The organism is Mesorhizobium sp. LHD-90 (assembly GCF_030929505.1).
GTDB lineage: Bacteria > Pseudomonadota > Alphaproteobacteria > Rhizobiales > Rhizobiaceae > Kumtagia.
Genome location: NZ_JAVFVV010000008.1, coordinates 54,176 through 111,846 on the forward strand (window position 1 = coordinate 54,176; position 57,671 = coordinate 111,846).

Here is a 57,671-nt window from a genome sequence, read left to right on the forward strand (position 1 = left end):
CCGCGCCGGTCTTGTCCATCTTGTTGCAGAAGATCATGCGCGGGACATGATACTTCTCGGCCTGGCGCCAGACGGTCTCGGTCTGCGGCTCGACGCCGGCATTGGAATCGAGCAGCGCGATGGCGCCGTCGAGCACGCGCAGCGAACGCTCGACTTCAATGGTGAAGTCGACGTGGCCGGGGGTGTCGATGATGTTGAAGCGACGCTGCTTGCCGTCGCGGCCCTTCCAGAAGGTCGTGGTCGCGGCCGACGTGATGGTGATGCCGCGCTCCTGCTCCTGCTCCATCCAGTCCATGGTGGCCGCGCCGTCATGCACTTCGCCGATCTTGTGCGACTTGCCGGTGTAATAGAGAATCCGCTCGGTCGTCGTCGTCTTGCCGGCGTCGATATGCGCCATGATGCCGAAGTTGCGGTAGTCTTCGATTTTATATTCGCGGGCCATGGGAGGTGCCTCTTTCTCGTGCTTCTGCCGATTACCAGCGGTAATGGGCAAAGGCGCGGTTGGCCTCAGCCATCTTGTGGGTGTCTTCGCGCTTCTTGACCGCGGTGCCGCGATTGTTGGCGGCATCCATGAGTTCGCCCGAGAGGCGATCGACCATGGTGGTCTCGTTGCGGTTGCGGGCGGCCGTGATCAGCCAGCGGATGGCGAGCGCCTGGCGGCGCTCCGGGCGGACGTCGACCGGCACCTGGTAGGTGGCGCCGCCGACGCGGCGGGAACGGACCTCGACATGCGGCGCGACATTGTCCAGCGCCTGCTTGAAGACAACCACCGGCTCCTGCTTGGTCTTGGAACGAACCTGCTCCAGCGCACTGTAGACGATCGTCTCGGCGACCGACTTCTTGCCATCGTACATGATGGCGTTCATGAACTTGGTGACGACCAGATCGCCGAACTTGGGATCCGGGTTGATTTCACGCTTGTCTGCACTGTGACGACGGGACATCTGCTTGATCTCTCACTCTCGACGGCGCGGCGCTAAAAAAAGAAAGCGCCAAAGCCGGGGGAAAAGCCCTTACTTCGGACGCTTGGCGCCGTACTTCGAACGGCGCTGCTTGCGGTTTTTCACGCCCTGCGTGTCGAGCACGCCGCGGATGATGTGATAGCGCACACCCGGAAGATCCTTGACGCGACCGCCACGGATCATCACCACGGAGTGCTCCTGAAGGTTGTGGCCCTCGCCGGGAATATAGCCGATCACCTCGAAGCCGTTGGTCAGGCGGATCTTCGCAACCTTGCGCAGCGCGGAGTTCGGCTTCTTCGGCGTCGTCGTATAGACGCGCGTGCAGACGCCCCGCTTCTGCGGGTTCTGCTGCATGGCCGGAACCTTGTTGCGCGTCGCCGGCGCTTGGCGCGGCTTGCGGATCAGCTGGTTGACGGTAGGCATTAAATCCTCTTGTCTTTCTTAGTCCGTATCCAGGGCCCGTCCAGGGCGGTTTCGAACGCCATTTCCATACGCAAATTCGGGCATGAAACCGCTTCTTGCGGTTTTGCCCGAACGAAAGCAGAGGAAGCGCCAAGCGCTTCGTGCATGCCGGAAATGTGTTTTCGCTCGTAGAACGAACCCTGTTTGAGGCAAGCTCCAAGTCGCGACGACTTGGAAAATCAGACCTCACATCGGTTCAGACGAGGCGGCTTCTACTCGGTGAGTCCTTGCCCGTCAAGCCCGAAACGCGAAATCTGGCGCGGAGATAGGTGCCTTGCGCCGGCCGCGCAACAGCCCGTAATTTTCTTTCGTCTGCCACCGCCGCGACAAACGAATATGTCCGACCCCGCGGATCGCGCCTTCTCATTTCGCCAAAGCTGTCTAGTTACATCCGGAAGACAGCGAAGACTCCATCCCCGACTCGCAGGAATCACATGAACGACAACGAACCCAGACCCGTCACCATCATCACCGGCCGGGTTTTTCGCGACAAGGGCGGCGCTTCGGAGGGCGTCCATATCTTCCTGGTCGCGCCGGACGACGACACGGCGGTGCGCACCGCCCTCGAATCGCTGGCAAAGGAAGGTTACGCCGAAGCCGAGCTGGACCAGATCGGCGAGATGGACGGCGCACCCGACGAGGAGCCCCACGCCTCCGCCTACCAGGGGGCGCTGGAGGGCGAAGTTTCGATCGTGACGTTCGAGGAGCGCGATTGACCGAGACAGCCGGTTATCCGTTCCCGACGATATCTCCGCCACTAGCAACCAACATGGGCGCAGCGTATTCTCGCGCGGTGGCGCGCAGTCGTTCAGCGTATTCGTATATTTCGTCGAGGGTATCGACCCTGACCCGATCCTCCTTATCGCCATCGAACAGGCCGAGATACTTGACGGACCGGTTGAAATGCAGCCGGGCAAGTGGGCGGCGGTTGTTGTTGTCGACGAGGATGCCGCAATAGCTTTTCTGGTCGCGCATTACGACCCGAGCAGGCTTAAGGATGTCCCGAACGATCGCCCGCACAATCATGAATCCCTCGCGTTCCTCCTCCGAGGTAATGATCTCTTCTTCATCGGATTCGTCGGCGCCGATTTCGGATACTTCGGTTTCAGCGAGGGCATTGGACAGTCGAGACTGAACCGACTCGCGAACGATCTCACGGAAAGCCGCCTTGACCATCGGCGTAAACATTTCCTTCACTTGGCTAGTAAAGCGCCCCTGATAGAGTCCATTCGTTACCATTCGAACGAAATCCTCAGGAGGATTTTCCATCACGCCATTGATTTCCTTCTTAATAGCGGAGGTGTATTTAAGTCGATGTGCGGACTGGAGGATACCATCGACGTTGAATTCGGCCTTGGCAAATTTCTTCAGCTCAGCAATTAGCTGCCCCTGTAGATCAGAAAGATCAAACGTCAGAAAAGGTCTTTCATCCAGCTTATTTGGAGCCACGAGATCGGTATGGAAGTGAAATGTCCGACCGTTCGTCAGGATAGCGAATTTTGCGTTTGTAACTGAAAAGTATCTATATAGCTGAGCCAGATGCATTTTCTCTAGCACGGTTGTAATCGGCTTACATTCAATCAGGATCCTGATATCACCATCGAGTTTGATTGCATAATCGACCTTCTCTCCCTTCTTGCCTACCGCGTCGGCGCAAAACTCGGGTATGACTTCATCAGGATTGAAAACGTCATAGTCGAGCGCGGCGAGGAACGGAAGAACTACCGCCGTTTTCAAAGCTTCCTCAGTGAGCATCGCGCTTGAGTGGGTCTTGATGCGATCGGCGAGCACTCGCAACTTTTCTTCGACAGTCATTTTTCCCTCCCTTTGTTATGAATTAGAATCATCCAATTTGGAAAGGAACGCAACCGTCTTTGCTGCAGCTATCAGCCGACACCCTAGTGAGAACAGAAGAAGCAAGATGTCGAAATCAGCGTCATTTTATGCGGGTTCGTGATAGAGCATTTCGATGCGCGCGACAGTGAGCATCGACGACGAACTCTTGGCCAAAGCCGAGCAGTACACCGGTATCAGCAAGCGATCCGCGCTTATTCGTGAGGCTTTGACGGCCCTCATCCAGCGCGAGGCGGCCAGGCGTCTCGCCCGCCTTGGCGGCAGCGACGCGGACGCCAAGGCGGCACCCCGCCGCTAATCGTCGCTCACACGACCCTTTCGCCGCCCCTGATCCTGTAGCTCGGCTGGTACATGGTCACCAGTTCCTCCGCCGCTGTCGGATGCACGGCCATGGTGCGGTCGAATGTTTCCTTGGTCAGCCTGCCCTTCACGGCGATGCCGAGAAGCTGCGCCATCTCGCCGGCGTCCGGACCCAGCACATGCGCGCCGACGACGCGACCGCTCGATGCCTCCACCACCAGCTTCATGATCATCCGCTCCTCGCGGCCCGGAAGAATATTGCGCATCGGCCGGAATGCCGCCCGGTAGATATCGAGATCGCCGAGCTTGTTCGCGGCCGCTTCCTCGGAAAGACCGACAGTGCCGATCTCCGGCTGCGAGAACACCGCCGTCGGCACGTCGTCCAGGTCGGGCTCGGTCGGGTTGCCCCTGAACACGGTTTCCACGAAACACATCGCCTCGTGGATCGCCACGGGCGTCAGTTGCAGCCGGTTGGTGACGTCGCCCAACGCAAAGATGTTGTCGACATTGGTGCGCGAAAAATCGTCGACCAGAATGTCACCGACCGGCCCGAGCGCGACGCCGGCATTCTCCAGCCCGAGATTTTCGGTGTTGGGGATGCGTCCCAGCGCCAGCATGACCTGGTCGGCGACAAGTTCCCTGCCCTTGGCCGTGCGCGCCAGCAACCGTCCGTCGCCGCATTTCTCCAGGCCGGCGAACACGTCGTGGCACAGGATCTTTATGCCCTTGCGCTCCATCGCCTCGTGCAGACCGCGCCGCAGATCCATGTCGAAGCGCGACAGGATCTCAGCGCCGCGATAGATCAGCGTCGTGTCGACGCCGAGGCCATGAAAAATATTTGCGAACTCGACCGCGATGTAGCCGCCGCCGGCGATAGCGATCGCCTTGGGCAGTTCCTCGAGATGGAAGGCGTCGTTGGAAGTAATCGCCAGCTCATGTCCCGGCAGCGCTTCATGCGGGCTTGGCCGGCCGCCGGTGGCGATCAGAATGGTCTCGGCCGTCACCTTGCGATTCTCGGCGACCAGCCGGATGGTGTGGGGGTCGACCAGTTCGGCACGGCTGCGGAAGGTCGTGCCGCCGGCCTTCTCGACACCGGTGCGGTAAATGTTCTCCAGCCGGGCGATCTCGCGGTCCTTGTTGGCGATCAGCGTCGGCCAGTCGAAGCTGCTTTCCCCGACATTCCAGCCGTAACCCGCCGCATCCTCGAAATATTCGGAGAATTGCGAGGCATAGACCAGCAGCTTTTTCGGCACGCAGCCGCGGATCACGCAGGTGCCGCCGAAGCGGTATTCCTCCGCGATCGCCACCCGCTTTCCCAGCCCGGCCGACACCCGTGCGGCCCGCACGCCGCCCGAGCCGCCGCCGATCACGAAGAGGTCGTAGTCGTATCGTGTCATGGGCCGTCTCCGCGTCGTATCAGGAACAGGAATCCAGATGCACTTATGCAGGGCGCTCCGAAATGAAAAGCCCGGCGCGTAGCCGGGCTCACACCGTCCTCACCTGCGATCGGGATCAGTTTGCCTTCGGCTGGCCTTCCGCAGGCGCCGGGGCCGGAGCGTCGGCGGGCTTGTTGGCGGCGACGATCGCGTCGAGCGCCCTGCCGACTTCACCGGCGAGATCGCGGTTGACCCCGCGCTGCCAGATGTCGGCGGCCTTGCTCAGCTCGCGCACCACGATCGGGCCGTCGGTGATCAGCTTCTTGCCTGCCGGCGAATCATAGAAGACGGCGATCGAATTCAGTTCCTCAGCGCTGAACACCTTGGCGTAGGCGAGCGCGGCTTCCTTCTCCAGGTCGGCGCGGCGCGGCGCCAGGGCGATGGCCTTGTCGTCCACCGTCTTGATGATGATCTCCTGCATGTCCGGATTCTTCTGGATCAGCGACTGCTTCAGGATGGACGCCGATTCGGGAAGGATCGCGTCGAACGGGTCGGTGGCCTTGATCGCGGCGACTGCCGCCCGCGCTGCCTTGAGATGTTCTTCCGAGATCTCCTGCGCGGAAGCGGGCGCAGCGGCGAACACGAAGGCCGAGGCGAAGGCCGCGAAGGCAAGACGGCGGACTGGGTTCAGCCGGATCATGATGAAAGCAACTCCTGTTCTATTGTCGCGCGAGGATCGTTCTCGCGCCGTCCGTGCCGGCCACCACCGCCATTTGAGCGAGGCCGATGAACAGCCCATGCTCGACGACGCCTGGCACGGAATGAAGACCGGTAGATAGCGCTCTTGGATCGGGAATGCGGCCAAAAGATGCGTCGAGGATGAAATGCCCGCCGTCTGTAACAAATGGCGCGTCCTTCGTCATCCGCAATGTGATCGGTCCGGACAGCGCCAGCGAATCGGCGACGCGGCGGATCGCGATCTCGGTGGCGCGCAGGCCGAACGGGTTGACCTCGATTGGCAGCGGAAAACGCCCGAGGGTGTCCACCTGCTTGCTGTCGTCGGCGATCACGATCATGCGTTTCGACGCGGCCGCGACGATTTTTTCCCGCAGCAGCGCGCCGCCTCCGCCCTTGATCAGGACGAGACCCGGGTCGAATTCGTCGGCGCCGTCGATCGTCAGGTCGAGTTCCGGCGTCTCGTCGAGCGTCGTCAACGGCACACCGGTCTCGCGGCAGAGTTTCGCGGTGCGCTCCGAGGTCGGCACGCCGATGATGGCGAGCCCACCCGCGACCCTTTCGGCCAGCAAGCGCACGAATTCTTCCGCCGTCGAGCCGCTGCCGATGCCGAGCCGCATGCCGCTTTCGACATGGGTCAGCGCGGTCCTCGCCGCTTCGATCTTCAGTGCACGTGCGTCCATCGGGCCATCCGCCGAGTCCATAGGCGTCGGCTCCTAGCATCTTTGGCGCACAGGACAAGCCCTCGCGCGGTCCCATGCGTCGAGATTGCCCGATCGGCGACGCTTTCCGGTGAGGAGCCGAGGGAATGCGGCCTAGCCTCTTCGGCGCATCGAAATCTCGACGCCAAAGCCATCCACTTTCGGACTTGCTGCGGCCGCGCGACAATGGCCTCCGGGCGAGCCTATGTCGCGGCGGATGGCGTTGAGCCGTCCTCATCCTTCTCGGCGGCGAGTTTCTCCTCGTCGCGCTTCTTCTCGACCATGCGGGCGGCCCAGATCGACACCTCGTAGAGGATGATGGTCGGCACGGCGAGACCGATCTGGCTCATCGGGTCAGGCGGGGTCAGCACCGCCGCGACGACGAAGGCCAGCACGATCGCCCACTTGCGCTTTTCCCTCAGCCCCTGCGAGGTCAGCAGCCCGACGCGCGCCATCAGCGTGGTGACCACCGGAAGCTGGAACACCAGGCCGAATGAGAAGATCAGCGTCATGATCAGGCTGAGATATTCCGAGACCTTAGGCAGCAGCGAGATCTGCACCTCGTTGCCGGGGCCGACCTGCTGCATCGACAGGAAGAACCACATGACCATCGGCGTGAAGAAAAAATAGACCAGCGCGCCGCCCATGATGAACAGGATCGGCGAGGCGATCAGGAAGGGAAGGAAGGCGTTGCGCTCGTTCTTGTAGAGGCCGGGCGCCACGAATTTGTAGATCTGCGCGGCAATCAGAGGGAAGGCGATCACCAGCCCGCCGAACATCGCCAGCTTGATCTGGGTGAAGAAGAATTCCTGCGGCGCGGTGTAGATCAGCTCCACCTTGTCCTGCGCCAGGCCCGCCCAGTGAACCGCCCATTTGAACGGCTGGACCAGGATGTTGAAGAGCTGCTTGGCGAAGAAGAAGCAGACGAGGAAGGCGACGAAAAAGCCGCCGATCGACCACATCAGCCGGCTGCGCAGCTCGATCAGATGCTCGATGAGCGGGGCCGACGAGGCCTCGATCTCGCTTTCGTCCCTGGCAGAGCTCACGTCGACTTTCCTGCGGGTTTGCGGGCGGGCGCGTCAGGCTTCGCCTTGGCGGCGGGCTTGCCGGTCTTGGCCGGTGTCTTCGCCGCGGACTTTGACTTGGGGTCTGCGGCCGCCTTGGCCGCACGCGGCGCGGCCGGTTTTTTCGGCGCGGAGGGTTTTGCCGCGCCGTTCGCCTTGGCCGGCCTCGGGTCCTGCATCGGAGCGGCAGCCGCGGCCGGCCTGGCGGGTTCGGGCGGCGGCGCGGGCACCGCGGCCGGTGCCGCAACAGGCGAAGCTGACGGCGCGGGCTGGGCCGCCACCGCGGCGGCGGCCGGCGTGGCCTCATCCCCCGGCATGACCGTGGCGCCGTTCTTCAGCGGCTCGGCCTCATGCGCCACCGGGCTGGCGGGATCGGGCGGCGTCGCCGGCTTTGCCGGGTTCATCGACTGAAGGCCGGCGCGCACGTCGGCGGCAGCCTTCTCGAACGGGTTGAGCTGTTTCTTGATCTCGTTGGCCGGGTTGAGGCTGCGCAGCGAATCGACCGATTTCTTGACGTCGTCAAGCTCGGCCTCTTTCAAGGCCTCGTTGAACTGTTTCTGGAAATCGCCGGCCATCGCCCGCATCTTCGTCGTCATCTTGCCGAAGGTGCGCAGCATCTTGGGCAAGTCCTTCGGCCCCACGACCACGATCATGACGACCGCGATCACGAGCATTTCCGTCCAGCCGATGTCAAACATGGCCTGTCAATCCGGCTATCCGAGAGCATGGCCCCCGGAAGGGCTCAGCCCTTGGTGGCCTTTTCCCGGGCGGCGCCGACGGTCTCGTCGGTACGATGCTCGACGGTCTTGGGATCGGCGCCGTTCGCGGCTTCCGCATCCTCTTCCGACATGCCCTTCTTGAAGCTCTTGATGCCCTTGGCCATGTCGCCCATCAGCTCCGGAATCTTGCCGCGGCCGAACAGCAGCAGCACGACCACCAGAACGATGAGCCAGTGCCAAATTGAAAACGAACCCATATCACACTCTCTCGAAGCGATTTCCCAGAACTGATCTATGCGCTTTCGCGCCGCGTTTCAAACAGAAGTACATCGGATTTGCGCAATGAAAGCCAGATGTCACGTGCTTTTGCAGACAATGCGCCGCAGCGCACCCGTGCGCGTACCGGCGATTCGGCGCCGGGAACCGCCAGTTCGAGCAGTTCGACGACGCCGAGATAACGGCGCGACAGGATGCGCGCCTCGGTCGCACCCTCGCTTTCGCTGACGTCGAAGCCGGTGGTGCGCACCGCCACGGTGGCGTGAACACCCTCGGAAAGGCCATCCGCGTCGATGGCGCCGAGCGAGGTTTCCACCGCGCCGCCGCGCACTTTGCCGGCAAAGACGTTGAGTTCGGAAAAAAAGCCGGCGACGAACAGGTCGGCGGGTTTGAGATAGAGATCCTCCGCCCTGCCCGCCTGCACCAGGCGGCCGTCCTTCAGGAGCGCAATGCGGTCGCCCATGCGCATCGCCTCCTCCGCGTCGTGGGTGACGACAATGGCGGTGGCGCGGCTCTCGCGCAATATGGCGAGCGTCTCGGCGCGCACCGAATCCTTCAGCCGCGAATCCAGGCCGGAAAACGGCTCGTCCATCAAAAGCACCGCCGGGCGCGGCGCCAGCGCGCGGGCAAGCGCCACGCGCTGCTGCTCGCCGCCGGAGAGCACATGCGGATAGGAGCCGGCATAGGATTGCAGCCCGACACGGCCCAGCGCGATCATCGCCTCGTGGCGCGCCTCCGCCGCCGACAGCGCGGTGAGGCCGAAGCGCACATTATCCAGGATGGTCATGTGCGGGAACAAAGCGAAATCCTGGAAGACGAGCCCGATCGAGCGTTTTTCCGGCGGCAGGAATATGCTGGGTCCTGCGATCTCGCGGCCGTTGAGCAGCACGCGGCCGGTGGCCTGCGGCTCGATGCCGGCGGCGATGCGCAGCAGCGTCGTCTTGCCCGAGCCGGAGGGGCCGAGCAAGCAGAGCACCTCTCCCGGCTCGGCAGCCAGCGAGACGTCGCGCAGCGTCTCGGAACCCGGCGAAAAGGCGTGGCTGATGTTCTCGAACGCCAACCGAGCGGCGAAGGTCACGCCGGCCGTCGTGCGTCTGGTCCTGCCCGCTTCGTCGATCGCCAATTTTTGCCCGGCCTTCCCGATGGTTTCCGGGCGATCAGACCTGCCAGCCCGGCAACACAGCGTCAATCATCGGTCGCCTTGGGTGTCAACAGGCCGAGTTCCTCGAGGTCGATGTCGGTCAGCGGGTCCTCGTCCGCCGTCAGTTCCTCCGGATCGGCGGGCGGCAGCGGCACGGAGAAGTTGGCCGGCATACGGGCGGCGAGCAGGCCGGCCCCCTTCAGCTCCTCGATGCCGGGCAGGTCGCGGATCTCCTCCAGGCCGAAATGGTCGAGGAATTTGTCCGTCGTGCCGTAGGTGACCGGCCGGCCCGGCGTGCGGCGGCGGCCGCGCATGCGCACCCATTCGGTCTCCAGCAGCGTATCCAGCGTGCCCTTGGAGGTCTCGACGCCGCGGATATCCTCGATCTCGGCGCGCGTCACCGGCTGGTGGTAGGCGATTATGGCCAGCACTTCGAGGGCCGCGCGCGACAGTTTTTTCTGCTGCACCTGGTCGCGCGTCATCAGGAAGGCGAGGTCGGGCGCGGTGCGGAAGGCCCAGGCGGGGCCGACGCGCACCAGATTGATGCCGCGCTTCGAATAGACCTGCTGGAGTTCGGCCATGATCACCGGCACGGGAATGCCGTCCGGCAGGCGCTGCGAGAGTTGCGCCTCGCTGACCGGCTCGGCGCTGGCGAAGACGATGGCCTCGGCCATGCGCATGGCCTCGGACAGATGCAGCCGCTCGGCCGGGTTGAGGTTTTCGTGCCCCTCTCCCGCGAACGGAATGATCTTGGCATTGGCGCTTTCGCTCATCATCTGGCTCCGGTGACGGCGGCGACTGGCTGGCGGCCGCGCAGATAGAGCGGCGCGAAGGCGACCTCCTGGCGCACCTCGACCCGCCCCTCGCGCACCAGTTCGAGCGTCGCGGCGAAGGAACTGGCGATCGCGGTCGCCCGCTCCTCGGGCGAGGCGAGGTAGTCGAGCAGGAAACTGTCGAGCGCCGTCCAGTCCTTGAAGCCGCCGATCAGGCGGGTGAGGATGTCGCGGGCTTCCTTCAGCGACCAAACGCCGCGCTTGGCAATGCGCACATTGGTGACGGCCTGCCGCTGCCGCTGGATGGCGTAGGCGGTAAGCAGGTCGTAGAGACTGGCGGAATATTCGTTGCGCTTCTCGACGATCACCAGCTCCGGCTCGCCCCGTGCAAAGACGTCGCGGCCGAGCCGGTTGCGGTTGACCAGCCGCGCGGCGGCGTCACGCATTGCCTCCAGCCGCTTCAGCCGGAACTGCAGCACGGCGGCAAGCTCCTCGCCGCTCTCGCCGTCGCTGCCCGGCTGTTTCGGAATAAGCAGCTTGGATTTCAGGAAGGCGAGCCAAGCGGCCATGACCAGATAGTCGGCGGCGAGTTCCAGCCGGATGGCGCGCGCCTTGTCGATGAAGGCGAGATACTGTTCGGCGAGCGCCAGGATCGAGATGCGCGACAAATCGACCTTCTGGTTGCGCGCCAGATGCAGCAACAGGTCGAGCGGTCCCTCGAAACCGGCGACGTCGACCACCAGTTCGGGGTCGCCGGTAGCGCGATCCTCCGCCTGGTCCGTCCACAGACGGTCCATCGGAATGGGTTTCGCGCCCTTCTGCTCCCCTGTCGCCGTCACGCCGTCCTTCTGTTCTCCGTCAGGCCACCGCCTCGAAATAGCGCGCGAACTCGGCGCGCGCCTCAGTCTCGGCCGTCTGGTCGCGGTCCTTCACATAGCTCAGCGCCTTCTCGGCGCGCTCCAGCGATTTGCCGGAAAGCGGCAATGTCTTCGAGGCGATACCCGCCATCTCGTCCATGACGCCGTTGCAGTGAAGAACGATGTCGACTCCGGCCGCAAGGATCGCAGCGGCCTTTTGCGGGAAATCCCCAGAAAGCGCCTTCATCGAGGTGTCGTCGCTGACGAGCAGGCCGTCGAAACCGATCTCGCCGCGGATGATCTCGCGCACCACCCTTTCCGAGGTCGTCGCCGGACCGTCCGGATCGACGGCCGAATAGACGACGTGCGCGGTCATGCCGATCGGCAGATGGCTCAGCGCCTTGAATGGCGCGAAATCGTGGCGGCGCAATTCTTCGAGTGGCGTGTCGACCGTCGGCAGCTCGAAATGCGTGTCGGAGAAGGCGCGGCCGTGGCCGGGCATGTGCTTCATCACCGGCAGCACACCGCCGGACAGCAGGCCCTCCGCCGCCGCGCCGCCGAGGGCAGCCACCGTCTTCGGATCCTTGCCATAGGCGCGCGTGCCGATCACGTCGCTGGCTCCCTCGATCGGCACGTCGAGCACCGGCAGGCAGTCGGCCGTGATGCCGAAGCGCAGGAGGTCGAATGCATGCAGCCGCGCCAGCAGCCAGGCGGAGCGCAGCCCTGCTGCGCGATCCTGGCGATAGAGCGCGCCGATCGCCGAGCCGGCCGGATAATTCGGCGCGATCGGCGGACGCAGGCGCTGCACCCGGCCGCCCTCCTGGTCGATGAACACCGGCGCCTGTGGCCGCCCGACGGCATCCCGCAGGGATGCCACCAGATCGGAGATCTGCGCGGGGTCGCCGATATTGCGGGCGAACAGGATGAAACCCCATGGCCGCTCGTCGCGGTAGAACCTGATCTCGTCTTCGGTCAGGGACTTCCCGGCGCAGCCGAGAATCATGGCTTTTGATTCGGTCATGTCAGCTTTTACCCGGTATCGAGGGCGGTATGAACGAAAAACCGGCGCGAAGCTGTCGCGCCGGTTCCTGGAACGTTCGTCCGGTCAGGCTTCTACTTCGAGACGAAGCAGTTGCCCCCGGCCGCCTTGTAGCTTTCGCACAGCTTGATCGCGTCGTTGCGGCTGCCGGCCGGCACGCGCACGCGCCAGAAGGTGCCTTTTCCGGCGATCTCGGCCTTTACGATGTTGGCCTGCTTGCCGTCGAGCACCTTGCCATAGCGGCGGACGAGGTCCTGGTAGCTCGACTGCGCCGCGGCTTCGGTGGGCTGCGAGGCGATCTGCATCGACCATGCACCGGCGGAGGCGGCGGGGCTCAGCGCCGCCACCTGCTGCGGCTTGACCTCGCCGACGATGTCGACCGGCTGGTCGGACGGACGGGTCGGCGCGATCGGCGCGGTGTTCGGGGTGGCGCCGGCAGCGCGCGGGGCGGCAGGCGTCTGCGCCGCGGCGGGAGCCGCTGCCTCCGGAGCACCGGCAGCCGGCTTTGCGGCCGGCTTCGCGGCGGCGGCCGTCGGCACGGTCGCGGTGGTTTCGGCGTCGGCGGCAGGAGCGGCGGTCGACGCCACGGGGTCGACAATGCCTTCCGAGGCCGAAGTCACCTGGTCGGTCGCAGGAGCTGGATCCTCGCGGGCCACCAGCGTTCCGTCCGACTTGACGATCATGGTGCGCACCTTGCGCGGCGCGACGGCGGCCACCTCGACGCTCTCGTCGACGCCGGCTTCCTGGGCGACCTGCTCGATGCGGTCCTCGCCCTTGGGCGCGGGTGCGTCCGACTTGGCTGTCGCGGCAGCGGGCGCGGCCGCATCGGCTGTCACGGACCCTGCCGTTGGTTCGGTGTCGACGCCAGGCAGATCCGCGGCGGTCTCGTCCATCGCCGACATCGGCGATTCGACGGGCTCGTCCTCCGCCGTCGGCATGTCGACCGGCTCCTCGGCGCTGGAAAGAAGCTTCTCCTGCGTCGGCGCCACGGGCGCGTTGGCGCCGGCAACCGTGTCGTAGACCCTGCTGTCCTGGTTCGGGATGGTCGCGCCGCCCGGATTTTCGGGCTTGACCTTGACCGGCGACGGATCGGCCTTGACGAGCGCGACTTCCTGCGAACCGACGCCGTCGCCGAAGGACAGGGCAAAGGCGGCAACGCCACCCAGCAGCGCGACACCGCCCACCACGGCAGCGACCAGCAGGCCGCGCCGGCGCGGCGGCTCGGCGATCTTTGCGTAGGCCGGCCCGGCGATCTCCTCGTCGAGTTCCGGATCGTAGGCGAATTCCATATCGGCAAGCTCGGGCTCGCGGCCGGGTGCTGCCGCCCTCGGCGCATCCGAATAGGCCGGGTCGTAACCGCCGGTGAGCGCCGGCCGCGCCGCCGTGGCTGCCGCCGCGACGCCTACTGCACCGGCAGCGGCAGCATATCCATGACCGGAATAGCCGTCATCGGCCAGGCCGGGATAACGGATCTCGTGGGATCCGTCCTGCTGCGCGGCCGAAACCACGGGAGCCGGCTCGGGCGGACGCACATTCATGTCCTGAAGCAGATGCGAGAACTCGGCGTCCAGATCGTCGTAGCGGGGCGCCAGCGTCGGCTCGTCCTCGAAGGCGATCTCCGGCAGGTCCAGGTCGTCGGCCAGAGCCACTGCCTGCTCCGGCACGTCGACCGTCTCGATCTCGGGCGCTTCAGGGCGCTGGGCCGCCGGGCGGTAGTCGGAGTAGGCGTGTTGCGGCGCAAACGGGTTCACCTCCGCCTGCCTCGCCGACGCGTCCTGCCAGGACCGGCCGGACTGCAGGTCGGCGGACAGGGCGGCAAGCGCCGCATATGGATCGTGTCCCTCACGTGGCATGGAATCCCCCGATTCCTCGTTCCGCGCATCGGCCGGCTCTTCCTGCCGCGCCAGCCCGTGAGTCCGCGCGACCGCATCGGTGATCGCCGCCTCGAAGGCCTGGTCGTCGAACAAGCTGTCGAGATCGTCCTCCTGGGCCGCAGCCACGGAGTTGACAGACACGGGCGACTGATCCTGCCGATAGTGATTCGCGAGGTCAATCGGTCTCGCATCGTAGGTCAAGCCGCGCGCCGGTTCGTCGGCGTCATCGCGCTCGTCATAAGCAGGCAGCGACTCCACCGGCATCCGGCGGGCAGCCGTTGCTGCGTCCGGCTGCGGCTCGTCGAAAGCGCTCTCGGCGGGCACTTGCATCGCCTCGCCCTGCCAGTCGTCCTCAACCACCGCGGCGATTGGCGGCTGCGCCGAAACCTGGGCCGCCGCAACCGGGGCCGGCTCGTTGTGGTTGCCGAGCAGCGCGTCGAGCTCCCGCTCGAGGCTCATCTCGACGGACGCTTCGGGTATTTCCGCCTCGACAGGCTCGGCGCGCACGGCGTAGACCTCCTCGGCCACGTCCTCGGCCGGCTCGCCGGGCAAAACGGAGTGTGGCTCGAAGCCGGCATCATCCTGTTCGGGCTGGTCATCCGCGGCGAACTCGATATTGCGCGCTTCGGGCTGCGGATCGGCAACAAGCTCGACTGCAGGGGCCGCGACACTTTCGTGCGTCTCGACGGCCGCCACTTCGAGGGTCTGATCGAAATCCCATTCCGACGCCGCGGAATCGGCGGCACCCACTTCCTGCACGCTGTCTTCCGCGCTGACCTTGGCGACGGCATGGTCCGTCGCTTCCACATCGGCATCGCGGCCGGCCATAGCGGCTTGCGTCTCGCCGTCCTCGTGGGCATTCCACGGCTGCCCGTCTTCCGGCACGTCCATTTCGACCGGGGCAACGGCCTCCAGTTCACCGGCGACGAACATCTCCGCCTCGGCAAGCGGGACATCCTGCTCGTGGGATTGCTCGTGCGCTGCTTCGGTGTCCTCCGGCGCCACGGCCTGCACCCGAGATGCCTCGGCCTCGTCGTCCGCCGGGCGGAACCAGTGCGGCTCGGCGGCGGCGTGTTCTGAGAGGGCGGCGTCGGCCGCTTCGGCCTCGGCGGTGCTGTCGCGATTGTCGGCGGTCTCGTCGAACTCCGGTCCAGCAGGTTCAGGCGATGCCACCAATTCCGGCCCTGCCACTAGTTCCGGTTCTGCCACCAGTTCGGGTTCACCCACCGGTTGCGGAGCGGCTGTCGCGGCCGTTTCCTCGAGCTCCTCCGCTGCGGCCTCAAAGGCCTGCCCGGCGGCGTCCGCTTGCTCCGGCTCCTGCGCAATCACCGGCTCGGGTGCCGAAGCGACCATCTCGTCGGTGGCGAACTCGCCCATCAGCTCGCGCTCCAGATCGAGGCTGAGATCCGTGCTGGCGAAGGCGTCGTTGGCCGGCTCGACCGGCTTGGCCTGCATTGCGGGTTTGGCGATGGGCTTCACCGGCTGGCGCGGATCGAAACCCATGAGCCTGGTCAGTTCCGCGAACGGATCGTCTTCCGACACCGGGGACTGGGCGGCGATCTTCAGGTTTGCTTTGTCTGCCATTTCAAATCCCGAACTTCGACACAACTCGACGCGAACGGCGCCACGCAATGCCGCGCAATATCAGCGCAATGTGGGCAAACGGTGGCCGTCTGAGGCCCCTGTCGGCTAGCGCATCTCGCTTGGCGCTTCGGCCCCGATCAGTCCCAGTCCGGACGTGATCACGTCCAAGACCGCCTGGACCAATCCCAGCCTGGCATGCGTCAATTGTCGGTCGGTAACCTTAACAAACCGTAAGTCGGGATTTTCGGCGCCGCGGTTCCACTGCGCGTGGAATGTGCTGGCCAGATCGTAGAGATAAAATGCCAGCCGGTGCGGCTCCAGCGCCTGCGCCGCCGCCTCGATCAGGCGCGGGTATTCCGCCAGCTTGCGAACCAGCCCGATCTCGCTCTCGTCAGTCAGCAACGCCGCATCGCGAGACAGTGCCTCACGGCCGGCGTCGATCCCGCCGAGTTGCTCGGCGGCCTGGCGGAACACCGAATGGCAGCGCGCCGAAGCATACTGCACGTAGAACACCGGATTGTCCTTCGACTGCTCCGTCACCTTGGCGAAATCGAAATCCAGCGGCGCGTCGTTCTTGCGGTAGAGCATCATGAAGCGGATCGGATCGCGCCCGACCTCCTCCACCACCTCGCGCAGCGTGACGAAATCCCCTGCCCGCTTCGACATCCTGACCGGCTCGCCGTTGCGGAACAGTTTTACCAGTTGGCAAAGCAGCACAGTAAGCTTCAGGCTGTTGCCGCCGACGGCGCGCGCCAGCGCTTCCATGCGCTTGACATAGCCGCCGTGGTCGGCGCCGAGCACGAAGATGGTGTGCTCGAAGCCGCGCCGCACCTTGTCCTTGAGATAGGCGACGTCGGCGGCGAAATAGGTGAACTGGCCGTCGGATTTCACCAGCGGCCGGTCGATGTCGTCGCCGACGGCAGTGGAGCGGAACAGCGTCTGCTCGCGGTCTTCCCAGTCATCCGGCTTCTCGCCCTTGGGCGGCGGCAGCTTGCCCTTGTAGATGTGGCCGGCCATCGTCAGTTCGGCGATGGCCGAGCGGATCGCCTTGGCGTTTTCGGCGTGCAGCGACCGCTCCGAGAAGAACACCTCGTGATGGACGTTGAGCAGCGCCAGATCCTCGCGGATCAGGTCCATCATGGCGTCGATCGAGCGGTCCCTCAGGATCGCCATCGCTTCCTCGTCCGGCATCTTCAGGAGCCCGTCGCCGTATTCGGCAACGAGTTGCTTGCCGAGCGGCACCAGATAGTCGCCGGGATAGAGGCCGGGCGGAATCTCGCCGATCGCCTCGCCCAGCGCCTCGCGGTAGCGCAGCAGCACCGAACGCGCCAGCACGTCGATCTGCGCGCCGGCGTCGTTGATCAGGTACTCCTTGGTCACGTCGTGGCCGGTGAAGGCGAGCAGGTTGGCCAGCGTGTCGCCCACCACCGCGCCGCGGCAGTGGCCGACATGCATCGGCCCGGTCGGGTTGGCCGAGACATATTCGACGTTGACCTTGGTGCCCTTGCCCATGTCGGAGCGGCCGAAATCGGCGCCGAGCTTCAGCATGCGGGCGAGATAGTTTTGCCAGTAGCCGTCGCGCAGGCGCAGATTGACGAAGCCGGGACCGGCGACCGACGCTTCCGCGACGTCCGCATCGGCGCGCAGGGCGGCGGCGATGGTCTCGGCCAGCGCGCGCGGATTCTGCCCGGCGTTCTTGGCAAGCACCATGGCGGCGTTGGTTGCGAGGTCGCCGTGGCTGGCGTCGCGCGGCGGTTCCACGGCAACGCGTGACAGGTCGAGCGGTGCGCCGGTTACGGTTTTGATGTCAAGGCCTTCAACGACTTTCCTGATCCGCTCGTTGAAGTCGGCGAAAACGTTCATGATGTTTTTCCTGGAAATTGCGCCACGCCGCGGGTCCGGAAGCCGCGCGAAACCGCGCCTGCCCTATCGCAAATCGGGTTCCCGGTCAAACAGCCGGGCATATTCCTTGATGGCGTAGGTGTCGGTCATGCCAGCCAGAAAATCCGCGACATGCCGCGCCTTGACGCGGGGCTCGGCGCGGTCGAGCCCCTCGCGCCAGCCGTCCGGCATTGCGCGCGGGTCGGCATAGTAGGCGTCGAACAGCTTTCGCACGATCCGGTCGGCCTCGACGCGCACCCGCACGACTTCCGGATGCCGGTACATGTGCTTGAACAAAAACGCTTTCAGCTCCTTCTCCTCGGCCGCCATGCCGGCCGAGAAAGTGACGATGGTCCGTCCGGCGCCGCGCACCGCGTCGGCGCTGTCGGGCTTGATCTCGGCGAGGTTCCCGCCGGCGGTGGCGATGACGTCCTCGACCATGCGGGTGATCTGCCGGCGCATCAGCTCGTGGCCGGTGCGCACCGCGTCCAGCGCCGGATAGAGTTCGCGCACCTCCTCGAGAATGCGGGCGGGCAGGGCCACGCCGGAAAGCATGCCCAGCGTCAGCAGGCCGGCGCGCAAGCCGTCGTCGATGTCATGGGTGTCGTAGGCGATGTCGTCGGCGATTGCCGCGCATTGCGCCTCCAGGCTGGCGTAGTGGCCGAGCTCGAGGTCGTGCAACTCGTTGTAGTCGAGGATGGTGCGCGGCGCCGGGCCATTCAGCCCCTGCCCGTCCGGGCCGAGCAGCGGGCCGTTGTGCTTGACCAGCCCCTCCAGCGTCTCCCAGGTGAGGTTCAGCCCGTCGAACTCGGCATAACGGCGCTCCAGACGGGTGACCACGCGAAGCGACTGGGCGTTGTGATCAAAGCCGCCCCACTCCGCCATCTTGTCGTTAAGCGCGTCCTCGCCGGTGTGGCCGAACGGCGTGTGGCCGAAATCGTGGACCAGCGCCAGCGCCTCGGCCAGATCCTCGTCGAGCCGCAGCGCCCGCGCCAGCGCCCGGGCGATCTGCGCCACCTCGATCGTATGGGTGAGCCGCGTGCGAAAATGGTCGCCCTCATGGGCGACGAACACCTGCGTCTTGTGTTTCAGCCGGCGGAAGGCGGTGGAGTGGATGATGCGGTCGCGGTCGCGCTGGAAGGGGGTGCGGGTCGGGCTTTCCACCTCGTCGAACAGCCGGCCCCGGCTTTGCGCCGGATCGCAGGCCCAGGTCGCGCGCGGCCGGTAGCCGAAGCCGATGTCGCCCAGTTCGCCCTGAACCATCATGTGCCGCCGGTTGACTTGCCCCCATGCGCTTCATACCTATTGCGTGAGAGCGAACGCAAGGTGAAGCGATGAATGCCGACGCCAAGTCAGCCACCAAGGTCGAGATGACCGATGCCGCGGCCAAGCGCATCGCGGCCATCGTCGCCAAGGAGCCCGGCAAGACGGCGCTGCGCGTCGCGGTCGAGGGTGGCGGCTGCTCGGGTTTTTCCTACAAGTTCGACTTGACCGACGCCCGCAACGACGACGACGTCGCCATCGAGAGGAACGGCGCAACGGTGCTCATCGACGATCTGTCGCTGGTCTATATGGGCGGCGCGGTCATCGACTTCGTCGACGACCTGATGGGCCAGTCTTTTCAGATCAAGAACCCGAATGCCGTTGCCTCCTGCGGCTGCGGCACCAGCTTCTCGATCTGACGGGGCGAAGCGGGAATCGGCGCAAAACTAGGCGCCGATCCGCGGGCAACGCCGATCCCGCTCTTAAGCCGGCAATGAGAACGGCCGTCGATTTTCAAGATTTTCTTGAATGACTTTGTTCCGTTTTGTCCCTTCGGCTGAGCCGTCGTGGCAGCGACTCGCTGCAATGACTTGTTTTCATTCATGACTTGATCCGGCCCGGGGTCCGCCCTTGCGGACGTGCGCGTGTCACCCGGCCAGCGCCGTTCCGCCGTGCCGCCGTGCCTTCGTTGACACATCCTCGTGATCGGTCTCACGCTGCGTAAGCCGGAGGGACTTTTTGCACGCCGGCATGGGGAACACTGACATGAACCTGCCACCCAACGCATCGCCCTTGCTCTACAACGAGGATCTGGCCCCCGCGAAAGAACGCAACTGGGGGCCGTTCTCGATCTTCAATGTCTGGACCTCCGACGTCCATAGCCTGTGGGGTTATTACCTCGCCGCCAGCCTGTTCCTGTTCTGCGGCAGTTTCGTCAATTTCCTGATCGCCATCGGCATCGGCTCGCTGATCATCTACTTCCTGATGAACATGGTCGGCATCGCCGGCGTGCGCACGGGCGTGCCCTTCCCGGTGCTGGCGCGCGCCTCCTTCGGCATCTGGGGCGCCAACTTGCCGGCCATGGTGCGGGCGATCGTCGCCTGCTTCTGGTACGGCGCACAGACGGCGGCCGCGTCCGGCGCTATCGTCGCGCTGCTGATCCGCAACGAGGGCATGCTTGAATTCCACCAGTCCAGCCACTTCCTCGGCCATTCGACGCTGGAGGTGATCTGTTTCGTCATCATCTGGGCGCTGCAGCTTCTCATCATCCAGCGCGGCATGGAGACGGTCAGGCGCTTCCAGGACTGGGCCGGACCGGCGGTGTGGGTGATGATGCTGATCCTCGCCATCTATCTCGTCATCAAGGCGGGCGGCGTGTCCTTGACCGGAGACATCCCGATGGACGTTCTGCTGGAGAAGACCAAGGATGCCGGCGTTCCCGGCGAGCCCGGCTCGTTCGAGGCGCTGATGGCGGTCGCGGCGATCTGGGTGACCTATTTCGCCGCGCTCTACCTCAACTTCTGCGACTTCTCGCGCTATGCGCCCGACGAACGCTCGCTGCGGATCGGCAATATCTGGGGCCTGCCGGTCAACCTCATCCTGTTCTCGCTGGTCGCCGGCATAACCACCATTGCCGCCTTCCAGGTCTATGGCGAGTTGCTGGTGCATCCAGACCAGATCTCGGCGAAGTTCGATAGCTGGTTCCTGGCGCTGCTGGCGGCCGTGACCTTCGCGGTGGCGACGCTCGGCATCAACGTGGTCGCCAACTTCGTGTCGCCCGCCTTCGACTTCGCCAACGTCTTCCCCAAACACATCACCTTCAAGCGGGGCGGCTACATCGCGGCGCTGATCGCGCTGGCGCTCTATCCCTTCGCGCCCTGGGAAGGCGGCGCGGCGCATTTCGTCAACGTCATCGGCGCGACGATGGGACCGATCTTCGGCGTGATGATGGTCGACTACTACCTGATCCGCAAAGGCTGGCTGAACGTCGACGCACTCTACCAGGAGAACGGCGAGTACCGTTTCCAGAACGGCTGGCACGTCAATGCGCTGATCGCTGCCGGCATCGGCATCCTGTTCTCGTCGATCCTGCCGAACTTCACCAACCTGCTGCCGTCCTGGTGGGGCGTCTACGGCTGGTTCTTCGGCGTCGCGATTGCCGGAGCGATCTATTACGGGCTGCGCGCCAGCCGCGTCGGAGCAGTGCCGCAATCGACCTGAACGGCGAACCGATATTCCTCCGGGAAGCGCGAAACGGCGCTTCCCGGAGGACACAAGCGATCCTTGTCAGCATCTGTCAGGATTATTTTCCCAGGACTTATCCCCCTCCTTCCCGACGGAGCGATAATCCTCGTCGCCTGTGCTGGAAAAGGAGGCAGCGGCGATGGAGGTAAGTCCGGCGATCGACAAGCACTGGGAGGCGCTGAAGCGTCTTCTGGCCATGCTTGTCGGCATGGCCGAGCTGGCCTGCGGCGCACCCACTCTGCCGCGCCAGCTCCACCGCGCCATCCTCAAGCTGCTGCGCCCGGCCGAGTCCGCCGCGCGCCGGCTGATCATCGCGGCGGCGCGCGGAATCGTGATAGTCCTGCCGCCGATGCGCCCGCGAAAACCGAAGCCTGCGATCCGGCGAGGTCCCCGCGCCTTCATGCCGACAGGCCCGAAAAGACGTCCAACACCCGCCGCGCGCGCCTTGAGCCTGCCGCTGTGCGATCCGCTGAAAAATCCGTTCCGTATTCGCCGCCGCTATGTGCCCGCACATGCCGTGCCGCGCATCAGGTCACTCTTTGACGACTCGCCATACCGTCCCCTGCCTGCCCCGCCGTCGCCCGACGATCCTGTCGATGCATCGCGGCTGGTTTTGCGGCTGGAGGCGCTGGGCCGCGCGCTCGACGACCTGCCCGGACAGGCAAGACGGTTTGCCCGCTGGAAGGCGCGCCGTGACGCATCTGCGACCAGGGAGAAGCAGGAGCGCGACGCCACGGCCGCGCAAGACCAGAACCGCCCTCAGGTGTGGCGGCCGCGCCGCATCTCGCCGCTGCGGCGCGGGCGTCCGCCCGGCGGCCGGCTGTCGCGCTACGATCCTACCGCCACTCATCCGCGCAACATCCGCGAGATCGACGAGATTCTGGCGCACGCCAATGCGCTGGCCGTCTATGCGCTGGAAAATCCCGACACGTCGTGACGCAGCATGCCTCTGGCAGGACCGGGTGCGATTCGAACGCGACGCGAGCGGATTTTCCGCGGCGTGGCGACGATGGCGGTTTGGCGGAAGCCTCGAAGATACGGATTGTCCCGCCCCTTGCCAGTTCTCGTCCGGTGAAAAACCGGGCGGCTGGCCAGGCCTTACCCACGGCAATGCAGCCTCCTTGCATTTTTCTGGCAATTTCGCTGAATGTGGCCGACGCGCCTTCTTCCGGACCAGTTCGTGACCAACAGGAAGGGCGCAGGGATTCACGACAACCTCAGGGAACGACGATGTCCGCCCACCGCAATATTTTGAAAAAACTCACTCTTTCGACGTTTCTACTGTCATCCGTTGTCTTCGGCGCCCACGCTCAGGATGCCGCCGCCGTCGCCGAACGGATGAAGCAATTGCTGGCGCTGCAGGGCACGAACCTAAGCTGGTCGTCGATCAGCGGCGAAGGCGCCAATTTTTCGCTGGAAGGCGTCAAGGTGGGCTTCACGGGCCAGCCGGATGCGCTTGAAATCGGCAAGCTGAGTTTCGAGGGCGTCGCCGACGACAATGGCGGCTTCGCGATCGACACGGTCACCACCGAAGCCTACACAAAGACGCAGGACGGCATGACCTTCGAGATCAGCCCGTTCAAGATGACCGGCGTGAAACTGCCGGCCCAGGGGTCGACCGATCCGATCGCCAATCTGGTGTTCTACGAAGCCGCGGAACTCGCCAGCCTGAACGTCAAGATGGGCGACAAGACCGCGTTTTCGCTGGAAAACCTGACCGCCGAGATCACGCCACCCTCCGCCGACAAGGCAATGGAATTCACCGGTGGGGCCGAAAAGTTCAGCGCCGACCTCACCCTCGTCACCGATCCGCAGGCAAAGGCGGCGATCGAGGCGATGGGCTACCAGGCGATCACCGGCTCGCTCGATCTCGAAGGCTCCTGGAATCCGGCTGACGGCCGCATGGATTTCAGCACCTACGACATCACCGTCGACAATGCCGGCACCTTCGGCATGACCTTCGACATCGGCGGCTATACGCCAGACTTCATCAGGGCGCTGCAGGAGGTGCAGAAGCAGATGGCCGCGCAGCCGGCCGGCGCCGACGATTCCGCCCAAGGCCTCGCCATGCTGGGGCTGATGCAGCAACTGACCTTCCACTCGGCCAGCATGCGCTGGGACGACGATTCGCTCACCGGCAAGGCGATCGACTACATCGCCAAGATGCAGAACATGAAGCCGGAAGACATCAAGAACCAGGCCAAGGCGATCGTGCCCTTCCTGACGGCGCAGCTCAACAACCCGGACCTGTCGGCCGCGATCACCGCCGCAGTGACAAAATATCTCGACGATCCGCAGAGCATCGAGGTTTCGGCCGAGCCGGCCGCCCCTGTGCCGTTCTCGCAGATTGCGGCGGCCGGCATGGCCAATCCCGTCGATTTGACAAAGTCGCTCGGCGTGACGGTGACGGCGAACGAAGACGAATAAGTTCGGACTTCAGTAGCGTCGAAGAGCCCGGCCGTTGAGCCGGGTTCTTTTTTGTTTATTTCAAAGGCTTGCTTCTGGACGGCTGGACGGAAGCGCCGGCCGAATAGCGGCCTCGCTGTCAAGCACCGTGCGCAGAATTGTCGTGAACCCGCGCAGCAAATCCGCTTCCGAAAGCGCGCAGCCCTCGCCCACCATGGGCACATGGATGAAGCCGCTGAGGCGTGGCGCAAAGCCCTCGCAGGCCGCGCCGAGCGACAGCGCCAGCGCGGCGTTGCAGAGATAGCCGCCCGCGTCGTCGGACCAGGAGACCGGAAGGTCTTGCGCCGCCAGCGCATCGTGGATCGCCCGCAGCGGCAGCCGCGATTGCAGCAACGCAGGCGCCCGGCAGATCGGGCCGTCCGGCGGCGCGAAGCCGTTGTTGTCGGGCCTGGCATTGGCGAAGGCGTTGCGCGCAAACCGTTCCAGCCGGAAACCGCCGCAGCCATGCGCCAGGCCGAAATGCAGGGCGATGTCCGGCGCGAAAGTCCTGCCGATCTCCGACAGGCGCGGGCCGATCGCACGGTAATCGACGGGCAGCAGTTCGGCCCGGAAGGCCGCCATGCGTTCGAGCGGTGGCGGTTCGTTGCGCAGCCGCTCGACCAGCCATTGCGTCGGATTGACCGGCGCGCCGGGAAACGGTTCGAACCCTGTGACAAGCACGCGCGGCAGGTTCTTTTGCCCTGCCGCGCCGCCCATCGGTCAGGCCGGCTTCTTGTCCGCCACGACCCGCAGCGCCAGTTCGCGCAACTGCGTGGGGGTGGCCGGCGACGGCGCGCTCATCAGCAGGTCGTAGGCCTGCTGGTTCATCGGGAACATGGTCACTTCGCGCAGGTTCGTCGCGCCGACCAGCAGCATGACGATGCGGTCGACGCCGGCCGCCATGCCTCCATGCGGCGGCGCGCCATACTGGAAGGCGCGGTAGAGGCCGCCGAAACGTTCCTCGACCGTCGCGCGGTCCAGCCCGACCATCTCGAACGCCTTCACCATCGTCTCCGGCAGATGGTTGCGGATGCCGCCAGAGGCGATCTCAAAACCGTTGCAGACCATGTCGTACTGGAACGCCTTGATGCCCAGCGGCTCCGCCCCCGTCAGCGCGTCGATGCCGCCCTGCGGCATGGAGAACGGGTTGTGGGCGAAGTCGATCTTCTTCTCGTCCTCGTTCCATTCGAAGAACGGAAAATCGACGATCCAGCACAGCGCGAAGCGCTCGCGGTCGACGAGGTTCAGTTCCTCGCCCGCCCGCGTGCGCGCCGCGCCCGCGAATTTGTAGAATTTTTGCGGATCGCCGGCGACGAAGAAGGCGGCGTCACCCTCGCCCAGTCCGAGTTGCTGGCGGATCGCCTCGGTGCGCTCCTCGCCGATGTTTTTCGCGATCGGCCCGGCGCCTTCCAGCTTTTCGCCTTCCTTGCGCCAAAAGATGTAGCCCAGCCCCGGCTGGCCCTCGCCCTGCGCCCAGGAATTCATACGGTCGCAGAACGCGCGGCTTCCGCCGGTCTTGGCCGGCACGGCCCATACCTCGGCCTTCGGATCGTTCGCCAGGATGCCGGCGAACACCTTGAAGCCAGAGCCGCGGAAATGCTCGGAAACCGCCTGCATCTCGATCGGGTTGCGCAGGTCCGGCTTGTCGGAGCCGTATTTGCGGATCGCCACATCGTAGGGGATGCGCGGAAACTTTTCGGTCACCGGCTTGCCGTCGGCGAAGGTCTCGAAGACGCCGCGCAGCACCGGCTCCATGGTGCCTAGCACGTCGTCCTGCTCGACGAAACTCATCTCGAGGTCGAGCTGGTAGAACTCGCCAGGCAGGCGGTCGGCACGCGGGTCCTCGTCGCGGAAACACGGCGCGATCTGGAAGTAGCGGTCGAAACCGGAGACCATGATCAGTTGCTTGTACTGCTGCGGCGCCTGCGGCAGCGCGTAGAAGGTGCCGGGATGGATGCGACTCGGCACGAGGAAGTCGCGCGCGCCTTCCGGCGAGGATGCGGTCAGGATCGGCGTCGAGAATTCGGTGAAACCCGCCTCGCCCATGCGCGTGCGCATCTCGGCGATGATCTTCGTGCGCGCCACGATGTTTTTGTGCAGCGTGTCTCGGCGCAGGTCGAGGAACCTGTACTTCAGGCGGATGTCCTCGGGATAGTCCGGCTCACCGAACACCGGCAGCGGCAATTCCTTCGCTGCCGACAGCACCTCGATCTCGCCGGCATAAAGCTCGATCTCGCCGGTCGGCATGTTCTTGTTGACGGTCTCGGGCGCGCGCGCCTTGACCTCGCCGTCGACACGGATCACCCACTCGCCGCGCACCGTCTCGGCCACCTTGAACGCCGGCGAATCCGGATCGGCGACGATCTGGGTGATGCCGTAATGGTCGCGCAGGTCGATGAACAGCAGGCCGCCATGGTCGCGGACGCGATGCACCCAGCCCGACAGGCGCACGGCCTGCCCGACTTCCGACTTCCTCAATTGTGCGCAGGTGTGGCTGCGGTAGCGATGCATTTCGATGTCCGATCAGTGGATTTGGCTTGCAGAGGCGGTGCGAACCGGCCCCCGAAATTTGCGCGGACAAGCGCATGGAGGGGCAATTTTGTCAAGGCAAAGCGGGATGTGGACCAAAGCGCGTCGGTTTTGTTGCTGGCAAAGGCGCGTTCCCATGGTTCATACAGTTTCTTGACACAGTGCTTGAGACTTCATGTCCTCCATCCGCCCGCTCATCCCTCTCCTTATCGCCGCCGGCATCCTGCTCGGCGGCAACGGCCTGCAAGGCACGCTGATCGCGCTGCGCGGCGCGCAGGAAGGATTTTCGCCGGCCGTCATCGGCTTCATGGGCACCGCCTATTTCGGCGGCTTCCTGCTCGGCTGTCTTGCCATCGGGCGCATCATGAAGGCCGTCGGGCATGTGCGCTCGTTCTCGGCGCTGGCGGCGATCGCGTCCGCCGGCACGCTGATGCTGGTGCTGGTCATCGATCCGATCATGTGGTCGGTGATCCGTTTTGCTACTGGCTTCTGCTTCGCCGGCCTGTTCACCATCATGGAGGCGTGGTTGAATTCCGGCGCGCCCAACGAGCACCGCGCCCGCGTGCTCGCCCTCTACCGCATGGTCGACATCGGCTCGGTGACCGGCGCGCAGTTCCTGATCCCGATCTTCGGGGCGGACGGATTCACCATCTTCGCGATCATGACGATCATGATCACGCTTTCGCTGGTGCCGGTGTCGCTAGGCGACCGATCCAACCCCGCAGCGCCCGACGACGTTAAGCTCGATCTGCCGCGCGTGTTCCGCATCTCGCCGCTGGGCTGCATCGGCTGCATCGCGGTTGGCGTCACCAACAGTTCCTTCCGCACGCTGTCGCCCGTCTATGCCGAGGAACTCGGCATGTCGGTGACCGACGTCGTCACCTTCGTCAGCGTCGGCATCATCGGCGGCGCGCTGATCCAGTATCCGCTCGGCTACCTGTCCGACCGCTGGGACCGGCGCAAGGTGCTGCTGGTCTCTACGGCGGGCGCGATGGCAACGGCGCTGGTACTTGCCTTCGCCACCGGCACCGGTCCGCTCGCCAACTTCGTGGTGGTCTTCATCTTCGGCTCCTTCGCCATGCCGCTCTATTCGCTATCGGCCGCCCACGCCAACGACCGCGCCGGCAAGGGCGAGTTCGTGCTGGTGAACGCCGCGCTGATGCTCTTCTATTCCTTCGGCGCGATCGGCGGGCCGCTCACGGCCTCCTTTTTCATGGAACGTTTCGGTCCGGGCGCACTGTTCGGTTTCATCGCCGCCGTCTATGCCGTCTTCATCGCCATCATCCTCTACCGCATGCGCGCGCGGTCGGGCGTTCCGGCGGACCGGCGGGGGCGGTTCATCGCGCTGCTGAGAACCTCGACGATCTTTGCAAAACTGACGCGGCAGGCCGGCGAGGCCAAGGGAAACGGCAAGCCGGACGGCGGAAGCGGCGGCTCGCGCTTGACGAAACCGTCCCCGGCTGAAAAGAAACAGAGGTAATTCGGATCACCAAGACTTTTCATGCGCCTGATCACCACCAATCTCGAGCTCGAAACGGCGGTCGCCGCGCTGGCGAAGTCTTCCTTCGTCACCGTCGACACCGAGTTCATCCGCGAAACCACATTCTGGCCAGAGCTCTGCCTGATCCAGATGGCCGCGCCGGGGGTGACCGCCCTCATCGACCCGCTGGCGCCTGATCTCGATCTCGCGCCGTTCTTCAAGCTGATGGCCGACGAGGCCGTGACCAAGGTTTTTCACGCCGCCCGCCAGGACATCGAGATCATTCACCATCTCGGCGACCTGCTGCCGCACCCGGTGTTCGACACGCAGGTGGCCGCAATGGTCTGTGGCTTCGGCGACAGCGTCTCCTACGACCAGCTCGTGCAGAAGATCACAGGCGCGCAGCTCGACAAATCCTCGCGTTTCACCGACTGGCGGCATCGGCCGCTGTCCGACAAGCAACTCGCCTACGCGCTTGCCGACGTCACCCACCTGATCGAGGTCTACAAGCACCTTTCCGCCGAGCTGGAGCGCGAGAAGCGCGGCCACTGGCTGAAGGAGGAGATGGACATCCTCACCTCGCGCGAGACCTACGATCCGGACCCCGAGGACGCCTGGAAGCGGCTGAAGATGCGGTTGCGCAAGCCGCAGGAACTTGCCGTGGTGCAGGCGGTCGCCGCCTGGCGGGAGCGCGAGGCGCGCGACCGCAACGTCCCGCGCGGCCGCGTTATCAAGGACGACGCAGTCTACGAGATCGCCCAGCAGCAGCCGCGCGACGCCACGGCGCTGTCGCGGCTGCGCACCATCCCGAAAGGCTGGGAGCGCTCGGCGACGGCGGCTGCATTGCTGCAGGTCGTCAACGCCGCGCTCGACCTGCCAAAGGAGCAGATGCCGCGCCTGCCCAAGATCGCGCAGGCGCCGGAGGGATCGAGCGCCGCTGCCGAGCTGCTCAAGGTTCTCCTGCGCCAGGTGGCGGAGAAGGAAGGCGTGGCTGCCAAGGTGCTAGCCTCCGGCGACGACATCGACCGCATCGCCGCCGAGGGCGATGAGGCCGACGTGCCGGCCATGCATGGCTGGCGCCGCCAGGTGTTCGGCGATCTTGCCGTCAAGCTGGTGCGCGGCGAAATCGCGCTGAAGTTCGACCGGCGCAAGGTGGCCGTGTTCGAACTGGCGCAGTAGGGGCACATTGAGGTTCCGGCGGTACGGACCTGAACCTCAACTCGCCTTGTCGACTACGACTACACGCCGCCCGAATAGTTCGGGCTCTCGCGGGTGATCGTCACGTCGTGCGCGTGGCTTTCGCGCAAGCCGGCATTCGAGATACGCACGAAGGTGGCGCGTTCCCGGAAATCGGCCAGCGTGCGGGCGCCGACATAACCCATCGCCGCCCTCAGGCCGCCGGTGAGCTGGTGCAGCACGCCCGACACCGGCCCCTTGTACGGAACCTGCCCCTCGATGCCTTCCGGCACCAGCTTCAGCGTGTCGCGAACTTCCGCCTGGAAGTAACGGTCGGCCGAGCCGCGCGCCATGGCGCCGACCGAACCCATGCCGCGATAGGCTTTGAACGAGCGGCCCTGATACAAATAGACCTCGCCCGGGCTCTCGTCGGTGCCGGCGAGCAGCGAGCCGATCATCGCCGCCCCTGCCCCGGCCGCCAGTGCCTTAGCGAGATCGCCGGAATATTTGATGCCGCCGTCGGCGATCACCGTCACGCCCACTTTGCGCGCCGTCTCGACCGCCGACATGATTGCCGAAAGCTGCGGCACGCCGACGCCGGCCACGATGCGGGTCGTGCAGATCGAGCCGGGGCCGATGCCGACCTTGACGGCGTCGGCTCCGGCGTCGATCAGCGCCTGCGTACCGGCTGCCGTGGCAACGTTGCCGGCCATGATGCGCACGGAGTTGGACAGTTTCTTCGCCCGCGCCACCGCCTCCAGAACGCGCTGCGAATGGCCATGCGCGGTATCGATGACTAGGAGGTCGACGCCGGCGTCGATCAGCCGCTCGGCGCGCTCGAAACCATCGTTGCCGACACTGGTCGCGGCCGCGGCGCGCAGGCGCCCTTGCGCGTCCTTGGTGGCGTGCGGGTTGAGCTGCGCCTTTTCGATGTCCTTGACGGTGATCAGGCCGACGCAATTGCCGTCCGGATCGACGACCAACAGCTTTTCGATGCGGCGCTGGTGCAGCAGGCGCTTTGCCTCGGTCTGGTCGACATTCTCCTTGACCGTGACCAGGTTTTCCTTGGTCATCAGCTCATGGACCTTCTGATCCGGATCGGTGGCGAAGCGAACGTCGCGGTTGGTCAGGATGCCGACCAGCTTTCCGGTCTTTTGTCCACCCTTGCCGCCATTCGCGACCACCGGAATGCCGGAGATGCCGTGGGCGCGCATCAGCGCCTGCGCCTCGGCCAGAGTCGCCTCCGGGCCGATGGTGACCGGATTGACCACCATGCCGGACTCGAACTTCTTCACCTGCCGCACCTGCTCGGCCTGTTCGGCCGGCGAAAAGTTGCGGTGGATGACGCCGATACCGCCGGCCTGGGCCATGGCGATGGCGAGACGCGCTTCCGTCACGGTGTCCATGGCGGCCGAGATGATCGGTATGTTGAGATCGATGTCGCCGGCGATGCGGGTGCGCACATCGGTCTCGCCCGGCAGGACTTCCGAGTGTCCCGGCTGCAGCAGCACGTCGTCGAAGGTAAGCGCCAGGGCGCCGGTTGCGGTCTCGATGATCTGCGCCATGCCATTCCTCGATACGTGAAGCGGGCGCTGAGGCCTCTTGGCCGGCGCCGACTCTGATCTTCCCTTTCAGGATTGGCGCTGGCTGGTAACACGAACCGGCGGCCTTGGGAAGACAAGGCGACGCAGGATTGCTGGATGAGAAGACAAGCGTTTTCAGTTCTTGTAAGGGTTGAAAAATCTCGCCGGGTCGTGACGTCGCAAATGAACGTTGGAGGAATTCGAGGACGCCCGTCGTTGCGGCAAGTCGCCGATTTTCCAGCCTCCCCGCTACCGCTCTCCCCGTCGGCCATGACTCCGCCTGAAGACAGTATAGGCGCCCTGCTCGGGACAGAAGCGATCCCGAACGCGATACGGCTCCTGGCGCGCAGCCTCGTTGCGCTTCACGACCTGTCCCCCCGGACCTCCGCGCTGTTTGCGACGCAGCAACGTTGGCTCCTGTGTCATGCCACCCTGGCCCATCATTTTCTCGCGGCTCATGCCGGTGAGCCCGGCCTGACGCGGCGTGTCTTCGGCCATCTCGCGCTTCGGCACGGCATCGCCAGCCGCAACACCGCGCACGCCTTTTTCGACGAAGCCCTGAAATACGAAGTCATCCAACCGGCAGGCGAGGCCGGTCGCGGCCGGAGGGACGAGGTCGCGCCATCGCCTGCCGCGCTGTCGCTGCTGAGCCACTGGTATGTCGTGCACTTTCAGGCGTTCGACCTGATCGATGGTGGGAACAGGACCGCGCTGTTCCTCTCCCATCCTGAAAGCATGCTCGCTCGCGTTCAGCCGATCGTGGCTCACGCTTTGCTCTCGAGCCCAGAAATACGGGTTCCGGGTCCTCTTTACACGATCTTCACCTGGGCCGATGCGGGAGGCCTGCTGATGGACCGGCTGGTCGCCGGGATCGATCTGGACGCCGGGTCGACAGGCGACAGATTCCTGACGGATGTAAGCGCGATCTCCCATCTCGCGCAGTCCTTCGGCCTGTCCCGCGCCCATGCCAGCCGCAAACTCTCGGCAGCCGAGTCGATCGGGGGGATCGGCTGGACCGGACGGCGCGGCCGTTCGCCAATCTGGATCTCGCGCGGCTTTTACGAGGAATACGCCCGTGCACACGCGCGCAAACTCGTCATCCTCGACGCCGCACTTGCCGAAGCCGCGACCATTTCAATCAGTACGGATCTCACCAACGTAGACAGCGCCTGAGTAGCCGCTTTCATTTGTCGATCCCCGGCGGCGCGGCTGGGTTGCGCTGTCAAAAATGGACGCAGACGGCCACGACGCCTTTCGATAGGTCTCGCACGGATCGGTTGCAGGCCTATGCGGCACGCTTTTCGGGCACGATCGGCGCTCGAGGCAAGCCATGTCGCAGCTATCGGCATTGTGAATTGCCGGCTTTGCTTGCCTGAGCGGAACAATGGCGGGGTATGAATGAAGTAGCTCTACAGGTCGACGGTGAAGACGGAACTGTCGGGCTAGGGTCGTTTGAGATTCAGGTTAGGGCGAGTCGAAAATGGCGAATTTCGAGAACCGGAACGGAGTGTACGTTCAAGTACATGAGTACCGGAAGCGCAGAAAGACGCCATTTACAGACCGCCATGGCCTGAATCTCAACAGACCTTAGACGGTTGAAGCATCTATCCCCGGTCGCTGCCGGTCGCGACCACTTTCCAATCCAACCTTTTTTCGAACAGATCGCTCGTTCCCGGGCGCAAACGGGAGCCGAGCGATCTGCGCGAGACGCCGGCCGCAAGCCCCACGCGGCCGGCGTTTTTCTTTGCTGCGCCCGGCGGAACAGGCGATGCGCATACGGCCGAATGCGGTTCGCTTCGGTGACGCCGATCACAGATCGAGCTGGTAGGTCTCGGGGATGTAGCGGTAGCCCGTTCCCATCTTCTCGACGTAACCGACCGAAGGGAATGGCATGTGGTAGCCGATGAACGCCAGTTGATCGGTGGCGATCATGTCGAAGACTTTTCGCCGTGTCGCCGCGCCCATCTCCTTGTCCGTGTCGAAGCGGACATGCCAGTCCGGCTGCTGCAACGAGGCGACATAGTGGTTGGCGGTATCGGCGGTCAGCACCAGCTTTCTGCCGGCCGATTCGATGGTGAAGATCAGATGGCCCGGCGTGTGGCCCGGAGCGCCGACGGCCCGGATACCGGACACGACCTCGCCGCCGTCGTCCACGAACGTCGTCTTCTCCGCGAGCGGCTTGACATTGCCGGCGACCGCCTTGGCATTGCCTTCGGTCGGACCCGACATGCGCTCAGGCGCCGTCCAGAAATCGAACTCGGTCTTGCCCATCACGTAGCGCGCATTGGCGAAGGTTGGCGCACCGTTGTCCATCAGCCCGCCGATATGGTCGCCGTGCATATGGGTGATGACGACGATCGACACGTCCTCCGGCTTGTAGCCCGATGCTTGCAGTCGGGCTGGAAGCTGGCCGAGACCGTTGGCGCGGCCGCCGGCGCCAAGGCCGGTATCGAACAGGATCAACTCGGAACCTGTGTTGACCAATGTCGGCGTGAAACCGTTCACGATGCGATCGGACGGCAGGAGATTGACCTTCATCAGTTCCGCCACGGCTTCCGGCGTCTGGTTCGCGCCAAAGGTCGGGTGCGGTCCGTCGCCGGGCCGCAGGCCGTCGAGAATGGTCGTCACCTCGAAATCGCCGAGCGTGAAGCGGTTGAAGCCGGCATTGCCGACATCGGTCTTGGCAACCGCCGCGCTCGCCGCGCGGACCATGATCTGGGGAGCCAGCAGCGCGGACACCCCTGCCCCTCCAAGTTTCATTGCAGTCCTGCGGTCGATAGCCATCCTGATACCTCCTCCTTTTCCGATCCGTGCAATAACGACATTTGTAGGCAACCGCTTCCCGGCAGCGGCTTCACATCAATGTGAAATCCCAGAGCATTTCCGGGTAAATCCGGGTCGCTCTGCCAGAGGGCATTTGGCCCAAGGTCGAGGGTTTCGGTGAAGGTCGTATCGGTGATACGGCCGAGCCGGAACCCGAAGGATTTGGGCCAAATGCACCCGGCCCGAAGGGTTTCCCGCTGGCGGGCGCCCGCTGCGTCGAGCCGCTCTGGCGGACCATCAAATACGAGGAGGTCTATCTGCATGCCTATGCCAGCGTGCCGGCGGCACGGGCGGCCATCGGCCGGTATCTGACCTTCTACAATTCCCGACGCCCTCATTCATCGCTTGACCGGCGCGCCCCGGATCAGGCCTACTTCAACACGCCGCAGCCACTCCCTGCCGCGGCATGACAGAGGCGGAAACCCACTTAACAAACCCCGCCAAACTGTTCAGACAAACTGAGCCACTTCTCATTTCTTCAACCAGTAGTTACACCAGGCCAACACAGCAGCGATTGCGGGGGATTTCAGAATGGCTGTTTTCAGGGCGAAGATTGCAACCGATATGAGCGTGCTTGATCACTTCGGTTTTTCCGGAATGCCTAGCAAATTCGTAGACGAAAGATTCGATATTAACTACAACACAAACGGTGAGCCTGATTGGTTTAATTACGAGTGGGACGACACGTATATATATAAGATAATTTCCAAACTTACGCTGAGCAACCTCCTCTCTGTATCATACGGGACACACGATGAATATCCCGAAGAAGAGTATGTTGTTATCGACTCTGGCCTTCTTCTCTCGGAACAAAACAAAATAACTCTCACCGACTATGTCGACGGAGAATTGGTAACTCGGACGATCGTCGATTATTCGATTTCAGATATTGGAGGAATAGACGTCAATACCTTAAAGGGTACCGACCTAGACATATCTCAAACGATTTTTGCGGGCGACGATACCGTCTATGGATCGTCCGGCAACGATAGCCTGCTTGGATTTGCTGGTGACGACCTTATCAGGGGCGCGGCCGGCAACGACACGCTCGACGGCGGCTTGGGCGAAGACATCATGATCGGCGGGCTGGGGAACGATGTTTATGTCGTCGATCATATCCGCGATCTTGTGGTGGAGTACACTGGCGAGGGATCTGATCGGGTGCGGGCCTCTATCAGCTATGAACTCGGCCTGAACCTGGAAACCCTGCAACTCATCGGTGTCGACAACATTAACGGGACCGGAAATCTTCTTGATAACAACCTTTTCGGAAACGAGGGCAACAACATACTCCTGGGGGGAGAAGGAAACGACGATCTCATGGGCGGCGGCGGGGTCGACCGGCTGGAAGGCGGATCGGGCAACGATGTTCTTGACGCCTTGGGCGGATTCGGGACTTTGGTTGGAGGTATTGGGGAGGATACCTACCATGTCAACGATGCGAATGACTTTGTTCTTGAGGCTGCCGGCGAAGGCTCCGATACCGTATGGGTACATGCCAGCTACACGCTGGCAAGCGGCACTCACGTAGAGCTTCTTCGTGCAGCGGGTTCTGCCGCGATAAATCTGACTGGGAATGCGTTGTTCCAAATTATTCATGGCAACGAGGGTAACAACGTCCTGCATGACGGCGGCGTCGGGGCGGCCGACCAGCTTGCTGGCGGGCTCGGCAATGACACCTATCGTGTGTTCAACGCAGGCGATATCATTCTCGAGGGCTCTTCCGAGGGTGCCGTAGACGTCGTCATGGCGGCCGTGGACTACTCGCTCACCGCCGGCGCCCACATCGAGCGGCTGGCGACCAACGGCACGACAGGGGTGAGCGGCATCGATCTCACCGGCAACGATTTTGCCCAGGAGGTAGTTGGCAATTCCGGCGTCAACATCCTGAATGGCAAGGGCGGTAATGACGTCATGAAGGGTCTAGCCGGTAACGACAAGCTAACTGGAGGCGCAGGCGCCGATGCCTTCGTTTTTAACACTGCGCTGCACGGAACCATGAATGTCGACACAATTACCGACTTCAGCGTGGTCGACGATACGATCCAGTTGCAGAAATCGATCTTCCAGTCGCTGATCCTTGGCCCCCTCCACCTCTCCCGTTTCCGCGCAAACACAACCGGTCAGGCACAGGACACCAACGACTTCATCATTTACGACAAGGATGACGGACGTCTGTATTACGACGCCGACGCCACGGGGGTCGGAGCCCGCGTTCACTTCGCCACGCTTACAGGCGCTCCGAGCATCACCAACGCAGATTTTGTGGTGATCTGAGCCGAACGGAAAGCGCGACCGGCGCGATTGGGCTTTGGGGTAAGGGAGGCGCGCCGGCCGCTACGGCAAAGAGGGGATGCCGCGTGCGGAGCATCTCATGAAACGGCGGGAGCATAAGATCGCAAATCCAAATGATTTGACGTTCCCATCAAGATGCGACACCTTCGGTATGTGGTCCCTCTCCGCACTTGGCCGTCAGCCTTCGCCGTCCCCTTCGGCCTTCAGGCGGCCCTTGAAGTCGCGCGCCAGCAGGTAGAGTTCCACCGATTCGTCGCGCGAGGCCGGCGGTTTGACGTGGTGGACCGACCGGAAATTCTGCTTCAGGCGGGTCAGCAATTCAGCCTCGGTGCCGCCCTGGAACGTCTTGGTGAGGAAATGACCGCCGGGCCGAAGCACCGAGATGGCGAAGTCGGCGGCGACCTCGCAGAGATGCATCGTGCGCAAATGGTCGGTCCTCCGGTGGCCGGTGGTCGGGGCAGCCATGTCGGAGAGCACGACATCGGGCGCGCCGCCCAGCGCTTCGGCCAGTTTTGCCGGCGCGGCGTCGTCAAGAAAATCCATCTGCAGCAGGACAGCGCCCGGCACCGCATCGGTTTCCAGATAGTCGATGCCGACCACGCCCGGGCTGTCTTCGGAGGAACGCGTGCGCGCCGCCGCCACCTGACACCAGCCGCCGGGTGCGGCGCCGAGGTCGATGACGCGCATGCCGGGTTTCAGCAGGTGATATTTGTCGTCGATCTCGATCAGCTTGTAGGCGGCGCGCGAACGGTATCCCTCCGCCTTGGAACGCTGGACATAGGGGTCGTTCATGTGGCGCTGCAGCCAGCGGCGGGACGATTCCTTGAGGCTGCTGTTTTTGATGCGCTGCTTCATCTGCCGGGTGGCGCCCGGCTTGCCGGATTTGTCCTTCACGGCCGGCCTCCGAATGGCTGGGGCCGGCGCCACACCCCCTCTTCCGCCATCAATTCGCTCAAGATGCCCTCGCGCAGGCCGCGGTCGGCGACGCGCAGGCGCGGCGATGGCCAATGCGCGCGAATTGCTTCCAGGATGGCGCAGCCGGCAAGCACGAGATCAGCGCGGTCGGCGCCGATGCACGGGTTGGCGACGCGCTGGCCGAAATCCCAGCCGAGCAATTTTGCGATCATGCCGTCGACCTGCTCGTTCTCCAGCCACAGCCCATCCACGCGGCGGCGGTCGTAGCGCTCCAACTCGAGATGCACGCCGGCGAGCGTCGTGACCGTGCCGGAGGTGCCGAGCAGGTGGAAGCGCGAGCCCTTCATCAGATGGCTGATGCGATGCCGCCCGTCGAAGGCGTCGATCATGGCGGTGACATCGGCGACCATGGCGGCGAAGGTTTTTGGGCTGACGTCGCGGCCGCCGTAACGTTCGGCCAGCGACACCACGCCTACCGGCAGCGAGGTCCAGGAGACGATGTGGTTGGCGAGCCGCGGCGTGCGGTAGCGCGACAGATCGATCAGCGCAATCTCCGAGGAGCCGCCGCCGATATCGAACAGCACGACCGCGTCGGTGTCGCGCTCGACCAGCGGGCCACATCCCGACACGGCGAGGCGCGCCTCGGTCTGGCGGTCGATGACCTCCAGCTCGATGCGCGCCTCCTCGCGCACCCGGTCGAGGAATTCGACGCCGTTTTCGGCCGCGCGGCACGCTTCGGTGGCGACCAGGCGGGCGCGCCGCACGGAGCGGCTGCGCAGCTTGTCGCCGCAGACCTTCAGCGCTTCGACGGCGCGGTCCATGGCCGCCTCGCTCAGTCGGCCCGTGGCCGACAGCCCCTCGCCCAGCCTGACGATGCGTGAGTACGCGTCGATCACTCTGAATTGACCCGGGCGGCCGGGGGTGGCGACGAGCAGCCGGCAATTGTTTGTGCCGAGATCGAGCGCGGCGAAGATCGGCCCGTCGCGGCCGAACATGGGCGATCTTTGCGGCGCATGACCGTTGGCGACGGGGGCCTCGGCGCGCACAGGCGGCGGAGGCGGCACCACGATCGGCGCCACGGTGTGCGGCCTTTGGTGCTGGGGGGTGTCGGGGGCGAAAACCTTGCGCCCGCGCTTGCGCTTGCGCCGCCTCTTGCCTTTCCGGGCTGGGGCGCCGTCCTCATGGGACGTCCGGGCTGTGTCGACCCCGCCCGAAGCACTGTCCGTGCCTCGCGGCGCATCTTCACCTCGAACCGCCGGAGGCATTCGAGAGCTTTCGGACACCCCGTCTCCCCGCGCCAAGGCGACGGTTTCAGGGTCTTCCACCTAGATGTTCCTTCCGGTTCCGCGCGAACCGGAGGGACGCGGCGGAGCCATAGATCTTTGCGTTGAGAAAACCATAACAGCGCATAGCCGGATCACCAAGCGGATTGTCCCCTATCGTCGCACCGCCCTTGCGGCGGCGCGGCTTGCCGTCCTATCCTTCGGCCCATCCAAACAGTCCGCGAGACCCATGCCGGCACATGATTCGATGAACGCCGCACGATGAAGCTCAGCCGCTATTTCTGGCCCGCTGTCGGGCTCTGCGCAGTCGGCTTCTCGATCTGGCTCCTCTACAACGAACTACGTGGGATCTCACTGGACGATTTGGGCGACAGCCTGGCTGCGATACCGACGCATCGCTGGTTGCTTGCGGCGCTAAGCTCGGTCCTCGCCTATGCGGCGCTCGCGGGCTACGACCACATCGCGCTGACGCATCTGGGCAAGAAGGTGCCTTTCGGTTTCATCACCGTGTGTTCCTTCACCACCTATGCGCTGTCGCACAATATCGGCGGGTCGGTGCTGTCGGGCGCGGTGATCCGCTACCGCGCCTATGCCACACAGGGCCTGTCCGGCCAGGAGGTCGGCGTGCTGGTGGCGCTCTGTTCCTTCACATTTGCGCTCGGCGCGATGCTGCTGGGCGCATTCCTGCTCCTGATCGAGCCGGAAGTGTTCGACGGCTTCGTGCATTTCATGCCGGTTTCGGCGACGCGGCTCACCGGACTGGCACTGCTATGCCTGATCGGCCTCTACATATTCGGTAGCTGGCTGCAACTCCGACCGCTGAGGATCGGCAAGTTTGCGGTTCTCTACCCCAGGCTGCCGATCGTGGCGCGCCAGTTGGCGATCGCACCGATCGAGTTGATCGGCGCCGCAGGCATCATCTATTTCGCGCTGCCGGAAGCCGGCAATCCGGGTTTCATGGTAGTACTCGGCGTTTTCCTGGTGTCGTTCTCCGCCGCGCTGATCTCGCATGCCCCGGGAGGACTCGGCGTGCTCGAGATCGTCTTCATCGCCGGGCTGTCGCAGATGGACCCAGTGGCGGTGCTGTCGGCGCTGCTGGTGTTCCGGCTGTTCTACCTGATCGTTCCGCTGCTCTTGGCGCTGGTCGTGGTGCTGGGCTTCGAGCGCTCGCGGTTCGGCAAGGATTGAGCGCGACCTGCAGACAACGCGCCCCGTGCGGATGCGATAACCTCCGCCCTGCATCGTCAGACGAAGGGACGCCCGGAGCCGGTTTGACTGATTGATGGAAGGTTGGCTGGGGAACCTGGATTCGAACCAGGACTAACGGAGTCAGAGTCCGTGGGTCTACCGTTAACCTATTCCCCAGCATCGGCGGCAGTCGCCCCGACCGTCCGCCGAAGCGGAATGCGATGCGTTTTATTCGCCGCGGCGAAAGAGTCAAGCCTTTAGGCGGTCTTGTTCAAAGGCGAGTGAGAAGCCTCCACAACCAGCGAGCGCGATAGTCGTTGCCGTCGACGCGGCGTGGCGCCGCTACTCCGCGGCCAGCTTATCGTGCCCGTCTTCGTGGCCGTGTGCCGATTCGATGGCGCGACGGGCAAGCACCCTCACGTTCTCGTCGCCTTCCACCAAATAGCGCTCAATGTCGTCGCGGAACCACCATGGCGGATAAACGACGCGATTGGTGATCTGGCGCGCGTGATAACGATAGTCGCGCGACATGCGGTCGCTGCTCATGAAGTAGATCCAGGCGGCCGCACGCTCCTTGAGATCCTTCGCCGCCGAGATGCGTTGCGAGAAACGAAGAATACGGCGGAAATGCAGGCGACTTTTGGGCACGACGTGGCCGATCGGATAATCTATCGGCGCGAAATGGCCACACACGACGCAAGGAATGCCAAGCAGGCCGAGTTCGGCCGAACTGGTTCCATTGTAGATGACACCCAGATCGATCAGCCCGTCGAGGTCCTGCAAATCGAACCAGCGGTGGCCGAGAACGATAACGTTTTCCGGCAGGTCGATCTCGATCAGATCCTGGAAACTTTCCGTCAGGAACACACCGATGTCGTGGCGCATCTCGTGCGGATGCGGCTTGATCAGCAGCAGCGTGTTGCTGCCGCGCACCGAATCGATAGCGTGGTTAAGCCAGTCCTTCATGTTCAGATGCGCCGGCCCGCCGTCGAAGGGGACCGCCGAATCGCAAACCACCTTGCCGAACAGGCAGGCGACCTTGCCGCCGTGCTCCCGCCATTCGCGGATGCGCTCGAGGCAATCGACGGCTTCCTGCGGGCGCTCGGCCTGGCCGCCGGTCGAGCGGCGCGTCTGCGCCACGTCCTGGATGGCCTGCCACATTTCCGGGCCGCGATGCTTGTTCTCGTCGTAGAATTTGACGAACTCGCGGGGGATCGGGAAGCTGGCTGTACGCAGTTCGCGGTGCAGCGTGATGTTGCGAACCGTCGTCTTGGTCGAGACCACGGAGGTGAAGTTCGCAAAATAATTCTGATAGCCGTTGGCCGAATGGATGCAGAAGAATTTTTCCGGATCGCCGAACTCTTCCAGGTAGAAGCGGACGATGGCGTCCGGCAGGCGCGACTGCTGCAAAACCATGAAACCGCAGTCGATGCCGGCGCTGACCAGCGATCGGTTGATGTTCTCCAGGACGACCGCTGTGAGGCGCGTCCATTCCACCAGGCGGCCGAGGAACTTCTGCAGCACAGGGCACGTGTAGTCGACATTGTAGCGGCGGCGGTTGATCGCCGCCTCTTCCCACACGATATGTTCGAGATCGATGTTGTTCCAGCGCAGTTCGCCCTGCGCGACATTGGCTTCGAAACCTTCGATCGGTTTCAGGAATCGTTTCGCCTTGCGATCGAATTCGCACTCCGGCGAGATGCAGCCCAGGAAACGGTCGATTTGCGGGTTGCCGGTCTTCTCCAGCGGCATGACGCCCTTGACCAGCGGGATGACCGACCATCCCATCTTCTTCATTTCCATCAGCACGACGAGCGGATACTTCCGCAACTGCTCGAAGGAGCGCGGCGCAATGAAAATGACGCCTTCCGGTTGCTGTGGCTGGGGCACGCGGGAGAACCACTTGGCCGTTTCCGCCGCGAACTCCAATTCACCGACCCTTCGAATGAGGTTCCAGCTTGCCCGGGGATCGATCGAATGCGGCCGACACAGCAACGTCTCATGAACCCGCTTAACCAGGATGGTGGCGCGTTCGAACTGCCCGTCGCGCTGCAGGATTCGGCCATATTGCAAAAACGCTTTGGAGCGCTTTTCCTTCTCGGGCAGGCCTTTGACGAAATCGTGCGCAACGTCGTAGCGCTGCGCATTCAGCGCCCACAAGAAGAAGTCACGGATTTCGTGCTCCTTCTGCGGTTTGCGGGATGCACCGGTTAACAACGATAGCGTGATTTCCTCATATTTGGCCGCGTTGCTTTCGACGAGCGCTGCGGCGATGAGCCAAAGCGCAGGAATGGCCTTCGGTTTCTGGGCAAGATAGAGAAGCGCCTTTTCGAAACGAGCGACGTCGCTGGGCAGGCCGAGATCGCGCGAGATTTGCAGCGCAGTGCGCAGCAGCCTGGCAAGCGCCAGCGTCTTGACGCCCAGCTTGTCGATTTGAGTCTGGATCACCTTCTGGCCGGTGATCTCCAGCCAAAGGGGCCGTATCTGCTTGAAGCAGATACGGGCGAGACGGTGCGACTCCTCATAGCTGGGAATACGGCGGATGCCTTGCCGAAGCATGGCGTTGATCGCCTTGAATTTTCCCGCAAGATCCTGCGCATCGTCGAATTGCCGCTTGCACACCAGAAGGTAGCGATCATGCTGCCGCCCTTGGATGAGGCGCTCGGCGAAGACGAACTTGCCGTCATCTTCGTTGCCGGTGGCGGGCGTCACGATCGTTTCCGATTCGGCCGCGACGTCCTGCTCGGCGCCTCCATCCGGTCCACTCGCGGACGCGCCGTGGTCGTCCTCGCCGGAGGAGCCTTCTTCCGACTTAGTGCCGCCGCCCGACTCATCCGCGATGCTAGCGGCTTCGTCGCCCGCGCCACTGTCCTCCTGGCCATCGTCGCCGCCGCCATAGCCATCGCCGCCGTTGGCCCAAGTCATGTTGTCACGCGAAATCTCGTCGACGATGCGCCACGTCTTGTTGAGGCTGTTGAAGCGCCGCGTCTCCTCGGGCGTGGCATGGCCCGAAGCCATCGCCTTCTGGCAGTCCTGGATCGCCTCCATGACAAAATCATGGGCCTCCTGGTAGGCGCCCGATTTGGCGAGCGTCGCCACGTGGAGGTAGATAAGAAATGCGCTTCGCGGGAACCGCTCGAGGGCTTCCCCTGCGGCGGCCCGTATGGTCTCGCGGCCTTCGTCGCTGACCAGCAATTCACCGATACGCCGACCGGCCGAGGCTGGTGCCGCAGCACGAATGGCCTCCAATTGGGCGAGGCCCTCGAGCATCACGCGGACGTCGTCCGGTCCGGCATTCTTCAGCCGGTTGGCCACAAGGCCGGTGGCAAAGATCCTCCTCGTCTTGGACAGGCCAAGCAATCGGATGGATGTGTCGAAGAACCGTTCCGTCTGCGGCTTGTCATAGGCCTTTTCGGCGAGGCTCTGGGCAGTCTTGGCAAGTAGGATACTGGTACCCTGCTGCAGGCTGAGGGACAGTTTGGTCAAGCCGCTGCGTGAAGCCAAACGTTTGGTTTGTCGCGCAATTTGCTTACGGATGACGCCCATATCGGATCTGACCACTTTACCGATTCAATTTGCCATTGGGCAAATCACCCACGAATGGCGAGCGATCCGCCGCCGGTGACAAACGCGGCGCATCGCGTTCCGACGGCCAGTCGGTAGCCGATATGAATCGCTTCCGCAAGGGCACAAGCATCAACCCGCGAAACCTCTCGAAGATCATCCGAAACCCTTTCGCGTGTATTCTCAAGTTTGGCGCGAGTGTAGGCTCTTGCCCTACAACACACCAGAGGGATTCGCCGCCCCCTGCGAACCTTTGATTGCAATGGCGCCGGACCGAACCGTACCGATTTCCCCGCATCCTCTCCTGCCTCTCGCCTTGCATTGTCGAACTCCTGAAAGAAGGAGATGCCGCGACAGGGATCGCGCGATCAACGGGAACGTCGCCGCACCGAACCTCCTGGCGAGGGAGTGTCGCGCCGGTATGGCGAGATCGGGGCGGCCGGTGGAATTCGTTCGGTTTTGCAGAAGTATCCTTCACCCCGGCCTCCGGATTGTGGCACGCTCATCCTCGTGCGGCCGATCGCCGGCCTCGCGGCGCGGTCAGACTGTTGCATCCCGTTTGGCGGACGGCAGATGGCATACGCCGCTGTAGCGGGCATGTTTTGCGCCCGGTGACGCGTTGTCCTCGTCCGGATTGCCGAATCCCAAAGAAGTCGCCACAAGCACCGAATCCCGGACGGAGCGCTTCATGCTGAAAATTCTGCAGATCTCGGACATCCACCTGATCAGGCCCGGCGAGATGCTATTCGGCTCGGACCCGCTGGCGCGCCTGGAAGCCTGCATCGCCGACGTCAACCGCAATCATGCCGACGCCGACCTCGTCGTATTCAGCGGCGATCTTGCCAATGACGGCCTCCCTGAAGCCTATGCAGCGCTCAAGGAGCGGCTCCCGGCGCTGCTGCCGCCCTATCGCCTGATGCTCGGCAACCATGATCACCGGGCAAACTTCCTCGCGGCGTTTCCGGAGATTCTTGCCGATAGCGGCTTCGTTCAGGCCAGCGTCGACATAAAAGGCACGCGGCTGATCCTGCTCGACACGCTGGAGACCGGCATGGTCGAGGGCCGGCTGGGCGGCGGCCGCCTCGAATGGCTGGACGCAAGACTCGGCGAGGCGGAAGGCCGCCCGGCGCTCGTCTTCACCCACCACCCGCCGGTCGACATCCACATGCCCGCGCTGGACAATTGCCGGCTGATGGACAGCCAGCCCCTGCTCGGCGTGCTGCAAAAGCATGGCAATGTGCGCCACATCTTCGCCGGCCATGTTCACCGGCCGGTCTGCGGCAGTTGGCATGGCATTCCGTTCAGCGCGTTGCGCGGCACCAACCACCAGTCGGCTCCGGTCTTCGCCGGCAAGCACCGGGTCAATCTCGAGCCGCCGGCCTACGCCATCATCCTGGTCAGCGACGGCAGCGTGGTCGTGCACTACCACGATTTTTTGTACAGCGACTGAGCCGCCTCAACCGGCGGCCGCCGCGGGCCGGGTCGACTTCCAAAGCAGAAGAGTCATCACCGTCACGTTGAGCAGGTTCCAGGCGATGCCGTTGAGGAAGGCGGCTGCATAGGAGCCAGTCATGTCGTAGATCCAGCCGCTCATCCAGCCGCCCAGCGCCATGCCGATGATGGTCGCCATGATGACGATGCCGACCCTTCTCCCCGCCTCCGACGCCGGCATGTATTCGCGCACGACGATGGCGTAGCAAGGCACGATGCCGCCCTGCGACAGTCCGAAGACCGCCGACACGACGTAAAGCGACGCCAACCCGTCGAAAGGAATGTAGAGCAGCAGCGACAGGCCCTGCAGCACCGAGCCGATGAGGATAGTCTTTATCCCTCCGATCCGGTCGGCGACGAAGCCCGACGCCATGCGGCTGACGATGCCGGCGGCGAGCATGATCGACAACATCTCCGCCCCTCGCGCCACGCCGTAGCCGAGATCCATGCAATAGGCGACGATATGCACCTGCGGCATCGACATGGCGACGCAGCAGCCTAGACCCGCCACCACCAGCAGCGCTTGCAAGGTCTTTGGCGAGACCGCGATCGGCGTGACCGGGCGCGCGCCGGGCGCGATGCCGGCGGTGTGCGTCGGCGCGTCCCGGCGCAGCAGGAAGGCCAGGGGCACCATCGTGACCAGGCAGACGACGCCGAGCGCCGCATAGGTGAAACGCCAGCCTTCGGCTTCCATCGCGTAGGGCATCGCCAGCGGCCACAACGCGCCGGCGAGGTAATTGCCGGCCGCGGCGGCCGAGACGGCGACGCCGCGCCGGCGCCGGAACCAGTGCGAAATGTCGGCGATCAGCGGGCCGAACATGGCCGACGACCCCGCCCCGATCAGCACGCCCTGGACCACGGCGAGTTGGGTGATGGACGTGGTCAGCGAGGCCAGCACAAAACCGCCGCCGAGCATCAGCGAGGTTACCAGCGCCGGCCGCCAGTAGCCGACGCTGTCGATCAGCCGGCCAATAATGACGTTGCCGAAGGCGAAACCCAGCATCGTCGCCGTGTAGGGCAGCGAGGCGTCCGCCCGGTCGACGCCGAACTCCGCCTGCACGGCCGGCAGCACCACAACCACCGCCCACATGCCGGCGCCGCCGATGGTGGCGAGCAGCACGCTGATCGCCAGCCGCGTCCAGGCGTAGCGGCCGTCGATGTCGGAAATATCTTGCAGCCGCTGTGTCTGGTCCATGTCCTATGCGTTTCGCATCCCGGAATCGTCGTTTTGATCGATGATCGGGCCGATGCGACCGATGCGTCAGCGCCAGCCCCGCGTTTCGACCACGCCAGACATGATTGGGTTGCAGGGAAAATCAGTCGTTTTGGCGCAGGCGCGGGCCCTTGGCGTCGCCGCCAGCGTCAATCGGAGCCGGCGCAAGGTCGAGATCGGCGGTTTGGTAGAAGGAATAAGGGCTGGGTCCAAAGTCGATCGACAAATTGAAGCGCGCAATATCGCCGAACTCGCGCTTCAGAGTGTAGGTAGCGTCACGCAGCACGACCTTTGCGGGTTGCGTGTCGCGAATCGCCCGAAGGATGGCCGTCGGCGCCGAGAGCCCGACCTGCTCCGAAAAAAAGCGAACGAATTCCTGTGCTTGTTCGAGTATGGGCGTGCCGTTGGCGGGGTCCGGCAGATTGATCTTCAGCCGCGCATTGCCGATGCGCTGGCCGCCCCTGCCGCGCAGCATGTAGAACAGGCTGTTGGACATGGTATCGACGATGTCGGCCTCGTCGGTGCGCGCCATGCATTCCCAGCCGGTGCCGGCGACTTCAGCCCCTTTCCAGCCGAGATTGGCGAAGCCGGCCCCGTCGAGGCTGTCGCAGATGCGTTCCGGATCCCAGCCGATCAGCGGCCGGAACGGATGCGGGTTGTCGGCGCGAAACGAGAGAAAGCCGGGGCGGAAGCGGGCCGGCCCGGGCGCCGCCGGTATCGCCTTCGTTACCGTAACCGGTTGATCCGAAAGCGTTATCACTGTCTGCACCGGGTCCTGACGAGGCGCGGCCTCGGGCATCATCGACACCAGAGCCACCACCGGCAGCACAAGCGAAAGACCCATCAACGGCAGAAGGATCGCCCGCGCTTTCGTCGATCGCGCGTCCTTTCCCCCGGCAATTTCGGGTTCGCTCGGCATGTCCCGTCTCGTTCCTTGCACGGCTTCGGCTGCCGCTCCGGGCAGGACACGGCATCAGGCAAGTTTCGTCAGCTTGCCCTAATTATCGCTAAAGCTTTTGCAAGGGAAACAAGGCGTTGGCGCGGCAACGCGGGAAAACCGCACAAGACGCCACAGTTGTGTGAAGTCCGTAAAATCGTGTAATTTCAAAGTCTTGCAGCGTGAGGTGCGCGAAAACAGCGCCGTGGGCTTCACGAGGAGCCCTTTTTGGCGGGCCAAACCGTCCATTTCCGGCGTTCGAGCATGGCGGGGCGGCACAATCGCTTCAACCCGCCGCTTCAACAAACCGGGCGGCACGATTGCCGCCCGGGACGAAAAATGCAGACCCCTTTCTACAGGATCACAGGCCCTTTTCCTTGAGGACCGCCTCGGCGTTTTCCGCCGTCACCTTTTCCGTAGGCAGCACGATGGTCTTCTCGACCTTCTCGCCATTCAGGTGCTTGATCGCCTGGCGAAGGCCCTCGGCGCCCGGCGTCGCATATAGGAAGGTGGCGGTGAGTTCGCCGTTCTTCACCCAGGTCACCCCCTCGCCCGGCAGCGCATCGATGCCGATGAACTTGATCTCTTTCTCGCGGCCGACATCCTTGGCGGCGAGGTAGGCGCCATAGGCCATCGGATCGTTGTGGCCGTAGACGAGGTCGATCTTCTCGTTGTTCTTCAGCGCATTGGCCATGAGGTTGTAGGCCTGGTCCTGCTTCCAGTCGCCGGACTGCTTGTCGAGCAGATATTTTATGCCCGGCTCCTTGTCGGTGAACTCGTGAAAGCCGTTGTGGCGGTCGTGCGCGGGCTGCGTACCCATGCCGCCCCAGATCTCGACGACGGTGCCCTGCGCCTTGCCGGGCCCGCCGAGCAGTTCAACCGCATACTCGCCGGCTGCCTTGCCGATCAGAACGTTGTCGCCGCCGACGAACTGCGTGTACTGGTCGGTTTCGACGTTGCGATCGAGCACGAAGACCGGGATCTTGGCGTCGATGGCCTGCTGGACCACGCCGGTCAGGCCGGCGGATTCCTTCGGCGAGACGAGCAGCGCGTCGACTTCCTGGCGGATCAGGTTCTCGACGTCGGCGACCTGCTTCTCGGTCTTGTCCTCGCCGTCAGTGATGATCAGTTCGACATCCGGGTGTTTGGCGGCCTCGGCGATGATGTCCTTGTTGAACTGGGCGCGCCACGGCTCGATGGTGGTCGCCTGGGAAAACCCGACCTTCCACTTCTTGTCCTGCGCGAAGGCGTCGCCGCTCCCGGCAAGCATGGTGCCCGACACGAGCACGGCCGAAAGGGCGGCAAGTCTGAACAGGTCACGGCGTTTCATTTGGTGTTTCCTCCGATGTTTTGCGTTGCCGTTTTTTGCGGCGGCCGCTTTCGCGCGGCCGCGTCCTTTTGCGCCGGCCGGCGAACCGAAAGGCGCAGAAAGCTGAGGAGATCGGCTGCGTTGCGCTCCTGGACGAGCACGGTGCCGATGATGATCAGGCCCTTCAGCACGAGCTGAAGGTTGGAATTGATGTTGTGGAGTTGCAGGATATTGGAGAGCAGGCCGAAGATCAGCACGCCGCAGAAGGTGCCGGCCATGGAGCCGCGCCCACCCATCAGGCTGGTGCCGCCGATGACCACGGCGGCGATGGCGTCGAGTTCAAGCCCGGCGCCGGCGTCGGGTTTGCCCTGGCGGTACTGGGCGACATAGAGCACGGCGGCAATACCGGCGAGCAGCCCCGAGACGGCATAGGTAGCGATCTTGACCTTGCCGGCCTCGATGCCGGACAGGCGCGCCGCCTCCTCGTTGCCGCCGATCGCATAGACGTAGCGGCCGAAGGGCGTGAAGCGCAGCACGGCGGCGTAGATGACGATCGCAGCGATGAAGAAGATGCCCGGCATCGGCACCACGCCGAAGACCAGCGAACGCAGATTGTCGAACTCGGCGACGGCATTGGAGCCGGTGTAGACTGGCAGCACGGCATTGTTCTGCCCCGCCGTCAGCCTGGCGATGCCCAGCGCCGTCACCATCATGGCAAGCGTGACGATGAAGGGCTGCAGGCGGCCGCCGACGATCAGCAGGCCATTGATGGCGCCGAAGCACAGGCCGACGCAGGGCGCCACGATCAGCACGCCGAGCACGCCGAATTTGGTGGTGACCTGCGGCAGCAGGAACCAGATCAGCAGTCCGGCGAGCGCCGCGCCGACCGCAAGCGGAATGACGATGCCGCGCGTCGCGTCGAGCGTCAGGTCGCGGCCGACCGCCGCGCCGGCCCGCGCCTTTTCAATGTTGGAAAAGACGAAACGGACGACCGAAAAGCCGATCGCCAGCGCGACGAGGCCCGCCATCGGCAGACCCATCGCCGCCGCCGGCGTATCGCCCTCGACCGTCAGCAGCATGGCGGTGACCACTGTGCAGATCGCCATCAGCGAGCCGACCGACAGGTCGATGCCGCCGGTGATGATCACCGCGGTCATGCCCGTAGCAATGAGACCCGTGATGGAGACCTGTCGCAAAACGTCGAGCAGGTTGCCATAGGACAGAAAGATGTTGTTGCCCTTGGAACTGACCGGCGAGGTCAGCACACCGATCAGGAAGATGGCGATCAGGCCCCAATAGAGTTTTGTGCGGGACAGGAAGCGCAGCGCTGTCATGCGGCCGCCTTTCCACGCACGCCGCCGTAAGGCGCGGCAAGCTGCATGAAACGCTCCTCGCTCGCCTCGGCGCGGGTCATCAGGCCGGTCTGCCTGCCTTCCGCCATGACCAGGATGCGGTCCGACAGGAGCAGCAATTCCGGAAGCTCGGAACTGACGACGACGATCGCCAGCCCCTGCTCGCGCGCCAGCCGGAAGACCAGATCGTAGATTTCGCGCTTCGCCCCGACATCGATGCCGCGCGTCGGCTCGTCGAGCAGCAGGATGCGCGGCCGGGTCGCAAGCCACTTGCCGATGACCACTTTCTGCTGGTTGCCGCCCGAAAGCGTTCCGGCAAGCTGACGTGTGCTGCTGCACCGGATGCCGAGTGTATCCACGGCCCGGCGCGCCAGATCGCCTTCCGCGGAAAACGACCGGACGCCCAACCGCGACAGCCGGCCGACCAGCGGCAGCGCGACATTGTCGGTGATCGACGATTGCAGGTGCAGACCCTGCGATTTCCGATCCTCAGTGACGAGCGCGATGCCGAGCCGCCTCGCATCCAGCGGCGAACGGATGTCGACCGGCTCGCCGAAAAGCCGCATCTCGCCGCCGACGCTGCCCGCGGTCGAACCGAAGATCGATTCGAGGATCTCGGTGCGGCCGGAGCCGAGCAGGCCGCCAATGCCGAGGATTTCGCCCGGGCCGAGATCGAAGCTGACACCGCGCAGAACCTCGCGCCAGCCGCGCCGATGCGGCTTGGACAACGTCAGATCTTTGACGGAAAGCACCGTTTCCCCGCCATGTATCCGTTCTGCGCCGGTGGCGGCCAGCAGGTTGCGGCCGACCATAGCGGCGATGATGCGGTCCTCGTCGAGATCGGCGATGTCGCGTGTCAGCACATGGCGGCCGTCGCGGAACACGGTGACCTGGTCGGCGAGATGCATGACCTCGTCGATGCGGTGCGAGATATAGACGATGGCGACGCCCTCGGCGGCAAGTTGGCGGACGATCTTGAACAGACGCTCGCATTCGGCCGGAGACAGGGCGGACGTCGGCTCGTCCATGATCAGGATGCGGGCCGAAAGCGACAGCGCCTTGGCAATCTCGACAAGCTGCTGTTCGCCAACGCGCAGGCCGCCGACCCGGGCGTCCGGGTCGAGCGCTATGCCCAGCCTCGCAAGCAGTTCCTGCGCGGCGGCGCGCGAGGCCTTGCGATCGATGAACAGCCCGGCGATGCGCTGCTCGCGTCCCAGAAAAATGTTGTCGGCGACCGAAAGCTCGGGAACCAGGTTCAACTCCTGGTGGATGATGGCGATGCCTTCGGCTTCCGCCTGCCGCACATTGGCGAAATGCACCAGCCGGCCGTCGAGGCTGATCTCGCCGTCATAGGCGGTGTACACGCCCGACAGTATCTTCATCAGCGTCGACTTGCCGGCGCCATTCTCGCCCATCAGCGCATGAATCTCGCCGCCCCGAAGCTCGAAGCCGACCTCGGCCAAGGCGGCAATACCGCCGAACTGCTTGCTGATGGCGGAAGCAACCAGCACCGGGCGCCGTCCGGCATCTGAATTCTGATCGCCAGAAGCGACGGAAAGCGGCTCTCCAGTCATAACAACCGTGGCCTCCCTTCCACGTCGTCACCCTTGTGGAAAGCTAATCTAAACGTTTCGGGATTGTCAATCCAACGCGCTGTCCGTTTGCGGCAATTGCGGAAGATGCTGCACTGCAAACAGCCAAACGCTTGCAAAACAGTCAAAAAATGCCTAGTCCTCCTGAAACGGGCACTTCTAAACGTTTCAAGAAATGAACGAATCCCGCCGCCGCAGACGATCGGATGTGCCGACGATGATCGATGTCGCGGAAGCGGCCGGCGTGTCGGTCGCCAGCGTTTCCGCCGTGGTCAACGGCAATGCCGTCGTCAGCCCGGAATTGAAGGCGCGGATCGAGCGGGTGATCGGCGACATCGGCTACAAGCGCAACGCCATCGCCCGCAGCCTGAAGATGGGAACGACGCACACGATCGGTCTGACCGTGCCGCACATCACCAACCCGTTCTTCACCGACGTCGTTTCGGTGATCCAGCAAGCCTTCGACCGCGCCGGCTATGCGGTGATGCTGTTCTGCACGGACGAGGACCTGCACAACCAGGACGAACAGATCCGGCTGCTGCTCGACCGCATGGTCGACGGGCTGATCGTGGCGCGTGTGGGCGACGGGGCGAGTTTCGGGAAGGTGATCGCAGGCAGCGGCGTGCCGGTCGTGCTGATCGACCGCCTCTGCGAAGGCATCGAAGCCGATGCCGTGGTGCTCGACAACCAGCGGGCGGTATTCGATGCGATTTCCTACCTGATCGGTCTCGGCCACCGTCGCATCGGCTATATTTCCGGGTCGCTCGACACCTCGCCCATCCATGACCGGCGGCTGGGTTACGACCAGGCGCTGCGGGCGGCGGGCCTGCCGGTCAGCGAGGACCTCGTGCGCACCGGCGATTTCCGCGAGGCCGGCGGCTACAAGGCGGCGATGCAGCTCCTGTCGCTCGCCGACCGGCCGACCGCCATCTTTTCCGCCAACAACCCGATGGTGATCGGCGCGATGAAGGCGATCCGAGACCTCGGCCTGTCCTGCCCGAAGGATGTCTCGGTCGCCTGCTTCGACGACTTCCCCTGGGCGGACGTTTTCCAGCCGCAACTCACGACGGTAGCACAACCGGTGCGCGCCATCGGCGAGCGGGCCGCCGAACTGCTGCTCGACCGCCTTGGCGCCAACCGCAACGCGCCGCCGCGCACCATCACGCTGCAAGGCAGGCTGATCGTGCGGAATTCCTGCGCGCCGAGGATGGGGTGAGCCTTTCTGACGGCCGGCGAATGTGCTGCGTCATTGACCTCGCAGCAGGGAACTGAACTTTTCGAGATCGATGTTACCGCCGCTCAACAGGATGCCAACCCGCTTGCCGGCTGTGCCGATCGTTCCCCCCATGACCGCGGCCGCGGCAAGACATCCGGTCGGCTCGACCAGGATTTTCATGCGTTCGGCGAAGAAACGCATGGTTTCCACCAGTTGCGCATCGGTGACCGTGACGATGTCGTCAACGCTGCGTTGCAAGATCGGAAAATTGTGGTAGCCGACATGGGTAACGAGCGCGCCGTCGGCGATGGATTTCGGTACCGGGATGTGGACCACCTCACCCTTGCGCAATGATTGTTGCCCGTCATTGCCGGCCTCGGGCTCGACGCCAATGACGGCAGAGGCTGGCGACAACGCACGAGCACTTAGCGCGCTGCCTGCAAGCAGACCGCCGCCTCCAAGCGGCACGACGAGCAGATCGATTTCTCCGACTTCGTCGATCAGTTCCAGCGCGGCGGTGCCTTGGCCGGCAATCACATCCGGATGGTCGTATGGCGGAATGAGCACCGCCCCTCGCTCCGCCGCTATGCTTCGACTTATCTCCTCGCGGTCTTCCGTGTAGCGGTCATAAAAGACGACATCGGCTCCATAACCCCTGGTCGCCGCCACTTTCACCTCGGGCGCGTCTTTCGGCATCACGATGGTCGCCTCAACGCCTTGCAGCTTTGCAGCGTAAGCCACTGCCTGAGCATGATTGCCTGACGAAAAGGCCACGACACTTCTACGAGGAGAGGATGGGTCCAGCGTGGCGATCGCATTGAAAGCGCCGCGGAACTTGAAAGCGCCGGCCCTCTGGAGATTTTCGGCCTTGAAGAAGAGGGTCGCTCCCGTCCGCCGGTCCGCCGTTCGCGACGTCAGGACGGGCGTGCGGTGGGCGGCGCCGGAAATCCGCTCTTTTGCAGCCTTGACGTCATCGAATGTCGGGATGCGCAGAGTGGTGGACGTCGGGTCGGTCATCAGAAATTCCACATGCTCCTGTGCCGCCCGGTCGCGATGGCATCGGGCCGACGGCGCAAACTAGCATGGCGCAAGGGCTGCTACGAGCGAACGGGTTTGTGCCAGCACGCAGCGGCCAGTTGTTCTAGTCGTCGTGCAGCTTCCGGTCGATTGCCGGTCCGACGTCGATATCGCGAAAGCGTGCGCGAAACCCTTCGCGCTCGGGCGAGCAGGCCATCACCCCGACGCTCGCATCCGCCGACGAAAACGGCGCGAGGCGGGCCATGCGCCAGTGAGAGCCGTCAATGGCGTATTGCACGCGCACGGCGTCGTCGTGGCGGGTCAGCCGCACGCGGACCTGGCTTTCGGGCGTGGCGTCGGGTAGCGGGATGACCGACCAGTCGGATACTTCGCGCGTCACCACCACGCTGAAATGCATCAACCTGTCGGTGTATTCGATGCCGGTCTTGATCCAGTTGCGCGCGTCGACGCGCAGCATCAGCCCGGCCTGGTCGTAGAGCGCTTCGTAGGCGCCAAGGACCGTCGCCGAGGCGGTGAAATCGCCTGACACCGGCTTGAGGAACGCGTGGCCGTTGTCGCGCGTAAACCCGTAGAAGGTTTTTTGCCAGAAGTCGGTCGCCTTGCCGGTCGTCAGGCTGAGGTCCGACGCATCGCCATGCCAGGAGGCAGGCTCGCTGATCCACGTATAGGCGCCGGTCAAAACGTCTTCTCCCTGAGCAGCCGGTCAGTTGCGGCCGTAAACGTCGTCATAGCGCACGATGTCGTCCTCGCCGAGATAGTCGCCGGTCTGCACCTCGATCATCACCAGGCGCAGGATGCCGGGGTTTTCGAGCCGGTGCTTCGTGCCGGAGGGGATGTAGGTCGACTGGTTGGTGGCGAGCAGCATCTCGGTCTCGCCATTGACCACGCGCGCGGTGCCGGACACGACCACCCAGTGCTCGGAGCGGTGATGGTGCATCTGCAGGCTGAGCCGCCCGCCGGGCTTCACCTCGATGCGCTTGATCTTGAAGCGCTCGCCCTCTTCCAGCACCGTATAGGTGCCCCAGGGGCGATGCACGGTGCGGTGGAGCTTCGACGCCTCGTGCCCCTCGGCCTTCAGCCGGTTGAACAGCGTCTTGACCTTCTGGGCATCTTCGCGGCGGGCGACCAGCAGGGCGTCGGCGGTGTCGACGATGATCATGTCCTCGACGCCGACAGCCCCGATCAGCCGGTCGCCACCGCTGATGATCGAGTTTTTCGTATCGACCAGAGCGACCTCGCCGGTCGTGTGGTTGCCGGCCGCGTCGGCCGGGATCAAGTCGGCGAAGGCGGTCCAGGAACCGATGTCGCTCCAGCCGATGTCGCAAGGCACCACCGAGACGTTCGGCGCCTTCTCCAGCACGGCGTAGTCGATCGATTCCTTGCGCACGACTGAAAAACGCGCCTTGTCGAGTTCGATCTGGACCACGCCCTTGCCGGACGAGCGGCGGGCGGCCTCCAGGCTGTCGCGGCAGCCTTGCAGAATGTCCGGGCCGAATTGTTCGAGCAGGTCCAGCATGGTCCCGGCGGCGAAGCAGAACATGCCCGCATTCCAGAAGAAGCGGCCGCTGGCGACGTAGCCCTCGGCCGTCTTCGTGTCCGGCTTCTCGACGAAACGCACGACGTCCGTGCCATTGGCCTCGATGTAACCGTAGCCGGTCTCCGGCCGCGTCGGCTTTATGCCGAAGGTCACCAGGCGGCCCTGCCGAGCCAGTACAATCGCCTGTTCGACCGCAGCGATGAAGGCCGGCACCTTGGCCACCATATGGTCGGCGGGCAGCACGCACAGGATGGCGTCGCGGCCGTGCGCCTCTTCGACCGCCAGCGTCGCGGCTGCGATGGCGGCGGCGGTCTCGCGCCCTTCCGGCTCCAGCACATAGGTCAGCGGCGGTGCGGCAAGGCCGGTGTCGCGGTACTCGTCCTCGCTGACGAACAGAAGGTCGCGGTTGGTGACGGTGACGAGTTCGACCACGTCGGGCATGGCCAGCGCGCGGCGAAAGGCGTGCTGCAGCAGCGACTGTCCGTCGCCGACGTCGATCAGCGGCTTTGGGTGGCTTTCGCGCGACAGCGGCCACAGCCGCGAACCGGCGCCGCCGCTGATGATGACTGGAACAATGCTCAACTCTTTACCCCGCTGGCGCCGCCGGCAAAATCCTCGATCCTGGACAGGCCGGCCCGCAGCAGAGCCTCGGCGCGTTCAACCGTCGGCGCGGAAACATAGCACCGCATTTCCGGCGCGTTTCCCGAAGGCCGCAGATGGATCATCCCGCCGTCCTCCAGATGGATCTGCAGGCCGTCTATGTCCTCGATGCCGGACAATAGGCCGAGACCGCTTAAGAAAATGCGGATGTTATCGTTCGAAGCCCGCAGATCGGCCATCAGCCGGTCGCTGTCGGGACGCGCATAATTTTCGACGCGGCCGCTGAGACAGGTCGGCAGGGCAAGATCGTCGACCAGTTTCGACAGCGGCACGCCGGCGGCACGGGCCGACGCGAAGGCGCAGAGGATCGGCAGCACGCTGTCGCGGGTGGGGAGTGCCGCAAGCGCCGCACCACCGACGGCGAAGTCGGTACCGAGCAAAAGCCCGCCATTGGCCTCGAAGCCGATGACTCGGCTGAAACCGCTCTCGATAGCCTTCGCCATGCCCTCCAGCACGAAAGGCGAGCCGACCTTTGTGCGGATCACGTCGAAACCACCTCCGGCGCTGATTCCCGGATTGGAGGAGACCGGCGTCACCACGGCGTCCGCCTTCAGGAATTGTGCGGCTACGAGGCCCAGCGCGTCACCGCGGATGACGCGGCCCGTTTCATCCGTCATCAGCGGCCGGTCCCCATCGCCATCGGCCGAGATGATGGCGTCGAGCTTGTGCGCCTTCGACCAATCCGCGAGCCGCGCCGCCATCGAGGCATCGATCGCCTCGGTGTCCACCGCAACGAAGCCCCCGCTTTCACCCAGCCGCACAACGGTCGCGCCGAGCCAGGCCGCAATCTCTTCGAGCACGTCGGCGGCAACCGAACTATGCCGATAGACGCCGACACGCATGCCGGCGAGAAGCGGCTCGGCGAAAGCCGCCTTGTAGCGGGCGACATAAAGACGGAGCGCCTCGCCATGCGGGGCGGGCAAGGCCGGCAGCGACGCCAGCCGGACGGCCGGCGGAATCGCCGCCTCGGCCGCGCGCGCGGCGATGGAGCGTTCGTCCGCCTTGTCGATCTCGCCATCCGGCCGGTAGAATTTCAGTCCGTTGCGGTCAGGCGGAATATGCGATCCCGTCACCATGACCGCCGGCACAGCCAAGGTCAGCGCGTGCAAGGCAAGCGCCGGAGTGGGCAGCACGCCGCAATAGATCGGCGCAAGTCCGGCCTCGCCCAGCGCCGCCAGCGACTGGCGCGTCAGGCCGGGACTGCTGTCGCGGCGGTCGCAGCCGACAAGGACCTTGCCGCCGGATGCGATCCCGGCGGAAAGCATGTGGGAAGCAAAGGCGGAAACATGAACGTAGCCCGGACCGGCCAGAAGGTCGGTGGCCAAACCGCGAAGCCCGCTCGTGCCGAACGCAACCATTCCACCTCGCTTTTCGCGACTTCCGCACGCTCGCCGTCCAATGAGCGGGCCGGAACGGCTTGTCAATGACGAGGCTATTGCAACCAACCCGCGAAAGACTTTGACTCTACCGCCCATTTCGATTTGCGAATGGACAATCAATATCGGCAACGGCCGCCCGCAGGGCCCGTTTTTTGTTCTGCGCGACGCAAGAAAACCATGATTGGCGTTAACGAGGGCGGTGAACCGCCTGACGCAACCAGAACAGCGCCAAGGCAACCGGGCAGGCGGGAACGGCGCGGAACAGCCGGATAAGGGTTTGAACGGAAACGCTTTCCATCGGAGACGAGTTATACTGTCTTTCTATTCGTGTCGCATCGATTGTCTCCCGGCGTCATATAAGCTACTACGGGATCGCTGGGGGGATTGGGGATCAGGCGGCAGGCAAAAAGCGGACTTCAGGAATGCAACCACCAGGATGGTCGTTAGCACCGATGGCATCATTCCCGAATCATCGGCGTATCGCGAGGGATACGATGAAGGCAGCAAGCATCAGCGTCTTTCGCTGACACGGCTTACGAAGTCGTTTGATTCATTGATTTTGGTACAGCGGCGTCAGGCACATGTCGGTTGAAATCATAGGTCGCGCAGTCCGAGCCCCCGGCGCGGACACACCCGAGCAACTCTTCGACCTCCTGCGGCAGCGCCGCTGCATGATCACCCGGGTGCCCACGGACCGGTGGGACCAGTCGCGCTATTGGCATCCCGAGATCGGCACGCGCGGCAAGACCTATACCTTCGCCGCCGGCATCATCGACGGCTGCTTCGACTTCGACGCGGCCGTCTTCGGCCTGTCGCAGCGCGAGGCGCAACTCATGGATCCGCAGCAGCGGATGATCCTGCAACTGACCTGGCGGGCTCTGGAGAGCGCGAACATCGATTTCGCCGACCTGCGCCACCAGCGCGTCGGCGTCTATGTCGGTGCGTCGGCGCTCGACCACGGCAACCTCATCGTCGAGGACCCCGCCGCCGCCGGCCCGCATTTCATGACGGGCAACACCCTGTCGATCGTCTCCAACCGCATATCGCACGTCTTCGGCCTCAACGGACCGAGCCTAACCGTCGACACCGCCTGCTCGTCCTCGCTGGTGGCTCTGGACCTGGCAATGAAGGCGCTGGAAAGCGGTGAGGTCGACACGGCAATCGTCGGCGGCGTCAACGCCCTCACCCATCCGCTCGCCTTCGTCGGCTTCGCCCAGGCAAGGATGCTGTCGCCCGAGGGGCTGTGCCGGGCCTACGACAATGACGGCATGGGTTACGTGCGCGCCGAGGGCGGCGCAGTGGTCATCCTGCGCCGCAGCGACATCGCCACCAGCCAGGGCGACAAGAGCTACGGCAGGGTGCTGGCGTCCGCCGTCAATTCCGCCGGCCGCACCAACGGCATTTCGCTGCCGTCGGAAAAGGCGCAGGCGCAGCTTCTGCGCTCGATCTACGAAGGCAACGGCATCGATCCCAACCGGCTGGCCTTCATCGAGGGACACGGAACCGGCACCAAGGTCGGCGATCCCGCCGAAATCTGGTCGATCGGCACGGTGGTCGGCGC

48 protein-coding genes, 1 tRNA gene and 1 pseudogene (2 of these 50 running past the window's edge) are annotated in these 57,671 nt (G+C 64.2%); 15 read left to right on the forward strand and 35 right to left on the reverse strand.

Going from position 1 to position 57,671, the window contains the following annotated elements; all coding sequences use genetic code 11:
- From fusA to rpsL, 3 genes are all read right to left on the reverse strand, one after another.
- Positions 1 to 442, reverse strand: partial view of an elongation factor G gene (fusA, locus tag RB623_RS12850; protein ID WP_308057240.1) — the 5' end (the start) only. The gene continues 1,649 nt to the left of window position 1, outside the view; the window shows 442 of its 2,091 coding nt (coding positions 1-442); it begins with the start codon at positions 440 to 442; the stop codon falls past the left edge of the window.
- A 31-nt stretch (positions 443 to 473) separates the two neighbouring features.
- Positions 474 to 944, reverse strand: coding sequence for a 30S ribosomal protein S7 (gene rpsG, locus RB623_RS12855; protein WP_308057241.1), 471 nt, complete (start codon positions 942 to 944; stop codon positions 474 to 476).
- Between the two features lie 69 nt (positions 945 to 1,013).
- Complete coding sequence (rpsL, locus tag RB623_RS12860) at positions 1,014 to 1,385, reverse strand: 30S ribosomal protein S12 (protein WP_106775706.1); 372 nt, start codon at positions 1,383 to 1,385, stop codon at positions 1,014 to 1,016.
- A 473-nt stretch (positions 1,386 to 1,858) separates the two neighbouring features.
- Between rpsL and RB623_RS12865 the strand changes: the two genes are divergently transcribed.
- Entirely contained in the window at positions 1,859 to 2,140 is a 282-nt protein-coding gene (locus RB623_RS12865) for a transcriptional regulator (RefSeq protein ID WP_308057243.1), read from the forward strand.
- A 13-nt stretch (positions 2,141 to 2,153) separates the two neighbouring features.
- Here the strand turns inward: RB623_RS12865 and RB623_RS12870 are convergent, their stop codons facing one another.
- Entirely contained in the window at positions 2,154 to 3,239 is a 1,086-nt protein-coding gene (locus tag RB623_RS12870) for a type I restriction enzyme HsdR N-terminal domain-containing protein (protein WP_308057244.1), read from the reverse strand.
- 154 nt (positions 3,240 to 3,393) lie between these two features.
- Here RB623_RS12870 and RB623_RS12875 point away from each other — a divergent pair, with 154 nt between their 5' ends.
- On the forward strand, positions 3,394 to 3,576 hold the full coding sequence (locus RB623_RS12875; RefSeq protein ID WP_308057245.1) for a type II toxin-antitoxin system VapB family antitoxin: 183 nt from the start codon (positions 3,394 to 3,396) through the stop codon (positions 3,574 to 3,576).
- Positions 3,577 to 3,583: 7 nt separating this feature from the next.
- On the opposite strand, the gene gor is transcribed toward RB623_RS12875, so the two are convergent.
- The 13 genes from gor to RB623_RS12940 all read right to left on the reverse strand — a co-directional run bounded on the left by gor (position 3,584) and on the right by RB623_RS12940 (position 18,864).
- Entirely contained in the window at positions 3,584 to 4,975 is a 1,392-nt protein-coding gene (gor, locus tag RB623_RS12880) for a glutathione-disulfide reductase (protein WP_308057246.1), read from the reverse strand.
- A gap of 115 nt (positions 4,976 to 5,090) precedes the next feature.
- Positions 5,091 to 5,654 carry a DUF2059 domain-containing protein gene (locus RB623_RS12885; RefSeq protein ID WP_308057247.1) on the reverse strand — a complete coding sequence of 188 codons (564 nt, stop codon included), beginning with the start codon at positions 5,652 to 5,654 and terminating at the stop codon, positions 5,091 to 5,093.
- Between the two features lie 19 nt (positions 5,655 to 5,673).
- Positions 5,674 to 6,372: a ribose-5-phosphate isomerase RpiA gene (rpiA, locus tag RB623_RS12890; protein ID WP_308057248.1), complete on the reverse strand. Its 699-nt coding sequence runs from the start codon at positions 6,370 to 6,372 to the stop codon at positions 5,674 to 5,676.
- Between the two features lie 221 nt (positions 6,373 to 6,593).
- Complete coding sequence (tatC, locus tag RB623_RS12895; protein ID WP_308057249.1) at positions 6,594 to 7,436, reverse strand: twin-arginine translocase subunit TatC; 843 nt, start codon at positions 7,434 to 7,436, stop codon at positions 6,594 to 6,596.
- Entirely contained in the window at positions 7,433 to 8,152 is a 720-nt protein-coding gene (tatB, locus tag RB623_RS12900) for a Sec-independent protein translocase protein TatB (protein WP_308057250.1), read from the reverse strand. The genes tatC and tatB overlap by 4 nt, the downstream gene beginning before the upstream one ends.
- A 44-nt stretch (positions 8,153 to 8,196) precedes the next feature.
- Entirely contained in the window at positions 8,197 to 8,430 is a 234-nt protein-coding gene (locus RB623_RS12905; protein ID WP_308057251.1) for a twin-arginine translocase TatA/TatE family subunit, read from the reverse strand.
- A gap of 35 nt (positions 8,431 to 8,465) precedes the next feature.
- Complete coding sequence (locus RB623_RS12910) at positions 8,466 to 9,572, reverse strand: ABC transporter ATP-binding protein (protein WP_308057252.1); 1,107 nt, start codon at positions 9,570 to 9,572, stop codon at positions 8,466 to 8,468.
- A 62-nt stretch (positions 9,573 to 9,634) separates the two neighbouring features.
- The gene (gene scpB / locus RB623_RS12915; protein WP_308057253.1) at positions 9,635 to 10,363 is read right to left on the reverse strand and encodes an SMC-Scp complex subunit ScpB; all 729 of its coding nucleotides are present in this window, start codon (positions 10,361 to 10,363) and stop codon (positions 9,635 to 9,637) included.
- Entirely contained in the window at positions 10,363 to 11,160 is a 798-nt protein-coding gene (locus tag RB623_RS12920) for a ScpA family protein (RefSeq protein ID WP_308057435.1), read from the reverse strand. The genes scpB and RB623_RS12920 overlap by 1 nt, the downstream gene beginning before the upstream one ends.
- 61 nt (positions 11,161 to 11,221) lie before the next feature.
- Positions 11,222 to 12,241 carry a beta-N-acetylhexosaminidase gene (gene nagZ, locus RB623_RS12925; protein ID WP_308057254.1) on the reverse strand — a complete coding sequence of 340 codons (1,020 nt, stop codon included), beginning with the start codon at positions 12,239 to 12,241 and terminating at the stop codon, positions 11,222 to 11,224.
- 92 nt (positions 12,242 to 12,333) lie between these two features.
- On the reverse strand, positions 12,334 to 15,717 hold the full coding sequence (locus RB623_RS12930; protein ID WP_308057255.1) for an SPOR domain-containing protein: 3,384 nt from the start codon (positions 15,715 to 15,717) through the stop codon (positions 12,334 to 12,336).
- Between the two features lie 105 nt (positions 15,718 to 15,822).
- A complete protein-coding gene (gene argS, locus RB623_RS12935) occupies positions 15,823 to 17,580 on the reverse strand; it encodes an arginine--tRNA ligase (protein WP_308057256.1) in 1,758 nt (585 codons plus the stop codon).
- A 63-nt stretch (positions 17,581 to 17,643) separates the two neighbouring features.
- Entirely contained in the window at positions 17,644 to 18,864 is a 1,221-nt protein-coding gene (locus tag RB623_RS12940) for a deoxyguanosinetriphosphate triphosphohydrolase (protein WP_308057257.1), read from the reverse strand.
- A 68-nt stretch (positions 18,865 to 18,932) separates the two neighbouring features.
- Here RB623_RS12940 and erpA point away from each other — a divergent pair, with 68 nt between their 5' ends.
- The 4 genes from erpA (at position 18,933) to RB623_RS12960 (ending at position 23,532) form a co-directional block, all read left to right on the forward strand.
- Complete coding sequence (erpA, locus tag RB623_RS12945) at positions 18,933 to 19,280, forward strand: iron-sulfur cluster insertion protein ErpA (protein ID WP_308057258.1); 348 nt, start codon at positions 18,933 to 18,935, stop codon at positions 19,278 to 19,280.
- 346 nt (positions 19,281 to 19,626) lie between these two features.
- Positions 19,627 to 21,081, forward strand: coding sequence for an NCS1 family nucleobase:cation symporter-1 (locus RB623_RS12950; RefSeq protein ID WP_308057259.1), 1,455 nt, complete (start codon positions 19,627 to 19,629; stop codon positions 21,079 to 21,081).
- 163 nt (positions 21,082 to 21,244) lie between these two features.
- On the forward strand, positions 21,245 to 22,042 hold the full coding sequence (locus tag RB623_RS12955; RefSeq protein WP_308057260.1) for a hypothetical protein: 798 nt from the start codon (positions 21,245 to 21,247) through the stop codon (positions 22,040 to 22,042).
- Positions 22,043 to 22,335: 293 nt separating this feature from the next.
- Positions 22,336 to 23,532, forward strand: a complete 1,197-nt coding sequence (locus RB623_RS12960) for a hypothetical protein (protein ID WP_308057261.1) — start codon at positions 22,336 to 22,338, stop codon at positions 23,530 to 23,532.
- Positions 23,533 to 23,592: 60 nt separating this feature from the next.
- Here the strand turns inward: RB623_RS12960 and RB623_RS12965 are convergent, their stop codons facing one another.
- Together RB623_RS12965 and aspS are read right to left on the reverse strand one after the other, a co-directional pair.
- Complete coding sequence (locus tag RB623_RS12965; RefSeq protein WP_308057262.1) at positions 23,593 to 24,267, reverse strand: hypothetical protein; 675 nt, start codon at positions 24,265 to 24,267, stop codon at positions 23,593 to 23,595.
- 3 nt (positions 24,268 to 24,270) lie between these two features.
- On the reverse strand, positions 24,271 to 26,061 hold the full coding sequence (aspS, locus tag RB623_RS12970) for an aspartate--tRNA ligase (RefSeq protein ID WP_308057263.1): 1,791 nt from the start codon (positions 26,059 to 26,061) through the stop codon (positions 24,271 to 24,273).
- Positions 26,062 to 26,254: 193 nt separating this feature from the next.
- Here aspS and RB623_RS12975 point away from each other — a divergent pair, with 193 nt between their 5' ends.
- Together RB623_RS12975 and rnd are read left to right on the forward strand one after the other, a co-directional pair.
- Entirely contained in the window at positions 26,255 to 27,559 is a 1,305-nt protein-coding gene (locus RB623_RS12975) for an MFS transporter (RefSeq protein ID WP_308057264.1), read from the forward strand.
- 21 nt (positions 27,560 to 27,580) lie between these two features.
- Complete coding sequence (gene rnd, locus RB623_RS12980; RefSeq protein WP_308057265.1) at positions 27,581 to 28,738, forward strand: ribonuclease D; 1,158 nt, start codon at positions 27,581 to 27,583, stop codon at positions 28,736 to 28,738.
- 59 nt (positions 28,739 to 28,797) lie between these two features.
- On the opposite strand, the gene guaB is transcribed toward rnd, so the two are convergent.
- Positions 28,798 to 30,300, reverse strand: a complete 1,503-nt coding sequence (guaB, locus tag RB623_RS12985) for an IMP dehydrogenase (RefSeq protein ID WP_308057266.1) — start codon at positions 30,298 to 30,300, stop codon at positions 28,798 to 28,800.
- Between the two features lie 234 nt (positions 30,301 to 30,534).
- Here guaB and RB623_RS12990 point away from each other — a divergent pair, with 234 nt between their 5' ends.
- Positions 30,535 to 31,491, forward strand: a complete 957-nt coding sequence (locus RB623_RS12990) for a hypothetical protein (RefSeq protein WP_308057267.1) — start codon at positions 30,535 to 30,537, stop codon at positions 31,489 to 31,491.
- 636 nt (positions 31,492 to 32,127) lie between these two features.
- Here the strand turns inward: RB623_RS12990 and RB623_RS12995 are convergent.
- Both RB623_RS12995 and RB623_RS13000 read right to left on the reverse strand, forming a co-directional pair.
- Positions 32,128 to 33,102: an MBL fold metallo-hydrolase gene (locus tag RB623_RS12995; RefSeq protein ID WP_374121671.1), complete on the reverse strand. Its 975-nt coding sequence runs from the start codon at positions 33,100 to 33,102 to the stop codon at positions 32,128 to 32,130.
- Positions 33,075 to 33,404, reverse strand: coding sequence for a hypothetical protein (locus RB623_RS13000; protein ID WP_308057268.1), 330 nt, complete (start codon positions 33,402 to 33,404; stop codon positions 33,075 to 33,077). The genes RB623_RS12995 and RB623_RS13000 overlap by 28 nt, the downstream gene beginning before the upstream one ends.
- Here RB623_RS13000 and RB623_RS13005 point away from each other — a divergent pair.
- A pseudogene (locus RB623_RS13005) lies at positions 33,357 to 33,551 on the forward strand (integrase core domain-containing protein); the annotation flags it as partial. The gene RB623_RS13000 and the pseudogene RB623_RS13005 overlap by 48 nt on opposite strands.
- A gap of 121 nt (positions 33,552 to 33,672) precedes the next feature.
- Positions 33,673 to 35,418 (forward strand): calcium-binding protein, encoded by a 1,746-nt coding sequence (locus tag RB623_RS13010; RefSeq protein ID WP_308057269.1) that lies wholly within the window; start codon positions 33,673 to 33,675, stop codon positions 35,416 to 35,418.
- A 195-nt stretch (positions 35,419 to 35,613) separates the two neighbouring features.
- On the opposite strand, the gene RB623_RS13015 is transcribed toward RB623_RS13010, so the two are convergent.
- Both RB623_RS13015 and RB623_RS13020 read right to left on the reverse strand, forming a co-directional pair.
- Positions 35,614 to 36,291 (reverse strand): RlmE family RNA methyltransferase, encoded by a 678-nt coding sequence (locus tag RB623_RS13015; RefSeq protein ID WP_308057437.1) that lies wholly within the window; start codon positions 36,289 to 36,291, stop codon positions 35,614 to 35,616.
- A gap of 35 nt (positions 36,292 to 36,326) precedes the next feature.
- Positions 36,327 to 37,616 (reverse strand): Ppx/GppA phosphatase family protein, encoded by a 1,290-nt coding sequence (locus tag RB623_RS13020; RefSeq protein WP_374121673.1) that lies wholly within the window; start codon positions 37,614 to 37,616, stop codon positions 36,327 to 36,329.
- A 279-nt stretch (positions 37,617 to 37,895) separates the two neighbouring features.
- Between RB623_RS13020 and RB623_RS13025 the strand changes: the two genes are divergently transcribed.
- Entirely contained in the window at positions 37,896 to 38,822 is a 927-nt protein-coding gene (locus RB623_RS13025; protein ID WP_308057271.1) for a lysylphosphatidylglycerol synthase domain-containing protein, read from the forward strand.
- A gap of 103 nt (positions 38,823 to 38,925) precedes the next feature.
- Here the strand turns inward: RB623_RS13025 and RB623_RS13030 are convergent.
- Together RB623_RS13030 and RB623_RS13035 are read right to left on the reverse strand one after the other, a co-directional pair.
- A tRNA-Gln gene (locus tag RB623_RS13030) sits at positions 38,926 to 38,999 on the reverse strand.
- Positions 39,000 to 39,164: 165 nt separating this feature from the next.
- Positions 39,165 to 42,308, reverse strand: coding sequence for a hypothetical protein (locus tag RB623_RS13035; RefSeq protein WP_308057272.1), 3,144 nt, complete (start codon positions 42,306 to 42,308; stop codon positions 39,165 to 39,167).
- 766 nt (positions 42,309 to 43,074) lie between these two features.
- On the opposite strand from RB623_RS13035, the gene RB623_RS13040 reads away from it, so the two are divergent.
- Positions 43,075 to 43,836 (forward strand): phosphodiesterase, encoded by a 762-nt coding sequence (locus RB623_RS13040; protein WP_308057273.1) that lies wholly within the window; start codon positions 43,075 to 43,077, stop codon positions 43,834 to 43,836.
- 6 nt (positions 43,837 to 43,842) lie between these two features.
- Here RB623_RS13040 and RB623_RS13045 read toward each other — a convergent pair whose 3' ends face one another.
- From RB623_RS13045 to RB623_RS13065, 5 genes are all read right to left on the reverse strand, one after another.
- Positions 43,843 to 45,072 carry an MFS transporter gene (locus tag RB623_RS13045; protein ID WP_308057274.1) on the reverse strand — a complete coding sequence of 410 codons (1,230 nt, stop codon included), beginning with the start codon at positions 45,070 to 45,072 and terminating at the stop codon, positions 43,843 to 43,845.
- 121 nt (positions 45,073 to 45,193) lie between these two features.
- Positions 45,194 to 46,009 (reverse strand): DUF6030 family protein, encoded by an 816-nt coding sequence (locus tag RB623_RS13050; protein WP_308057275.1) that lies wholly within the window; start codon positions 46,007 to 46,009, stop codon positions 45,194 to 45,196.
- A 379-nt stretch (positions 46,010 to 46,388) separates the two neighbouring features.
- Positions 46,389 to 47,357, reverse strand: a complete 969-nt coding sequence (locus tag RB623_RS13055; RefSeq protein ID WP_308057276.1) for a substrate-binding domain-containing protein — start codon at positions 47,355 to 47,357, stop codon at positions 46,389 to 46,391.
- Positions 47,354 to 48,670 carry an ABC transporter permease gene (locus tag RB623_RS13060; protein WP_308057277.1) on the reverse strand — a complete coding sequence of 439 codons (1,317 nt, stop codon included), beginning with the start codon at positions 48,668 to 48,670 and terminating at the stop codon, positions 47,354 to 47,356. The genes RB623_RS13055 and RB623_RS13060 overlap by 4 nt, the downstream gene beginning before the upstream one ends.
- Positions 48,667 to 50,262 (reverse strand): sugar ABC transporter ATP-binding protein, encoded by a 1,596-nt coding sequence (locus RB623_RS13065; protein WP_308057278.1) that lies wholly within the window; start codon positions 50,260 to 50,262, stop codon positions 48,667 to 48,669. The genes RB623_RS13060 and RB623_RS13065 overlap by 4 nt, the downstream gene beginning before the upstream one ends.
- 235 nt (positions 50,263 to 50,497) lie before the next feature.
- On the opposite strand from RB623_RS13065, the gene RB623_RS13070 reads away from it, so the two are divergent.
- Positions 50,498 to 51,496 carry a LacI family DNA-binding transcriptional regulator gene (locus RB623_RS13070; protein ID WP_308057280.1) on the forward strand — a complete coding sequence of 333 codons (999 nt, stop codon included), beginning with the start codon at positions 50,498 to 50,500 and terminating at the stop codon, positions 51,494 to 51,496.
- Positions 51,497 to 51,526: 30 nt separating this feature from the next.
- On the opposite strand, the gene RB623_RS13075 is transcribed toward RB623_RS13070, so the two are convergent.
- The 4 genes from RB623_RS13075 to RB623_RS13090 form a co-directional block, all read right to left on the reverse strand.
- Positions 51,527 to 52,513, reverse strand: a complete 987-nt coding sequence (locus RB623_RS13075; protein WP_308057281.1) for a threo-3-hydroxy-L-aspartate ammonia-lyase — start codon at positions 52,511 to 52,513, stop codon at positions 51,527 to 51,529.
- Between the two features lie 124 nt (positions 52,514 to 52,637).
- Positions 52,638 to 53,213: a DUF1349 domain-containing protein gene (locus RB623_RS13080; RefSeq protein WP_308057282.1), complete on the reverse strand. Its 576-nt coding sequence runs from the start codon at positions 53,211 to 53,213 to the stop codon at positions 52,638 to 52,640.
- A gap of 24 nt (positions 53,214 to 53,237) precedes the next feature.
- Positions 53,238 to 54,653, reverse strand: coding sequence for a mannose-1-phosphate guanylyltransferase/mannose-6-phosphate isomerase (locus RB623_RS13085; protein WP_308057283.1), 1,416 nt, complete (start codon positions 54,651 to 54,653; stop codon positions 53,238 to 53,240).
- On the reverse strand, positions 54,650 to 56,089 hold the full coding sequence (locus tag RB623_RS13090; RefSeq protein WP_308057284.1) for a phosphomannomutase: 1,440 nt from the start codon (positions 56,087 to 56,089) through the stop codon (positions 54,650 to 54,652). The genes RB623_RS13085 and RB623_RS13090 overlap by 4 nt, the downstream gene beginning before the upstream one ends.
- Positions 56,090 to 56,691: 602 nt before the next feature.
- On the opposite strand from RB623_RS13090, the gene RB623_RS13095 reads away from it, so the two are divergent.
- Positions 56,692 to 57,671 carry the 5' end (the start) of a type I polyketide synthase gene (locus tag RB623_RS13095; RefSeq protein WP_308057285.1) on the forward strand. Its footprint extends 6,514 nt past the window's final position, so the window shows 980 of its 7,494 coding nt (coding positions 1-980); the start codon lies at positions 56,692 to 56,694; its stop codon lies beyond the right edge, outside the window.

Coding starts and splice junctions, on each gene's coding strand:
- rpsG (WP_308057241.1), bottom strand. CDS start 944: ATGTCCCGTCGTCACAGTGCAGACAAGCGTGAAATCAACCCGGATCCC.
- rpsL (WP_106775706.1), bottom strand. CDS start 1,385: ATGCCTACCGTCAACCAGCTGATCCGCAAGCCGCGCCAAGCGCCGGCG.
- RB623_RS12865 (WP_308057243.1), top strand. CDS start 1,859: ATGAACGACAACGAACCCAGACCCGTCACCATCATCACCGGCCGGGTT.
- RB623_RS12870 (WP_308057244.1), bottom strand. CDS start 3,239: ATGACTGTCGAAGAAAAGTTGCGAGTGCTCGCCGATCGCATCAAGACC.
- RB623_RS12875 (WP_308057245.1), top strand. CDS start 3,394: ATGCGCGCGACAGTGAGCATCGACGACGAACTCTTGGCCAAAGCCGAG.
- gor (WP_308057246.1), bottom strand. CDS start 4,975: ATGACACGATACGACTACGACCTCTTCGTGATCGGCGGCGGCTCGGGC.
- RB623_RS12885 (WP_308057247.1), bottom strand. CDS start 5,654: ATGATCCGGCTGAACCCAGTCCGCCGTCTTGCCTTCGCGGCCTTCGCC.
- rpiA (WP_308057248.1), bottom strand. CDS start 6,372: ATGGACGCACGTGCACTGAAGATCGAAGCGGCGAGGACCGCGCTGACC.
- tatB (WP_308057250.1), bottom strand. CDS start 8,152: ATGTTTGACATCGGCTGGACGGAAATGCTCGTGATCGCGGTCGTCATG.
- RB623_RS12905 (WP_308057251.1), bottom strand. CDS start 8,430: ATGGGTTCGTTTTCAATTTGGCACTGGCTCATCGTTCTGGTGGTCGTG.
- scpB (WP_308057253.1), bottom strand. CDS start 10,363: ATGAGCGAAAGCGCCAATGCCAAGATCATTCCGTTCGCGGGAGAGGGG.
- RB623_RS12920 (WP_308057435.1), bottom strand. CDS start 11,160: ATGGACCGTCTGTGGACGGACCAGGCGGAGGATCGCGCTACCGGCGAC.
- nagZ (WP_308057254.1), bottom strand. CDS start 12,241: ATGACCGAATCAAAAGCCATGATTCTCGGCTGCGCCGGGAAGTCCCTG.
- RB623_RS12930 (WP_308057255.1), bottom strand. CDS start 15,717: ATGGCAGACAAAGCAAACCTGAAGATCGCCGCCCAGTCCCCGGTGTCG.
- argS (WP_308057256.1), bottom strand. CDS start 17,580: ATGAACGTTTTCGCCGACTTCAACGAGCGGATCAGGAAAGTCGTTGAA.
- RB623_RS12940 (WP_308057257.1), bottom strand. CDS start 18,864: ATGATGGTTCAGGGCGAACTGGGCGACATCGGCTTCGGCTACCGGCCG.
- erpA (WP_308057258.1), top strand. CDS start 18,933: ATGAATGCCGACGCCAAGTCAGCCACCAAGGTCGAGATGACCGATGCC.
- RB623_RS12950 (WP_308057259.1), top strand. CDS start 19,627: ATGAACCTGCCACCCAACGCATCGCCCTTGCTCTACAACGAGGATCTG.
- RB623_RS12955 (WP_308057260.1), top strand. CDS start 21,245: ATGGAGGTAAGTCCGGCGATCGACAAGCACTGGGAGGCGCTGAAGCGT.
- RB623_RS12960 (WP_308057261.1), top strand. CDS start 22,336: ATGTCCGCCCACCGCAATATTTTGAAAAAACTCACTCTTTCGACGTTT.
- RB623_RS12965 (WP_308057262.1), bottom strand. CDS start 24,267: ATGGGCGGCGCGGCAGGGCAAAAGAACCTGCCGCGCGTGCTTGTCACA.
- aspS (WP_308057263.1), bottom strand. CDS start 26,061: ATGCATCGCTACCGCAGCCACACCTGCGCACAATTGAGGAAGTCGGAA.
- RB623_RS12975 (WP_308057264.1), top strand. CDS start 26,255: ATGTCCTCCATCCGCCCGCTCATCCCTCTCCTTATCGCCGCCGGCATC.
- rnd (WP_308057265.1), top strand. CDS start 27,581: ATGCGCCTGATCACCACCAATCTCGAGCTCGAAACGGCGGTCGCCGCG.
- guaB (WP_308057266.1), bottom strand. CDS start 30,300: ATGGCGCAGATCATCGAGACCGCAACCGGCGCCCTGGCGCTTACCTTC.
- RB623_RS12995 (WP_374121671.1), bottom strand. CDS start 33,102: ATGGCTATCGACCGCAGGACTGCAATGAAACTTGGAGGGGCAGGGGTG.
- RB623_RS13000 (WP_308057268.1), bottom strand. CDS start 33,404: ATGCAGATAGACCTCCTCGTATTTGATGGTCCGCCAGAGCGGCTCGAC.
- RB623_RS13010 (WP_308057269.1), top strand. CDS start 33,673: ATGGCTGTTTTCAGGGCGAAGATTGCAACCGATATGAGCGTGCTTGAT.
- RB623_RS13015 (WP_308057437.1), bottom strand. CDS start 36,291: ATGAAGCAGCGCATCAAAAACAGCAGCCTCAAGGAATCGTCCCGCCGC.
- RB623_RS13020 (WP_374121673.1), bottom strand. CDS start 37,616: ATGCCTCCGGCGGTTCGAGGTGAAGATGCGCCGCGAGGCACGGACAGT.
- RB623_RS13025 (WP_308057271.1), top strand. CDS start 37,896: ATGAAGCTCAGCCGCTATTTCTGGCCCGCTGTCGGGCTCTGCGCAGTC.
- RB623_RS13040 (WP_308057273.1), top strand. CDS start 43,075: ATGCTGAAAATTCTGCAGATCTCGGACATCCACCTGATCAGGCCCGGC.
- RB623_RS13045 (WP_308057274.1), bottom strand. CDS start 45,072: ATGGACCAGACACAGCGGCTGCAAGATATTTCCGACATCGACGGCCGC.
- RB623_RS13050 (WP_308057275.1), bottom strand. CDS start 46,009: ATGCCGAGCGAACCCGAAATTGCCGGGGGAAAGGACGCGCGATCGACG.
- RB623_RS13055 (WP_308057276.1), bottom strand. CDS start 47,357: ATGAAACGCCGTGACCTGTTCAGACTTGCCGCCCTTTCGGCCGTGCTC.
- RB623_RS13060 (WP_308057277.1), bottom strand. CDS start 48,670: ATGACAGCGCTGCGCTTCCTGTCCCGCACAAAACTCTATTGGGGCCTG.
- RB623_RS13065 (WP_308057278.1), bottom strand. CDS start 50,262: ATGACTGGAGAGCCGCTTTCCGTCGCTTCTGGCGATCAGAATTCAGAT.
- RB623_RS13070 (WP_308057280.1), top strand. CDS start 50,498: ATGATCGATGTCGCGGAAGCGGCCGGCGTGTCGGTCGCCAGCGTTTCC.
- RB623_RS13075 (WP_308057281.1), bottom strand. CDS start 52,513: ATGACCGACCCGACGTCCACCACTCTGCGCATCCCGACATTCGATGAC.
- RB623_RS13090 (WP_308057284.1), bottom strand. CDS start 56,089: ATGGTTGCGTTCGGCACGAGCGGGCTTCGCGGTTTGGCCACCGACCTT.